Origin of the sequence: uncultured Ramlibacter sp., assembly GCF_936925435.1 — a bacterium.
GTDB lineage: Bacteria > Pseudomonadota > Gammaproteobacteria > Burkholderiales > Burkholderiaceae_C > Ramlibacter.
Genome location: NZ_CAKZHQ010000039.1, coordinates 1 through 52,778, shown reverse-complemented (window position 1 = coordinate 52,778; position 52,778 = coordinate 1). Strand labels below are relative to the sequence as shown.

Below are 52,778 nucleotides of genomic sequence, written 5' to 3'. Positions count from 1 at the left end.
AGCGCCCTGTGCAGGGCACGGGCGGCTCGGGCACCAGCATCGGCGGCGCCCTCATCGGCGGCGTGGCCGGCGGCCTGCTGGGCCACCAGGTGGGCAAGGGCAAGGGCAACACCGCCGCCACCGTCCTGGGCGCCACCGTGGGCGCGCTGGCCGGCAACCACGTGGGCAGCACCTACGGCGCCCCGCAACAGGTCGAGACCGTGCCGCGCCAGGTCACGCAGTGCCACACGGTGCAAGAGGTGCAAAACCGCCTCACCGGCTACCGCGTGGCCTATGACTACCGTGGCCAGACCTACAACACCGTGATGCGCGAGCAGCCCGGCCCCAACCTGCAGGTGCGGGTGTCGGTCGAGCCGGTGACGCACTGAGCGGCTTGCTACCATCGCAGCCATGCCGTCCTTTCTGCGCCCCCACACGCTTGCCGCCCTGGTGCTGGCCTGCGCGTCGGCGGCCGCCTGGGCGGACGTAGGGCCCGACCAGGCCGCCGCCAGCGCGGCCCAGTCGCACGGCGGCCGCGTGCTGTCGGTGGACAGGGCCGGCAAGGCCTACCGGGTCAAGCTGGTCACCGCCAAGGGCGAGGTGCGGGTGGTGATGGTCGACGCGGCCAGCGGCCGCCCCATGTAGCAGCACAGGGCCACGCCAGCGCATGCGCCTGTTGCTGATCGAAGACGAAGCCCCTTTGCGCCTGAGCCTGGCCTTGCGGCTGGAGGCCGAGGGCTTCCGTGTCGACCAGGCGGCCGACGGCGAGGACGGCCTGTTCCAGGCGCGTGAATACCCGGTGGACCTGGCCATCGTCGACCTGGGCCTGCCCAAGATCAGCGGCACGGCCGTCATCCAGGCCCTGCGCGCCGAGGGCAAGACCTTGCCCATCCTGGTGCTCACCGCCCGCGGCAGCTGGCAGGACAAGGTGGCGGGCCTGGAAGCCGGCGCCGACGACTACCTGGTCAAGCCTTTTGAATACCCGGAGCTGGCGGCCCGCATCAAGGCCCTGCTGCGCCGCTCCATGAAGGCGGCGTCGGACGTGCTCACCTTGGGGCCGCTGGCCATCGATTTCTCGGCCCAATCGGCCAAGCTCAATGACCAGCCGCTGGAACTGACGGCCTTCGAGTACCGCGTGCTGGAGTTTCTGGTGCGCGAGCGCGCCCGCGTGGTCAGCAAGCAGGAGCTGGCCGACTACCTCTACCCGCACGACCAGGACCGCGATTCCAACGTGCTGGAGGTGCTGGTCGGCCGCCTGCGCCGCAAGCTCGATCCCGAGGGCACGCTGGCGCCCATCGAAACCTTGCGTGGCCGCGGCTACCGGTTCACTTTGCAATGACCAAGGGCTTTTCCTGGCGCGGCGTTTCCCTGCGCACCAGGCTGATCGGCGGCGGCGCCCTGGTGCTGCTGGCCTTTCTGGCGGTGGCCGGCGCAGCCCTGCAAAGCGCCCATGGCCAGGGCGTGCGCGCCGCCACCTATGCCCGCCTGCAAGGCACGGTCTACCTGCTGCTGGCCGGCGCCGAGGTCGACGCCGGCGGCGCCTTGCAGATGCCCACTGGCTTTGCCGAGCCGCGCCTGTCGCTGCCCGGCTCGGGCCTGTACGCCGGCATCCTGCAGTCGGCCAGCGGCCAGGGTTGGCAGTCGGATTCGGCCGTGGGCATGCGCCTGCCATTCCAGCGCGATGTGCCTGTGGGCGAGTGGCGCTATGACGAGGTGCAGGATGCGGCGGGCGCCTTTCTCTCGGTCAGTTATGCCGTGCGCTGGGACGGGCCCGGCGGCGGCGTGCCCCTGGTGCTGTCGGTGCTGGAAAACAAGGCCGCTTTCGACCACGAGACCGCCGCCTTCCGCCTGACCCTGTGGAGCTGGCTGGCCGGCGCCGGCGCGCTGCTGCTGCTGACGCAGACCGTGCTGCTGGAATGGGGCCTGGCGCCGCTGCGCCGCGTGGCCCGCGAGGTGGGCCGCATCGAGCAGGGCGAACAGGCCGAGGTGCAAGGCGTCTACCCGACCGAGATCGCCGGCCTGACCGGCAACCTCAACACCTTGATCCGCCAGGAGCGGGTGCGCCAGACCCGCTACAAGGAGGCGCTGAGCTTCCTGGCCCACAGCCTCAAGACGCCGCTGGCCGTGCTGCGCAATGCCCTGGCCCAGCCGCAGGAGCTGCCCGCCGCCGTGCAGCAGCAGGTGGCCCGCATGGACCATATCGTCCAGCACCAGCTGGGCCGGGCCGCTGCCAGCGGCGCCGCGCGTTTTGCGCCCTACCTGACCCTGGCGCCCGTGGCCCAGCGCATCCGCGACTCGCTGGCCAAGGTCTATGCCGGCAAGGGCCTGGCGCTCACGCTCGACTGCCCGCCGGCCCTGCGCTGGCGCATCGACGAGGGCGATGCCTTCGAACTGCTGGGCAATCTGATGGACAACGCCGCCAAGTGGGCTGCAGGCCGGGTGGCCGTGCGGCTGTGGCAGGAGGGCGGGGCGCTGCGCCTGCGGGTGGAAGACGACGGCCCGGGCTTCAGCGACACCGTGGCCGTGCTGCAGATCCACGTGCGGGCCGACGAGAAGGTGCCGGGCCACGGCGTGGGCCTGGCCGTGGTCAACGACCTGGTCGCCAGCCATGGCGGCACCCTGGAGTTGACAGCCTCCGACTGGGGCGGCGCCCGGGTCGAGGTGCGCCTGCCGGCGGCCTGAAGCTGAACCGCCTTTCTGCAAACGGTTCAGTTTGCGTTCACCCTCGCGCAAGCACCATACGTTCATGCCAACACAAGGCATGTCAACACAAGGAGCTGTCATGAAGAAGATCAATTCCCTCCGGTCCCTGGCCGCCGCCGCGGTCGTCGTGGGCGCCTTCGCCGCAGCCAGCGCCGCCCATGCGGGCAGCGACGTCCATCTGTCCATCGGCCTGGGCTTCCCCGGCGTCTATACGCAACCGGTGCCGGTCTACGCGCCGCCGCCCGTGGTCTATGCGCCCCAGCCGGTCTATGTCCAGCCGCGTCCCTACCCCTATGTGGTGCAGGCCGCGCCGGTCTACCTGAACTCGGGCTATGGCTATGGCTACGGCTACAACCAGGGCAACGGTCACGGCCACCATGGGAACAAGCACGGCAACAAGCATGGCAACAAGCACGACGCCGACCGCGACGGCGTGGCCAACCGCTACGACCGCGCTCCCAACAACCCGTACTACCGCTAAGACGTGAGGGTGGTGCTAGGCTTGTGCCCATGCTCAAGCTCTACTACCACCCCTCGCCCAATCCCCTCAAGGTCGCCCTCTACCTGGAAGAGGCCGGCCTGCCTTACGAGCTGGTGCCCATCGACACCCGCAAAGGCGAGCAGCACAGCCCCGCCTTCAAGGCCCTCAACCCCAACGCCAAGACACCCGTCCTGGTCGATGGCGAGGCCGTGGTGTTCGACAGCAACGGCATCTTGCTGTATCTGGCCGAGAAGACCGGCCAGTTCCTGCCGGCCAACACCCCGGTGCTGCGCGCCGAGCTGCATTCCTGGCTGATGTTCGTGGCCACCGGCATCGGCCCCTACTGCGGCCAGGCCGTGCACTTCAAGCTGTTCGCGCCCGAGCCCAAGGAGTACGCGGTCAACCGCTACACCTTCGAGGCGGAACGCCACTGGACCATCGTCAATGAGCGCCTGGCCACCCGCGAATGGATGGTGGGCGAGGGCTACACCCTGGTCGACATGGCGGTCTGGGGCTGGGCCCGCATGCTGCCGCGCCTGATGGGTGAGTCCGCCTGGACCGCCTTCCCCCACGTCAAGCGCCATCTGGACGCCATCAACGCCCGCCCCGCCGCCCAGCGCGCCGAGGCCTTGAAAGAGCGCTTCGTCTTCAAGCAGGATGTGGACGCCGAGGCCCGCAAACAGCTGTTCCCGGGCAACGCGCGCATCGGCGCAGCCTGAATCCAGGCGCTACAAAATCAGGAGCTTCTCAGGTCCATTCCATGCGGGATTGAGCCTGTTTCACCCATAAAAAAGCCGCCACACGGGCCTGGGCCCGGGTGGCGGCTTTTTTGGGGACGCTCAGTTCGAAGCGAAGCAGTAGAAACGGCCAGCGCCGCCGGTGCGGATCAGGGCTTCCTGGCTGCAGCCGGCCGATTGGTGCGAGAAGTTCCAGCTCTTGGCCCAGTTCTCGTTCATCGGGCCGATGCGGTCGTGGTGGCCCAGGATGGCCGAGCCGTCGGTCGACGAGGTCCAGGCCTTGCAGGTGGTGTCGGTCTGCGGCGCGAAGGCCGTGCCGTCGGCGCGGGTGCCGGTCAGCATGTCGTGCTCATTGGGCGTGTCGCCCCGGCCCTTGACCATGGCGCCCTTTTCGTCCAGCGCGGTCTGCTTGGTGACGTTGTTGCCGCCGTTGTGCAGCGCATCCAGGTTGGCGGCGATCAGCACGCCCTTGGCGTTGTACCAGGGGCCGGCGCCGATGCGGTCGCGCGCATTGACGGCGGGCACGCCGGCGGCGTTGGTGGCCGAGGGGAAGGTGGGCGGCACGCTCAGGTAGGCCTTCCAGGTCTTGCCGCCGGCGCCGGCAGCCGAGGCCAGGCGCTGGCAGTGCGCGTCCGCGCCGGCGATGCCGCCCAGGTCGGCGCCCTTGCCGCTGCCCACGCTGGTGACGAAAAAGCCCATGGGGCCGGTGCTGCTGGGGGTGGCACAGGCGGCCAGCAAGGCCAGGGTGGCGGCCGCGGTTGCCAGGGTACGGAGCTTGCGCATGGTGCTTTCCTTTATGGAAGGGGTGAAAGGTGTGCGCAGTCTAGCCAGGAAATATGCCAGCGTTCTACGGAGCCACCCTAGGGTCACAGGGGCCTCTCCCGCTTAGACTGCCCATCAATGTCTGCTGTCCCCTCGCATTCCGTCTGGTCGCCGCTGCGCCTGCCAGCTTTCCGTGGTCTCTGGGTGGGCAGTGCCATCTACTTCACCGGCAACGCCATGCAGGTGATGGCCGCCTCCTGGCTGATGGTGGAGCTGACCGGCTCGTCCTTTCTGGCGGCGCTGGTGCAGACGGCGGTCTTCCTGCCCATGTTCCTGCTGGCCCTGCCGGCCGGCGTGCTGGCTGACACCACGGACCGGGCCAAACTGATCAGCATTGCCCTGGTCGTGCAGGCTGTCATCGTCGTGGTGCTGGCCCTGCTGGCCTTTGCCGGTTATGCCGGGCCGGCCACGCTGCTGTTCTTCACCTTTTGCGCGGGCTGCTGCACCGCCATCCTGTCGCCGGCCTGGAACACCAGCGTGGCCGACGCCGTCCCGCGCGAGGACATGCCCCAGGCCATCACCGCCATGTCGATCGCCTGGAACAGCGCCCGTGCCCTGGGCCCGTCGATCGCCGGCTTTGTCTTCGCCGCCGTGGGCGCCGGCTGGGTCTTCGCGCTGACGGTGGTCAGCGCCTTGCTGCTGCTGCAGGCGGTGCGCAAGTGGCCGCCGGCGCCGCACCCGGCCACGCGTCTGCCGCCCGAGCGCCTGTGGGGCGGCACACTCAGCGGCCTGCGTTATGCGCGCCACTCGCGCATCATCCTGGCCCAGTTGCTGCGCACCGTGGCCTACAGTGGCGCCGGCTCGGCCCTGTGGGCGCTGCTGCCGGCCATCGCCGCGCAGCAGCTCAAGCTGGGCGCCACCGGCTTCGGTTTCCTCATGGGCTGCCTGGGCACGGGCGCGGTGGCGGCCGGCCTGGTGCTGGGCAAGGTGCGGGCCCGCATGGGGCTGGAGCCGCTGGTGGCGGTGGGCTGCGGCGTGTTTGCCGGGGCCATGCTGATCTCGGCCTTCGTCCACGTGGCGGTGATCGTCTTCATCGCGCTGGCCATCGGCGGCGCGGCCTGGATGGCGGTGATGGCCACCTTCAACACCGCCACCCAGTCCAGCGCGCCGCCCTGGGTGCGCTCGCGCGCCGTGGCGCTGCACACGCTCAGCGCCCTGGGCTCGTTTGCCATCGGCTCGGCCTTCTGGGGCGCGATGTCGGGCATCGTCGGCCTGTCGCTGACCCTGGCGGTGGCGGCGGCGGTGATGGTTGGCGGCATCTTCCTGGCCCGCGCCTTCCCCCTGCGCATGGGCGACGCCTATGAGGTGACGCCGGGCACGCTGGGGGTGGACCTGTTCATCAAGGACCAGCCGCACCCCGACGACGGCCCGGTGTCGGTGGAACTGGGCTACCGCATCCGCGACGGCGAGGCCCAGGAGTTTCTCTCGGCCGTGACCCAGCTGCGGGCCTCGCGCCGGCGCGACGGCGCCACCCTGTGGCGGGTCTACCGCGACCTGGGTGATCCCTCGCGTTATGTGGAGCGCTTCATCGTCACCTCCTGGGCCGCCTACCTGCACCAGCGCGCCCGCACCACCCAGGCCGACCAGCAACTGGAAGCGCGCGTGGCCGAGTTCTTGCGCGAAGGAGAGGCGGTCAGCATGCAGCACTACATTGCCGAGCGCTAAAGCCATGGACTCCGAGTCGCTGGAACTGCTGGTCACGCGCGAGATGCCCTTTGGCAAGCACAAGGGCACGCTGATCGCCGACCTGCCGGGCAATTACCTGAACTGGTTTGCCCGCGAGGGTTTCCCGTCGGGCGAGACCGGGCGCCTGCTGGCGTTGATGCACGAGATCGACCACAACGGCCTGGGCCACCTGCTGCAGCCGCTGCGCCGGCGCTAGCCGCCGCGCCCCGTTCACAAGCCGTTGCAGAAAAGCAGTTTGACAAACTGCGATCTTGTGAATAACCTTGTGGTTATATAACTGCAAGGTTCCAAAGCCCATCCATGGACACATTGAGCGCCACCTTCGCCGCCCTGGCCGACCCGACGCGCCGCGCCATCCTGTCGCGCCTGGCCATGGGGCCGGCCAACGTGACCGAGCTGGCTCTGCCGTTCACCATGAGCCAGCCGGCCATCTCCAAGCACCTGAAGATCCTGGAGCGGGCCGGCCTGATTTCCCGCTCACGCGAGGCCCAGGCCCGGCCCTGCAGCATCCAGGCCGCGCCGCTGCAGGAGGTGGTGGAGTGGGCCGGCGGCTACCGCCAGCTCTGGGAAGAGGGCTTCGGGCGCCTGGACAGCTACCTGCAAGACCTGCAAACCAAGGAGAAGCCAGATGCCAAACGCAAATGAGTCAAGCGCAATCAGCACTGCATCCCAGGTCGACGACCTGGTCATCACCCGTGTCTTCAACGCGCCGCAGGCCCTGGTCTTTGCCGCCTGGACCGAGCCGCAGCACCTGGCCCACTGGTCGGGCCCGACCGGTTTCACCACGCCGCACAGCAGCATGGACCTGCGGCCCGGCGGCCATTACCGCGCCTGCCTGCGCTCGCCCGACGGCGTGGACCACTGGCTGCAGGGCACCTACAAAGAGATCGATCCGCCCAAACGCCTGGTCATGACCCATGCCTGGGAGGACGAACAGGGCAAGCCCGGGCCGGCCACGCTGATCACCGTCAGCCTGACGCAGGAGGGGCCGGGCCGCACGCGCATGGTGTTCCGCCAGAGCGGTTTCACTTCGGTGGCGTCGCGCGACGGCCATGACGGCGGCTGGTCCGGCAGCTTCGACAAGCTGGCCGCCCATGTAGAAGGTGCGCAGCCATGAAGCTGTACTACGACGAGACCATCAACCCGCGCAAGGCCTGCGCCGTGGCGCAGCATCTGGGCCTGCCGCTGGAGTATGTCCATGTGCGGCTGGCGCGCGGCGAGCACAAGGCGCCGGCCTTTCTGGCGCTCAACCCCAATGGCATGCTGCCGCTGCTGCAGGACGGCGAACTGCTGCTGTGGGAGGCCAACGCCATCATGTGCCATTTGTCCGACGTGGCCGGCGCCGGGCTGTGGCCGCATGGGGCGCGGGCGCAAGTGGAGGTGCAGCGCTGGCTCAGCTGGGACGCGCACCACTTCAGCCGCCACGGCGGCACGCTGTACTTCGAGAACATGGTCAAGCAGGCCATCGGCATGGGCGCGCCGGATGCGGCGGCGGTGCACCAGGCGGAGCAGGGCTTTGTGGCTTCGGCCGCGGTGCTGGAGCAGCACCTGGCCGACGGCCGCGCCTTCCTGCTAGGCGATGTATTGACGGTGGCGGACTTCGCCGTCTCGGCGGCCTTTCCGTACGCGCAGGGCGCGCGGCTGCCGCTGCAAGGCTTTGCGGCGATTGCCGCCTGGCATGGCCGGCTGCAAGCGCTGCCCGGCTGGCGCGAGCCCTTTGCCTTTGCCGCGGAAGAATTCGCCGAAGCGGCGTAAAGCTCAGCCCAGGTTGGTCTTGACGCGCTGCAGCAGCGCCGTCAGCTGGGCGCGCTCGGCCTCATCCAGTCCCGCCACAGCCTGCTTGCGCAGGCGCGCCGCCTGCTGCTGCAGCGTGCGCTGGATGGCGCGGCCCTCGTCTGTGAGGGACAGGCGCACGCTGCGCCGGTCGGCCTCGTCCTCTTGCGCCTGCAGCAGGCCACGCTCGCGCAGGCCCTTGACCAGGCGGGCCAGCTGGGCCTTGTCGCGGCCCGTGTGCTGGACAAGGTCGCTCTGGGTCGCGCCCGGCCGCCGGCCGAAAAAGCCCAGCACCTTGCCGTCCATGTGGGTGATGTCGTGCGGCCCGTCGCGCAGGAACCGGTACTGGCGCGAGCGGTAGTCGTGCATGACGGCATGGACCAGCTCCAGCACGTCGGTCTCCGGAGCGTTGACGGGTGTGCCGGCCTCTTGGTTGACATTATCAACTGATTTGCGCATGATAGGGGACATTATCAACCATATCCCCTCTTTCCGATTGTTTCGTCATGGCCACTGAATCCACCACCGGCAGCCGCGTGCAGCGCGTGCGCCACGAACTCAAGAGGCGCGAGCTCACCGTGCTGCGCACCGAAACGCTGAGTCCGCATTTCATCAGCATCAGCTTCGGCGGCGAGTCGCTGGCCGACTTCATCAGCGCCTCCTTCGACGACCACGTCAAGTTCATCCTGGAGGGCGCGAGCGGCACGGCGCCGGTGATGCGCGACTACACGCCGCGCCGCTTCGACGCGGCGGCGCGCGAGCTGGTGATCGAGTTCGCCCTGCACGGCGACGGCCCGGCCGCCGCGTGGGCGGCCCAGGCCCGCAGCGGCCAGCGGGTCACCGTCGGCGGGCCGCGCGGCTCCTTCATCATTCCCAGCGACTACGCCTGGCACCTGCTGGCCGGCGACGAGACGGCGCTGCCCGCCATCAGCCGCCGGCTGGAGGAATTGCCCGCCGGCGCGCGCGCCATCGTGCTGGCCCGGGTCGGCGACGCGGCCGACCGCCGCGCCTTCGCTACCGCCGCCGATGTGCAACTGCAATGGCTGGAGGCCGACCAGAGCCTGGTCGATGCCGCGCGCGCCTTGCAGCTGCCTGCCGGCGAGGGCTATGCCTGGTGCGCCGGCGAGGCTGCCGAAATGGCGGCGCTGCGCCGTGTGCTGGTGGACGAGAAGGGCCACGACCGCCACGCCATCCGCGCCGCTGCCTACTGGAAGCGTGGCGCCAGCGCCCACCACGAGAACCTCGAGGGCTGAGGCGCTCACCTGGCTGTCACACTGCGCGCTCACAATCTGCCGCCATGCGCATGTCCCCCATCCTGTGGCTGGCCGGCGCGCTGGCGGCTCTGCCCGCCGGGGCGCAAGAGCAGGCTTGCGCCGCCAGCCTGGCCGAATTGCACGCCCTGGCGGGCGGGGTCGGCTTTCCGCTGGCCTGGGAAGAGACCGGCATGGCCGATGGCAAGCCGATGCGCGTGGCCATTCTCGAGCGCGACGGTGCACTGTTCCTGCAGTTCACCAAGTCGGGCGAGGGCCTGTGGGCCGAGAGCGCGGGCCGCATCTGCCGCGTCGGCACGCGGCTGGAGCTGCGATTCGGCACAGCCCAGGTGCGCCTGGGACCGGCCGCCCACTGGCTTCTGCGCGCCGCGCTCGGGCAGGGCGGCCAGTTCACTCTGACCCGTTTGGGCCCCGACAGGCTGCACATCGCAACGGTCGGTTGGAGCAGCAGCTTTGCCGCCGCCCTGGCACGGCAACCCTGAGGTGACGGCCGGGCTGGGTCTTCCTCTGAATGGAGGATGGCAGCGTTTGCCTGCAGCGGTACGCTGGCCGCTGTTTCAGGAGGGCCAGGCAATGAGAGGCACAGACAAGCTGTTTCCACCGGTTGCGGCAGCGGCCGAACTGCTTGCCCAGCATGCAAGCACGCTGAAGCTGCGCATCCAGATCACCGACACGCTGCGCACCAACGCCGAACAGAGGGCCCTGTATGCCCACAGCCGGGAACCCGCCGACAAGGTGAACGCCTTGCGCAAGGCCGCCGGCATGCCGGCTGTGGCGCCTGCGGAGGCGGCGGCCTGGCGCACGGACGCCAGCGACGCCACGCGCAGTTACCACGGCTACGGCCTGGCCTTCGACTGGGTGCTGCTCGATGCACAGGGTCGGGCCAGCTACGACACCAAGGCCGACACCAACATGGACGGCCAGAAGGACTGGTACCAGGTGGCCGGCTTGACCAGGTTCATCCCCGGTCTGGAGTCCGGCGCCTATTGGTCCAGCAAGCCCGACCTGCCGCATTGCCAGATGACCTTCGGGCTGACGCCGGCCGACTTGCGGGCAGGCCATAGGCCGCCGGGCTGGAAAGAGTGGGTGCTGGCGGCCAGGCCGCCCATCGATATCCAGTGATCCGGGCCAAGGCCGCGGAAGCTCAGGCCGCGGCCTTGCTCTCGACCGTAGCCAGCAGATGCTGCAGCGCGCCGATCTCGGCCGGCTTGACCAGGTGGTGGTCGAAGCCTGCGTCGCTGGCGCGGCGGCGGTCGTCTTCCTGGCCCCAGCCGGTCAGCGCGATCAGCAGCGGCGGCCGCTCGGGATAGCGGCTGCGCAGGGCGCGCGCCACGTCGTAGCCGTTCATGCCGGGCATGCCGATGTCCAGCAGCACCACTGGCGCGCGGTAGCCCGCATAGATCTCCAGCGCCTGGGCCCCGTTGCGCGCCACCTTGACCTGCGCGCCCAGCATCTCCAGCAGCATGGCCAGGCTGTCGCCGGCGTCGTGGTTGTCGTCCACCACCAGCACCCGGGTGCGTCCCAGGTCGGCGTCCTGCGCCGGCTGCGTTCCGGCCGCGGCCGGCGTGTCCGGCGCCAGCGGCAGACGGACGGTGAATTCGCTGCCCTTGCCGGGCCCTTCGCTGTGTGCTTCCACGCTACCTCCATGCATTTGCGCCAACCGGCGCGACAGGGCCAGGCCGATGCCCAGCCCGCCCTGGCCGTGGCCGCTGTCGCGGTTGCCACGGCTGAACATCTCGAACATGCGCGGCACTTCGGCGGGGTCCATGCCGATGCCGGTGTCGCGCACGCTGACCAGGGCCTGGCCCTGGTCCTGCCAGGCGCGCACGCTGATCCGGCCCTGGCCCTCTGTGTACTTGGCCGCGTTGTTCAACAGGTTGGCCAGGATCTGCGCCAGCCGCACCGGGTCGCCCTCCAGCCACAGGGGCGCGTCGGGCAGGTCCACGCTGAGCTGGTGGCCGGCGGCCTTGACCAGGGGGTCGCTGGTCTCCAGCGCGTTGCGCACGACCGCTGCCAGTTCGACCCGTTCCTGGCGCAGCGACAGCGTGCCGCGGCTGATCCGTGAGACCTCCAGCAGGTCGTCCACCAGGCGCACCAGGTGGTTGACCTGGCGTTCCATCATGGCGAGCACCTCGGCGGGCTTGTCCCCCTCGCAGCTGCCGTCCATGCGCAGCAGGGCGATGGCGTTGCGCAGCGGCGCCAGCGGGTTGCGCAGCTCGTGCGACAGGGTGGCCAGGAACTCGTCCTTGACCCGGTCGGAGTCGGCGAGCCGCTGGGCCTGCTCGCGGATGGACTGCTCGGCGTTCTGCCGCTCGGTGATGTCGCGGGTGGTGCCCGCCACGGCCACCACCTGTCCATCGGGCCCCAGCACCGGCGCGAAGATGTAGTCGTAGACGCGCCGGCCGCCGGTGCCGGTGAAAGGAATCTCGCCGCGGATCGGCGCCCGGGTGGCGATCACCGTGTCGAGCTCGCGGTCGTGCATGTCGGCATGCCATTGCTCGTAGCCCAGGTCCATCCATTTCTTGCCGCGCACGTCGTCCACACCCCAGGTGCGCAGCAGGGCATCGTTGGCATACAGGGCGCGGTGCTCCAGGTCGAAGACGTAGACGAAATCGGGCGTGCTGTTGAGCGCCGTCTCGTACATGCGCCGGTGGGTCTCGGACTCGGCCAGCAGCTGTTCGCGGTCGGCTTGCGCCTGCCTGGCCTTGGCGGCGGCATCCTCGACGCGGTGGATGATGTATTCCACCGCGCCACTGTCGTCGAGCACCGGCGAATTGACCGCCAGCCAGTGGCGCTCCTCGTAGCTGCCGCCCTGCGCCGGCGGCAGCCTCACGTCGTAGCGCTGCGCCGCCATGGTGTCGGCCGACCGGCTGGCGATCACCCGCTGCAGCGAAGCGCGCAGCTTGCCCACGCCGTCCGCATCGGGCAGGCCCGGGTTGTCGGGAAAGGCCTCGAACAGCGGTCGGCCCAGGATGGCGGCGTCGGTGCGGGTGATGCGCAGGTAATCCTGGCTGGCCGCCACGATGCTGAAGTCCGCGTCAGCGCGCAGCACAGCGAACATGCCGGGAACCCCGTGGAACAGGCGCTGGATATCGGTAGGGGTCACGGCTTGTGGTGGCGGTTGTGGCCTGCTGAGGTTAAGCCATGCCGGCCGCGCTGGCCGTAGGAATGCTCTGACACGGCGTCCCGCCGCCGGCCTCAGAGCAGTTCGTTGAGCAGGTAAAAAGCGTTGTCCTTGGCCTTGTGCCAGAGGCCACGCTTTTGCCAGCGTTCCAGTTCGATCTCGCTGGCACGGGCGGCGTACTTCTCGAAGATGCCGTCCAGTTGCCGGGCCAGGGCTTCGTCCAGCACGCCCAGCATGATCTCGTCGTTCGTCTCGAAGGAGCGGTCGTCGAAATTGCTGGAGCCCACTGCGCTCCAGATGCCGTCCACCGTCATCACCTTCTGGTGCAGCAGGGTGTGCGGGTACTCGAACAGGCGCACGCCGCACTTGAGCAGTTTCGCGAAGTTGCGGTGGCCGGCGTGCTGCACCATGGGGTTGTCCGAGCCGCTGGTCGAGGGCATCAGCACCCGCACGTCGACGCCGCGCTGGACGGCTTCTCCGAAAGCGTCGATGGCTTCGGGCTCGGGGATGAAGTAGGGGTTCTGGATCCAGATGCGCTTGCGCGCCAGGCAGATGGCCGTGTGGTGCAGGATCTTGACCGCCGGCGCCGAGCGCTCGGGCTTGGCGTAGACGGCGTGGACCAGCACCTCGCCGGCCGGCGCCAATGGTGGGAAGTAATCGTCGCCCAGGAACAGCTCGCCGGTGGCGCCGCCCCAGTTCTCGCTGAAGGCGGCCTGCACGTTGTGCACGATGGGCCCGTGCAGGCGCAGGCTGACGTCGGAATAGTGTTCGCCGTCCTCGGCGTCGCCCAGCCACTCGTCGACGATGCAGTGGCCGCCAACAAAGGCCTCGCGCCCGTCCAGCACCACCATCTTGCGGTGGGTGCGGTCGTTGAGCACGCCCAGGTTGCGAAACGACCGCTTGTGAAAGAACTTCAGGCGGCAACCGGCCTCGCGCATCTGCTGGACGACCTCCTTGCCCACGCCCTTGGAGCCGGTGGCGTCCAGCAGGATGCGCACCTTGCGGCCGGCACGGGCTTGCTGCGAGAAGGCGTCGGCCAGGCGGCGGCCCAGCACGCCGTCCTTCCAGAGAAAGGTCTCGAAGTGGATGGACTTTTGCGCGGCGCCGATGCGATCGAGCAACACCTCGTAGAAGGCGCCGTTCTCCAGCACCTGCACCGCGTTGCCGGCCACCGCCGTGCCCAGGGTCAATCCGGCCAGCGAAGGCATCAGATCGCAGATGGGCGCGTCGCAGTCCACCTGCAGGCTGGGCGAGTGGTGGTAGCGGATGGACCAGATCGCCACCGCCAGCAAGGCGATGACGGCCAGCGCCAGCCAAGCCCAGACGGAGATGCTCATGGCTGCGGATGGTAGGCAGGCGGCCGGGCGAAGCGGGTCAGACAACAGCGCGACTTGCGCGCCGGCGCGGGTTTTAGCGCGGCTTGCGGCGCGGCGGAAAGCGCAGCCACACGGCCAGCACCAGCACGCCAAAGGCGCTGTAGGCCAGGGTGAAGGCCCAGGGCGGCGCGTCGAAGTACAGCAGGGCCTGCAGCCAGTGGCCGATGAAGGCGCCCTCGTAGGTCTGCAGGCCGGCCCGGGCGCGCAGCCACATTTCCAGGGTGGTCAGCGGGCACACCGCGCCCAGCCAGGCCTGGGCCGCCACCACGGCGATGGCGGCGGCATGGGCCAGCCGGAAGGCCGGGCGGTTGACCCAGGGCCAGCCGCGCAGGTTGCCCGCGACGATGGCGGCCAGGCCGCCCAGCACGAACAGGACGATGCCCAGGTGCGCAGCCAACACAAGGTCGGCAAGCAGGGCGTAGGGCATGGCCTGGTCCGCCGGCTCAGCGCCCGGCCAGCAATTCCAGCAGGGCCTGGTCGAAGGCTTGCGCTGCTTCGTACTGCACCCAGTGGCCGGCGCCGGGCAGCAGCACCAGCCGGCCGAAGGCGGGGGCTGTGCGCAGCACGGCCTCGAGTTCGTCCAGGCGGCCGCGGTAGAGCGCGTCCTGTTCGCCGTAGATGGCGTCGATGGGGCAGTCCAGCGCGGGCAGGGTGCGCGCCAGGATGTCGGTCAGGGCCAGAAAGCGGCCGCGCATGCGGTCGCGCGGCACGTTGGCGGCCTGCAGCGCCACGGCGGTGGCGTCGATGGCCTCGGGTGCGTGGAGCATCAGCACGGCCAGATTGGCGCGGTGCACGGCGTTGCGCTCCTGCGCGTCCTCCAGATGCCGCCAGGGCGTGAGCGACAGGCGGCGGTTGCGCAGGCCCATGCCGGGCGCGCCCACCAGCACCAGGCGGCGCACGCGGCCCGGGTGTTTGCCGGCCAACAGGCCGCCGGTCAAGCCGCCGAAAGAAAAGCCGACCACATCGCAGGGTGCATCGCCCAGCAGCGCGCGCAGACCCTGGTCCAACGGGTCGACCTCGCCGTCGGCGTCGTGGTTGCCCGGCGGCACGGCCGAGTCGCCAAAGCCCGGCAGGTCGGGCACGACCACGCGCCGGCCCGACGCGGCCAGGGCCTGCACGTTGCGCAGCCAGTGGGTCCAGCTGCCGCTGCCGCCGTGCAGCAGCAGCATCGGAGTCCCTTGCGGATCGCCCCACACGTGCCAGACCATGGGGCCGTCGCCGCAAGGGGTTTCGTGGCGTTGTGCCGTGGCCAGCACGCGCAAGGCGTCGGGCGGCAGATCGGTGGACAGCGGCAGGGACGGCGGCAGGTCGGGCATGGGGGGATTTTCGCTTGACCGGCAAGCTGCCTGCGTCCTGCACTGCAGGCTAAGGGCTCTCCTGGATGGCGCGGCGCATCCGCCGTCCCACAATGGACGGACAACAAGGAGACAAGCACCATGGCCCTCATTCCCAGGTTCTCGCGTCTGTTCCCTGTCCTGGCCCTGGCCAGCCTGCTGGCCCCGTCCGTGCAGGCCCAAGTGCCCGTCGGCCCCTGGCCCAGCAAACCGATGCGCATCGTCGTCACCTTTCCGCCCGGCGGCGCGCCCGACACGCTGGCCCGCCTCCTGGCAGAGAAGTGGGCCGCGCTGGGCCAGCCCATCACCGTGGACAACAAGCCGGGCGCCGGCGGCAACATCGGCGCCGACCTGGTGGCCAAGAGCCCGCCGGACGGCACGGTGCTGGTGTTGGGCACGGTGGGCACGCACGCTATCAATGCCTCGCTGTACGACAAGATGCCTTACAACAATTTGAAGGATTTTTCGCCCATCAGCTTCCTGGCCTCCACGCCCAACCTGCTGGTGGTCAACAAGGACGTGCCGGCCAGGGACGCGAAGGAACTGATCGCCCTGGCCAAGGCCAGGCCGCTGACCTTCGGCTCGTCGGGCAGCGGCACTTCCATCCATTTGTCGGGCGAGCTGTTCAACACCCTGGCGGGGGTGAAGATGCAGCACGTCCCCTACAAGGGCAGGGCCCAGGCCATTCCCGACCTGCTGGGCGGGCGCATCACCATGATCTTCGACAACATGCCCTCGGCCCTGCCGCTGGTGAAGTCGGGTGAGCTCAAGGCCATCGGCGTGACCAGCGCCCGGCGCTCGCGGGCCGCGCCCAACATCCCGACGCTGGCCGAGTCGGGCCTGCCCGGCTTCGAAGCGACCTCGTGGTTCGCCCTGCTGGGCCCGGCCGGCATGCCGCGCGACCTGCAGCTGCGGCTGAGCGCCGAGACCGCCAGGGCGCTTGCCCAGCCCGACGTGAAGGAAAAGCTTGCTGCCCTGGGCCTGGAACCCAACCCCGGCACGCCCGAGGCGCTGACGGCGCTGATGCTGGCCGAGACCATCAAGTGGGCCAAGGTGGTCAAGGAGTCGGGCGCCAAACCGGATTGAAGGCGCGGGAAGAGGGCGAATTGCGATGGGTGGACAATGCGGCCGATGAACGACCGCGCCATTGCCCTGTACTGGGACTTCGAGAACCTGCACGCAGGCCTGTGTGAAGAGAAGGACCCGGGCGCCTATGCCCGGCCCGACAACCGTTTCAAGGCGCAGGAGCCGCTTGTCGACGTGCAGGCCGTCGCCAACCTGGCCGCCTCGCTGGGCCCCATCGCCATCCACCGCGCCTACTGCAACTGGCAGTTCTTCGGCCGCTACCGCGACCTGCTGCTGCACAACGCGGTGGAGCTGATCCAGCTGTTCCCGCCCGGCGGCACGGCCAAGAACGGCGCCGACATCCGGCTGTGCCTGGATGCTGCCGAGGACGTGGCGCGCTTCCCGCACATTGGCACCGTGGTGGTGGTGGGTGGCGATAGCGACTTCATGCCGCTGGCGCAAAAGCTCAAGGCCGCCGGCCGCACGGTGGTGGGCGTGGGCCTGCGCCAGACCACCAACCGGCACTGGGCCAGCAGCTGTGATGCCTTCCACTACTACGACAACCTGCCCAAGGCTGTGCCCCCAACGCAGGGTCTGGACGCCAACGCATGACGAAGATTTCCGAGCGCAAGGTCGCCCTGGTCACCGGCTCGGCCACCGGCGTGGGCGCCGCCACGGCGCTGCTGCTGGCCCAGCGCGGCTTCAACATCCTGGTCAATTATTCCAAGAGCGAGCACGAGGCCAAGGCCTGCGCTGCCGCCTGCCGCGAAGCCGGCGCCGACACCCTGGTGCTGCGCGGCAGCGTGGCGCAGGACGCGGATTGCCGCGCCATGGTGGAAGCCACGCTGGCGCGCTGGGGCCGGCTCGATGTGCTGGTCAACAACGCCGGTGTCTCGGTCTTCGGCGAGGCCGCGGCCTGGGATGCTCTGGACGTGGAAGCCTTCCAGCGCATCCTGGGCGTCAACACCATCGGCGCCTTCCAGATGGTGCGCGCCTGTTTGCCGCACCTGAAGTCCGCCAGGGGCGCCATCGTCAATGTCTCCTCGGTGGCCGGCGCGCTGGGCATAGGCTCGTCCATCCCCTACATCGCTTCCAAGGGCGCGCTCAACGCCATGACCTTGCACCTGGCGCGCTCGCTGGCGCCGGAGATCCGCGTCAACGCGGTCTGTCCGGGCCTGATCACCTCGCGCTGGTTTGTCGAAGGCATAGGCCAGGCCGGGTACGAGAAGACCAAGGCCAGCTACGAGGCCAGCGTGCCCCTGCGCACCGCATGCACGCCCGAAGACGTGGCCGAGGCCATCGTCTGGCTAGCCGACGGTGCCCGCACCACGACCGGTGAACTGCTGATGCTCGACAGCGGCACCCATCTTGGCGGCTTGCGGCCCTGAGCCACTCAGTCGTACAAAACCGAATTTCAGAGCGGAATCGGCCTCTAGCCCACGCGAAATGGACTTCCCTTGCTATGAATTCGGGAGTAATTTGCGGGCGCGAAGCGCCAGCGGCGCCCCTTAGCGTCGATCATTTCTCCGGCGCCATTGGCCAATGGCGATGGCAGCGAAGATGACTGCGAGCGCAAGGGCGACGATGGGAAGCGTGGCTGCACCGAGCGTGGACTGGAGCAGGATGGCAAGGGTCTTCGATCTCCATCCGGCAGGCTGGCCAGGAGCTCCGGTTTCGAGGAGTGCCAGCACGGCGACCAAGGCGCAAACGATGCTCGCCAATCCCGGGAGTGACCAGCGCAAGGACTCACCAGGGGTATAGCCCTTGTCCAACAGTTTGCGCATCGAAGCTGCGTCAGGGGTCCGCCGGTCATGGACCATGAATCCGACGATCACGATCAAGAGTGCAAGGGCGATCAGTACTTCAAGCATTCGCGAATTGGTTTCGAGCGCTTGAGGCCAGCTGCGCCACTGGCATCCAGCTTGGAGTGCCGAGCTGCGGATTCATGAGCTTCACATTCTCCGGGGGCGTAAGCTGTTGCGGGGCTTGTCAGAGCGCAGCAACGAGGGAGTCAGCGCGCCGCCAACATGCCCTTGCCACTCAACACCTGCGCTGCCTCGGGACTCGCAAGCAAGGCGAGCAAGGCGCGCGCAGCTTCAGGCTGGGCGGCACGGGCGCTGACGGCGCCGGCATAGCTGGTGTAGTTCTGGATGGCCTCGGGCAGGGGGCCGACAAGCGTCACGCCGGCCACGGGCAGGATCTCGCTGACCTGGTGGATGGCCAGGTCGGCCTCGCCGCTCACAAGCCGCTCGGCCACCAGGCCGCCGGGCACGAGCACGGCCTTGGCGCGCACCGCGTCGGCGATCCCCATGCGCTGGAACAGGCCGTCCAGGTAGATGCCGCTGGAGCCACCGGCGGCAGGGTCGATGTAGGCGAGCTTGCGCGCGGCCAGCACGGCCTGCTTGAAGTCGTCCACCGTGGCCAGGGCCGGCTGCGGCGCGCCGGTCTTCACCGCCACGCCGATCGCCACCCGCGCCAGCGGCATCGGGCTGCCGGCCAGGACGCTGCCCAGCGGCTGCATGGCGGCCGGCGTCAGCACCACCAGGTCGAAGGCCTCACCGCCACTGATGCGTTTGGCCAGCGCGCCGGCCGTGTCGTTCTGGATGTCCAGCTTGTGGCCGGTGCGCGCCTCGAAGCCCGGCGCCATGGCCACCACCACCTGCTTGAAGGCGCCAGCCGTCAGCACCTTGACGGTCTCGGCCTGGGCCGCGCCGGCCAGCAGGGCCAGGGGCAGAAACAAAAGGGCGGTCAGCTGGCGCATGGCAGGGCTCCGGAGGGGATGAAAAGGCAGGGCGCGGCCAGTTTAGCGGCGGGGGTAGGGCGCAGGAGTCAAGGCTCGGGAACGGTGGCGGCTTGCGCGCCTGCATAGACATCCTTGAACCTCAGCATATCCGCAAGCCGCTCCTCCTGACGTTGCGGGAAGCCGCAACGGGCAGCAAAGCCTTCCGTATCCTTGAACGTGCCGAACAGACGGTCCCACCAGGTGATGTCGCCGAAATTGAAGGCATGCACATTCAGCTCGTGATGAATGGAGTGGTGCTCCGGCCGTTGGATGAACCATCCCAACCACCTGGGTGTCTTGATGTTCGAGTGGTAGAAGTATTCGCCGGCGGCACCGAAGAACGATGTCCATGCGCCGGCCTGCGCCGTGCCGCCAAACACGCAGTAAATAAAAAAGCCGGTCAGGAGCGAGTCCGCCGCAATCTCTACCGGATGCTTGTAGAACGAGGTGAGCACCTCGATGCGGCTGGGGCTGTGGTGAATCTGATGGAACACCAACCAGAAGCCGTTGGCATGGCGAAGCCGATGCCACCAGTAGAAGATGAAGGTCCCGACGAACCAGTAGAAAGCGCCTTCAGCGATGGGACTGGCCCATCCGCCCAGGTCTAGCAGGGCGTACTCGCGAAAATACCGGTTCCAAGTGATGCCGCCCACGCCGATCAGAACAAGCTGCATCAGGTTCATCAGGCCGGCGCGCAGATACCAGCCGGGAACTGAGGGCAATTCCCTGCCTGGAGACAGCCGCTCCCATGCGAAGAACAGCAGCGTGATGGCAACAATCAAGGCGGCTGGGAGCAGTTGTTCCTGGTAGGCCATGGGTGGGAGCGCAGGGGCTGGTAGTGCAGAAAACAGCACGGTTATAAGTTGTCCCCCATCCCCTCGCAAGCCGGAATTCGCTACGGTGGGAAAATGGCGCATGCCCCTTCCCGAACCTGCTGCCCGCACCCACCTGCACACGCGCGCCGTCACCTACCGCGGCTACAGCCGCGAGGACGGCCTGTGGGACATCGAAGCCGAGATGTCCGACACCAAAACCTATGCCTTCGAGCGCTCCCAGAGCGGCACCATGCTGCCGGGAACGCCTATCCACGGCATGGCCATCCGCGTGACGGTGGACGACAGCCTGAAGATCCAGGCCGTCGCCAGCGCCATGGACCACACGCCGTTTGGCGAATGCCAGGGAGGGGTCGACCCCATGCAGCAGATGGTGGGCGTCACCATGGGGCCGGGCTGGCGCGTGGCCATCGAGCGCGCCCTGGGCGGCGTGCGCGGCTGCACCCATCTGCGCGAGCTGCTGTTCAACATGGCGACCGCCGCCTACCAGACCATCCCGGTCTACCGCGCCCACATGCGCCGCCAAGCCGGCCTGGCCGAGTCCGACAGCGACCAGCCGCCTTACCACCTGGGCAAATGTCTGGCCTGGGATTTTGACGGGCCGGTGGTCAAGCGGGTCTATCCGCTCTTTGCCGGCTGGAAGCCGCTGGTGCGCCAGGCCAAACCGGGGATGGGCCATGGCTGAAGCCGCGATCACGACCGACCACTACAAGCTGTTTCCCTCGCCGCGCAACCCGCACCGCGAGATCTTCCTGCACGAGGTCTTCGTGCCCTACCCGTATGCGCTGATCGACCTGCCCAGCTTCGACCTCAAGGGCAAGTCCAGCCTGTTCGCGGCCTACCGGCTGGCCGACCGCAAGCACGGCCAGTTGGTGACCTTCGAGCTGGAAGCCGATATGGCGAGGTTCAACGCGCGCTTCGTGCCGGACTGACGGCCCTCACTGGGGCCGTGGCGGCGTGTTCCTGCCGCGCCCCCTGGTCCAGCAACTGCTGCAGGGCCTGGCGGCAGCCGTGATGGATGTCGAGCAGCCGTTGCAGGCGCTGCACCAGTTGCGCCACGCCGCCGGGCTGCAGCAGCATCCGGATCGCTGCGCCCGTGTCGACCGGGGCGGGCAGGGATGCCGGCGGGTGCGCGCGGAACTGGGGAAGCTGCGCAACGATGCGCCCCGCCAGCCATGCAGCGGTGAACAGCAGCACCTGATGGGCGACCAGGCCTGCCGCCAGGCCGCCGTCGGCAATGGTCCCTTCCTGCAGCAGCTGGGTGCGTGCCGGCACCGGCACCACCATCCAGGCGTCGCGCACGTTCTGGTAACGGCCCACGCCGCCGGCCGCCGCGTCCAGCATCTGGCAGACCGACTGGAACTGTTCGTAGGTGGCGTCCGGGTCCGCGCCCGGGGCGGACAGCTCATTGCTGAAGCCTGCGACAAAGCCGGCGCTGAAGGCGCCGCAGTACAGGCAATGGGAGGCGGTGTCGAGTTTGTGCAGCGGGCAGGGCATGTCTGGCTTCCATCCTAGGCCCGCGCTCAAGCCCCTACGCTGGCTCAGGCATGGCGCCTTTCGGGGTGCGTGTTTGCATGCGAACGCGAAAAACGCAAGTGCTCGCAGGAAAGTCATAGCGCGCACTGCGCCGGCAGGACGGGTATTTTTGAAGAAAAGAACTTTCGGCTTCACCCGTCTTTGGGAGGTTTGGCCCGCATTTCTGTCGGCTTGGCACAACAGATGACTGCCACCCGGTCGCAGTGCAGGCGGCTAAGATGCCGCCTGGAGGCCTTTCCCGCCGCTCAGCGCATGCAGCAAAAGACTGCGCACGCGGCGCATCACCGTTGTACCCATCGCATGCCCAATATCGGCTCCGTCCTCAAATCCGAAATCTCCCGCGTGGCCCGCAAGGAAGTGCGCACCGAAACGCAGGCTCTGAAGAAGTCGGTCTCGCTCTACCGCAGTCAGATTGCCGACCTCAAGCGCCGGCTGCAGGTCCTGGAGCAGCAACTCAAGCGCGTCGGCCGTGTGGCCGCCAAGGCAGCGCCCACCCCAGCCGAGCCGCAAGAAGGGGCCGCGCCGCGCTTTAGCGCCAAGGGGCTCGCGGCGCAGCGCAAGCGCCTTGGCCTGTCGGCCGCGGCCATGGCCAAGCTGCTGGGCGTGTCGGCGCTGTCGGTCTACAAATGGGAAAGCGGCAAGACCCGGCCTCGCGCCAAGCAGATCGAAGCCATCGCCCGCCTGCGCGGCATCGGCAAGAAGGAGGCCGCCGCCCGCCTGGGCGGCTAGCTCTGCAGCAGCGCCATCGCGGCGTCAACAGCTGGGTTTGCAGCTGCGGCTCAACAGGTCTGTTGCCTGACTTTTTTCACGTTTTCGCCACTCAATGGCCGCGCGATTGCAACAAGCGTGAACTAGGGTGCTGTCGGTGCGTCACTCGTTTCTTTGTCAGACGAGGACTACAGACGATGGACAAGCTCAGCCGCGCGGGATATGCAGTGATCGCCGCAGGCGTCGTGGCCCTGGAACTGATCGCCCTGGCCAGCTGGCAGGGCTGGATCCCCAGGCGCGTGCGCTCACCGGTGGACCTGCCGCTGCCCATGCTCCAGACCCCCATTGCGCAAGCACCCGCCGCCGTGCAACTGGCGCCGGCCGCCACAGCGCTGCCCGCCGCCGCAGCGCCACCCCAGCCGCGCCCCGAGGACAGCTACTACGCGCAGCTGCGCGGCAAGGTGCGCTGGGTCAGCGCCCAGTTCGGCGGCGACGCCATGGCCACGCCCGACTACCAGTCGCGCATGCTGCTGGCCAAGTCGGCGGCCGAGCGTGCCGGCCTGGACGAGGTGGGCCTGGGCTACCAGGACGTGTACGGCGTGATCAATGCCGAGACCTCCTGGGTGCCGCGCACCGGCATGGGCAAGAACGGCACGGCCAGCCATGGCGTGGCCCAATTCGAGCCGGCCACCGCGCGCGCCCTGGGCCTGCGCGACCCCAACGACCTGGTCGAGGCCGTGCACGTGGCGGCCGAGCACATGCGGGAAGCGGCGCTATGGAGCGAAGCCCGCATCGCGCGCCTGAAGCTGGGCACCGGCGAGCGTGCCGCCAGGCTGCGCGAGGGCGTGTCGATCTACTACAACCTGTCCAGCCGCGGCCGCAGCGCCTGGAACGGCAAGAACACGAGCCGCCTGCCGGTGGAGACGCGCCGCCACATCATGAACACCCGCCTGGGCGCGGCCCAGGCCATCTCGCTGGAGGTGCAGTTGCAGGCCATGCAGCGCGGCCGCGGAAATGGCGGCACGGCGACGGCCAGCGCGCAGCAGCAAGGCCGGTAACCGCTAGCCTGCCACATACCTGTTTGCTCTTGATTTGATAGCGTCACAGCGCCATTTCACGGGGGCTGCGGCTTGAATCGTAACTAAAGTAACCGTCCTACAGCGGTAGAATGCGCTCTCACGCATGATCGCCGCAATGCATTCTTTCCTGGCCCGACTTCGACCCTTTGCCGACAGAGTGGTGCATGCCGTGCGCAACCCCACCAAGCGCGGCGTGCTGCTCACGCTGGCCGCGCTGCCGGGCCTGCTGCTGCTCTATGTGCTGCTGCTGATCCCCTTCACGCCCAGCATCGGCGATCTGCGCAAGGCCAGGCAGGAGGCGCCGGCCCAGGTGCTGTCGGCCGACGGCAAGGAACTGGCGCTGTTCAAGCGGGCCAACCGCGATGCCGTCAAGCTGGCCGACATCTCGCCCAACGTGGTCAAGGCGCTGATCGCCACAGAGGACCACCGCTTCTACGAGCACAACGGCATCGATTTCAAGCGCACGGCCTCGGCCGTGCTGCGCACCTTCGGCGGCGACCGCCAGGGCGGCTCGACCATCACCCAGCAGCTGGCGCGCAACATGTACCCCGACTCGATCGGGCGGTCCGTCAGCATCACGCGCAAGCTCAAGGAAGCCATCACCGCGCTGAAGATCGAGATGGTCTACAGCAAGGACGAGATCCTGGAGACCTACCTCAACACGGTGCCCTTCCTCTACAACGCCTACGGCATCGAGATGGCGGCGCGCACCTATTTCGACAAGCCGGCCCACAAGCTGGACGTGCTGGAAGCGGCCACGCTGATCGGCATGCTCAAGGGCACGGCCTACTACAACCCGGTGCTGCAGCCCGAGCGTGCCGTGCAGCGGCGCAACACCGTGCTGGGCCAGATGCTCAAGCACGAGCAGCTGAGCCAGGCGCAGTTCGACACGCTCAAGAAGCGGCCGCTGAAGGTCGACTTCGAGCGCCAGACCGAGCCGCTGGGCCCGGCGCCGCACTTCACGCAGCAGCTGCGCCGCTGGCTGATCGAGTGGGCCGACCGCAACGATTACAACATCCATGCCGATGGCCTGGTGGTGCGCACCACCATCGACTCGCGCCTGCAGGCCGCTGCCAACCAGGCGGTGGCCAGGCAGGGCGATCGCCTGCAGGCCATCGCCGATGCGGTCTGGGGCGCGCGCGCCGGCTGGGCCTCCAACAAGGCCATGGTGCAGTCCCTGCTGCGCGAGCAGCCCGAGTACAAGGCGGCGCGTGAGGCCGGCAACAGCGACGCCGAGGCGCTCAAGAAGCTGCAGGCCGATACCGTCTGGATGCAGGCGCTGCGCCAGGAAAAGACGCGGCTGCAGGCCGGCTTCCTGGCGCTCGACCCGAGCAACGGCCATGTGCTGGCCTGGGTCGGCAGCCGGGGCTTCGGCAAGGACCAGTTCGACCACGTGCAGCAGGCCCGGCGCCAGCCTGGCTCGACCTTCAAGCCCTTTGTCTACGGCACGGCCTTTGAACAGGGCATCAGCGCGTCCGAGACCTTCATGGACGACGACGTGGAAATCTCCCTGGGCGCCGGCGGCGCGGTGTGGAAGCCCTCGGACGCCGGCGGCCCCAGCTACCGGCCGATGACGCTGCGCGAAGGCCTGATGTATTCCAAGAACACCATCACCGCCCAGCTGATGCAGCGCATCGGCCCCAGCGCGGTGGCGCGCCAGGCCCAGGCCATGGGCCTGCGCCAGAGCAAGCTAGAAGAGGTGCTGTCGCTGGCCCTGGGCACCAGCCCGGTGACGCTCAAGGAGATGGTCGCCGGCTACGCCACCATCGCCAACGGCGGCAGCTACATCGAGCCGACCTGGGTGCTGCGCATCGAGGACAGGCACGGCAAGGTGCTGGAAGAATTCAAGCCCAAGACGGCCGAGACGGCCATGTCGGCCGCAGCTGCCGCGACCTTGCTGGACGTGATGCGCGGCGTCATCGACCAGGGCACGGGCGCCGGCATCCGCAGCCGCTTCGGCATCCAGGCCGATGTGGCCGGCAAGACCGGCACGACCCAGGACAACACCGACGGCTGGTTCATCCTGATGCACCCGCAGGTGGTGGCCGGCGCCTGGGTGGGCTTCAACGACAACCGCATCACCATGCAGGACAGCTGGGGCCAGGGCGCGCGCAGCGCCCTGCCCATGGTGGGCGAGTTCTTCCAGGCCGGCCTGCGCTCGCGCGTGATCGACGGCCAGGCCAAGTTCGACGCGCCGCGCGGCGCCGGCCTGCCCGACCCCACGCTGGCGCCGGTGACCGAGCCGCAGGCCCAGCCCGAGGTGGTGCAGCCCGAGGCCAGCCCGCCGCCGGCGCCGCAGCCGCCGGCCGAGTACATGGCCACTGGCGCGGGTCCGGTGCCGGCGTCTTCCTTCCCGCCACAGCCACAACGCGCCGTCGTGGCCACGCCCCAGGTCACCATCGTGCGCCCTGGCGGTGGCCAGCAGGTCGAGCGCGGCGTGCGCATCCTGTCCGTGCCAGCCGACCAGCCCCAGGGCGGAGAGCAAGGCGTGCGCATCCTGGAGCCCGCGGCGCGGACCGAGCAACCGCTGCGCAGCGAGGTCCCGCCCGAGCCGGCAGCCGCATTGCCGCGCTGAAGGGCAGTCCCGGCCTGCGCTGACCGGCGCCGTCGGCCCGCGCCGACACCGGGCGGTGTGGCGAACCGCTACCGTGGGGCATGTCATCGAGCAGGCTCTATCCCATGCACATTCCATCGCTGCGGCGCCGCGCGGCCGTTTTCCTCCTGGTCTTCACCGCAGCGGCCTGCCCCTGGTTGGCCCATGCCGAGAGGCCCAATGCAGTGCCACCGCCGGCCGACCCGACGGCGCAGATGCACAAGCTCAATGCCGACGACGCCACCCCGTCCCTGGCCATGGGCAGCAAGGGCGCGGCCGTGGTGCGGGCCCAGGCCCTGCTGGACCGCGCCTGGTTCTCGCCGGGCGAGATCGACGGCATCTACAGCGACAACATGCGCCGCGCGGTCGCCGCCTTCCAGCTGGCGCGCGGCCTGCCCACCGACGGACGCATCGGCCAGGCCACCTGGACGGCGCTGCAGGGCGGCGGCGGGCCGGCCTTCGGCACCTACACCATCAGCGCCGAGGACGCGGCCGGTCCCTTCACAGCGTTGCCCAGGGATCCGATGGAGCAGGGCAAGCTGGCCGCCCTGGGCTACGAGAGCCTGATCGAATCCCTGGCCGAGCGCTTTCACATGAGCCCGAAGCTGCTGGCTGAACTCAACCAGGGCCGCAAGCTGGAGCAGGGCGCGCAGATCGTTGCCATCGACACCATGAACAGCACCGGGACCCCGGCCGGTGCCGCATCGCTGCGCATCGACAAGTCCGACAAGATGCTCTACGTGCTGGACGCAAAGGACAAGGTGCTGGCGGCCTTTCCGGTCAGCTTCGGCGGGCCGAAAGACCCCTTGCCGCTGGGCAAGATGAAGATCACCAGCGAGGTCAAGAACCCCTTCTTCACCTACGACCCGAAGCTGCTCAAGAGCGCCAAACCCAATGAGGAGAAGACCAGGCTGCCGGCCGGACCGAACAATCCGGTGGGCGTGCTGTGGCTGGGCCTGTCCAAGCCGCATTGGGGCATCCATGGCACGAACGAGCCGGACCGCACGGCGCGGGTCGACACCAACGGCTGCGTGCGCCTGACCAACTGGGACGTGCAGCGCCTGGCGGCGTTGGTCAAGGCCGGCACGGCCGTGCTGGTCCAGGCCTGAGCATGCGGCGCGCTGCCTGGACCTGCGCCCTGCTGGCGCTGCTGGCCTTGCAGGCCTGCGAGCGTGAGCCTGTGCGCACCGCGGTGGTCAGCGGTCCGAACGCCTTGCCGGCCACGGTGCCGACCGCAGCGGTCCAGGCCCCGCCCGTGCCGCCGGCTGGCGCCCAGGCACCGGACGCACCGGCGGCCATGCCGCCCGCACCCATGGCGGCGCCCGGCCAGCCTGCCGTCATTGCGCAGGCGCCGCCCATGGCCGCGGACGCTGCGCCGGCCACCGACGGCGATGCCTTGCTGGCGGCGCGCAGCCTGCTGCTACCGGTGCAGGGCATGGTGGCGGGCGATCTGAGCGACACCTACGGCCAGGGCCGCGGCGGCGGCGCCCACGAGGCCATCGACATCCTGGCGGCGCGCGGCACGCCGGTGCTGGCGGTGGACGACGGCACCCTGGTCAAGCTGTTCACCAGCGTGCCGGGCGGACTGACGCTCTACCAGTTCGACCCGCAGAACAAGCTGGCCTACTACTACGCCCACCTGGACCGCTATGCGCCAGGCCTGAAGGAGGGCATGTTGCTCAAGCGCGGCGACCTGGTCGGTTATGTGGGCAGCACAGGCAACGCCGCCGCCAATGCACCGCACCTGCACTTTGCGGTGTTTCGCATGGGGGCGCAGCCCCAGTGGTGGAAGGGCACGCCGGTCAATCCCTACCCAGCCCTGCGGCGCGCCGCCGACCTCCAGCCGCTATTGAATCGATAGCGTCTGAGGCCCATCCGCCGGGGTCTGGGTGCCGATTTTCCTTGAAAGAAGGATCAGGGCGAGCGGTGCAGGCGCGGCGCCGCCAGCAAGGCCATGTTCTCTTCGATGGCGATGTCCACATCGCGCCAGCGTCCCACCAGCTTGCCGGTCACGACCAGGGTCCGCAAGGCATTGAGGTCCTTGGCGCTGGGTGCCACCTTGATCTGGGCGATGGCCGCGCTGGTGTTGCCGCCCTTGCACAGGGCCAGCACCTTGTTGGCCCATTCGTTCGGTCTTGCCATCACTTCACTCCTGCGGCGGTTGCTGCGGCACGCAGCTTGTCTTTCTTGCTGGGCCGCTTGCCCTTGATGCCGCCCGTCCCGGGCGCAGTGGCAAGGTCGGCGGGCACGCTGTCTTGCGGCTCGAAGCCGGCGAGCTGCTCGCGCGCCACGCTGGCGCCCTGGCGCTTTTCGATCAGCTGGAAGTGGGCCTCGGCGGCCGGCGTGACGAAGCTGACGGCCAGGCCGGCCTCGCCGGCGCGGCCGGTGCGGCCGATGCGGTGCACGTAGTCCACCGGCGAGCGCGGCAGGTCGTAGTTGACCACCACCGGCAGCTGGGCGATGTCGATGCCGCGCGCCGCCAGGTCGGTGGTGACCACCACGTCCCAGCCGCCTTCCTTGAAGTCGGCCAGCACCTTGGTGCGTGCGCCCTGGCTCAGGCCGCCGTGGAAGGGCGTGGCGAACACGCCCTGCTTGTGCAGCTTCCAGGCCACGTGCTCGGCCGCGTACTTGCTGGCGACGAAGACCAGCACGCGGCTCCAGCCTTCATCGGCCAGCAGCTTGCGCAGCAGCTCGGTGCGGCGCCTCTCGTCGACCTGGATGGCGCGCTGCGTGATGTCGGGCGTGGTGGCGGGCGCGTCGGCGATGTCCACCCGCTCGGGGGAGCGCAGCAGGCCGTCAGCCAGGGCTTGCACTTCGGCGGGGAAGGTGGCCGAGAAGAACAGGTTCTGCCGGCGCGCCGGCAGCAGGGCCAGCACGCGCTGCAGCTCCTCGGCAAAGCCCAGGTCCAGCAGGCGGTCGGCCTCGTCCAGCACCAGCAGGCCGACCGAGGACAGGCGCAGGGCGTTGTGCTCCACCAGATCGAGCAGGCGGCCGGGCGTTGCCACGACCACGTCGGCGCCGCCGCGCAGGGCCATCATCTGCGGGTTGATGGAGACGCCGCCGAAGACGATGGCGATCTTGGGCTGGCGGGCCAGGCCTTGTTCCAGCCCTTTCGCCAGGCCACGCAGCACCTCGCCCACCTGGGCCGCCAGCTCGCGCGTGGGCACCAGCACCAGGGCGCGCAGACTCTTGGGCGCGTGGTGGTCCTCCTGCAGTTGCTGGAGCAGGGGCAGGGCGAAGGCGGCGGTCTTGCCCGAGCCGGTCTGGGCCGTGGCCAGCAGGTCGGCGCCGCGCAGGATGGCGGGGATGGCCGCCGCCTGGATGGGCGTGGGCGTGGCGAAACCCAGGCCGGTGGCGGCCTGGACAAGGGAGGGGGAGAGGCCGAGCGAGGGGAAGGACATGGGGGGAACCGGGGGGAATGGGCCAGTGTAGCGGCGGGACCGGCCGCAAGGCGCTAAGCTGCGGCCCCTCGAGGAGATTTCTTCCATGCAATACCGCCAGCTCGGCAAAAGCAACCTGAAGGTGTCGGCCCTGTGCCTGGGCACCATGATGTTCGGCGACCAGACCGCCATCGAAGAGGCCCGCGCCATCGTCGACCACGCCCAGGCCCATGGGGTCAATTACATCGACACGGCCGACGTCTACACCACCGGCGCCTCGGAAACCATGCTGGGCGAGTTGCTGGCCGGTCGGCGCCATGACTGGGTGCTGGCGACCAAGCTGGGCAACAAGATGTCGGACCGGGTCAACGAGGCCCACTATTCGCGCAGCTGGATGCTGCGCGAGATCGGCCAGAGCCTGCAGCGCCTGCGCACCGACCATGTGGACATCCTCTACATGCATCGCGACTACAACGGCATGGACCTGGAGGAGCCGCTGCGCGCCCTGGACGCCATGCTGCGCGCCGGCCAGATCCGGGCCTGGGGCCTGTCGAACTTCCGCGGCTGGCGCATTGCCGAGTGCGTGCGCATCGCCGCGCAGCTGGGCATGCCCGGCCCCGTGGTCTGCCAGCCTTACTACAACCTGCTCAATCGCATGCCCGAGGTGGAGATCCTGCCGGCCTGCGCGCATCACGGCATCGGCGTCACGCCCTACAGCCCGATCGCCCGCGGCGTGCTCACCGGCAAGTACGCGCCCGGCCAGGCGCCCTCGGCCGACACCCGCGCCGGCCGCGGCGACAAGCGCATCGCCGAGACCGAGATCCGGGAGGAATCGCTGGTGATCGCCCAGAAGCTGCAGGCCCACGCCCAGGCCAGGGGTTTCACCCTGGCCCAGTTCGCCACCGCCTGGGTGCTGGCCAACAGCGCGGTGAGCTCGGTGATCGCCGGCCCGCGCACCCTCAAGCAGTGGGAGGACTACCTGCCGGCGTTGGACTGCCAGCTCACGCCCGAGGACGAGGCCCTGGTCGACTCCTTTGTCGCGCCCGGCCATCCGTCCACCCCCGGCTTCACCGACCCGTCTTACCCGCTGCACCCGCGCGTGAAAGGCCTGGCGGCATGATGAAGAGCAAAGGTGCGGGCGGCCTGGTGTATTCCACCGACGCCGGCCGCATGTGCCCGGTCTGTCGCAAGGCCATGGCGCAGTGCAACTGCAAGCGGGCGCCGCAGCCGGTGGCGCCCTCGGCCGACGGCATCGTGCGCGTCTCGCGCGAGACCAAGGGCCGCGGCGGCAAGGCCGTCACCCTGGTCAAGGGCCTGGCGCTGGATGAAGTGAAACTGAACGAACTGGGCAAGAAGCTCAAGGCCGCCTGCGGCTCGGGCGGCACGGTCAAGGACGGCATCATCGAAGTGCAGGGCGACCACTGCGACAAGCTGGTGGAACTGCTGCAGGCGCAGGGCCACAAGGTCAAGCGCGCGGGCGGCTGAGAGTACCGATGACCTACACACTCAAGCTTTACGGCGTTGACGTTTCCGACGCAGACAAGCGCGAAGCGCAGCAGCGCTTTTGCGACGCGCTGGAACAGACGCTGGGCGACGCCGAGATGGTGGCGCCGGTCTACCTGGCCTACCGCCGCATCGTCGGCACCTGGGGCGAGCAACCCGACCTGGACAACCTCAGCGAGGCCGAGAAAGCCATCTTCGGCCAATGGCAGGCCGCCGAGACCGCCGCCGTCACCGCGGCCTTTGGCACGCACCGCTACATGGGCGATGCCGACTACGAGATCGTCGTTTAGCGGTCCCGGGCGTGACCTGTCTCGGGTTTGTGTGGCGCCACCGCACACGCAGCCGTCTTTTGCTTGCCGGGTCTGGCGGGAAAATTTATAACGGGACAAACGTTCGGGCGCCAGGGGACAAAACCATGCTGGGCGCCCCTTCACAAGGAAATCGGTGTCCAGATTGATCCGCAAGCGCCTATGGTGCGCCTGGCTGGTGGCCTCGCTCCTGCTCGTTGCGGCGCCAGGCCAGGCCCAGCCCCAGCCCCGACCCACGGTCAAGCAGGTGCTGGTGCTGCAGTCGCTGGAACGCGGCAACCTGCCGCTGGACCGCTTCACCGGCAACTTGCGCGCCGGCCTGGACCAGCGCGTCGACAAGCCCGTCAACGTCGTCGAGGTGGTGGTGGGCGCGAGCGGCTTCGTGCGCGCGCCGGACCAGGCCGTCATCGACTACATCCGCTCCGTCTACGCCGGCCGTCCGGCCCCGGACCTGGTCATGACGGTCGGCGGCCCAGCCGCCGTGTTCGCACGCAGGAACGCACAGCAGCTGTTTCCCACGGCGCCGTTGCTGCTGGCTTCGGTGGACCAGCGCTACCTGCGCGGTGCGGCGCTTGGCGACAACGAGAGCGCTGTGACGGTCGTCAACGATTTCCCCCGCCTGGTCGACGACATCCTGCGGGTTCTGCCCGAGACCCGGCAGATTTTCATGGTGATCGGATCCGGCGCCCTGGGCAACTTCTGGCGCCGCGAACTCGAGCCTGGGTTCGCGCGCCACGCCGGGCGCCTGACCTTCGTCTGGTCCGACGAACTGACCCTGCAGGACATCCAGCGGCGCGTCGCCAACCTGCCCAAGAACTCCGCCATCTTCTATCTGACCTTCGGCTCCGACGTGCAGGGCGGAGCCTACGCGGACGCACAGGTGCTTGCCGACCTCCACGCTTCGGCCAACGCCCCGATTTTCGGGGCGCTGCGGCCCTTCCTGGGACACGGGATCGTCGGCGGGACCATGATTTCCATCGACGAGCTTTCGCGCAACACGGCCGACATTGCCACCCGCATCCTCAATGGCGAGCCGCCCAGCAGCCTCAGGCCGCCGCCGCAGTTGCCGGGCCACCCGGTCTTCGATTGGCGCGAGTTGCAGCGCTGGGACATCCCCGAGAGCCGGCTGCCGCCGGGCAGCGAGGTGCGCTTCCGCGGCCCGAGCCTGTGGAGTGAATACGAGGCCGCCATCCTCGTCTCGATCGGCGTGCTGCTCCTGCAGTCGCTGCTGATCGGGCGATTGCTGTACGAGCGCCGCGCACGCCATCGCGCCGAGAGCGAGAGCCGGCACAACCTGACGCTCGCGGCCGATGCCAACCGCCGCGAAACCATGTCGGCGCTGACGGCCTCGATGGGGCATGAACTCGCGCAGCCGCTCAGCGCGGTGCGGCACAACGCCGATGCGCTGCAGCGGATGGTCGCAAACCGCAAGGCGACGCCCGAGGAAACGCTGGAGATCCTGGCCGACATCCAGGCCGGCGCCGTTGCCGCGATCCAGATCTTCGAGCGCCACCGCGTGATGCTGCGCGGCCGCGAGCTGCAAAAAACACAGGTCGACCTCCACAGCGTGATCGGCGACAGCCTGGCCCTGGTTGCCCATGACATGCGCAAGCACAAGATCGAGGTCAGCCTTGACCTGTCGCAGGTCCCCTGCGTCACCGACGGCGACCCGGTACTCTTGCAGCAGGTGTTTCTCAACCTGGTCCGCAATGCGATCGACGCGCTGACCGAGATACCACGGACCACGCGCCGCATCACGATCGCAAGTGTGATCGAGGCGACCGAGGTCGAGATTTCGGTGTGCGACAGCGGAACGGGCTTGTCGCCGGACATCCTGGACACGCTCTACCAGCCCTTCGTGACGACCAAGTCGCATGGCCTGGGCATCGGCCTGACGGTCACGCATTCCATCGTCAGCGCCCACGGCGGGGCCATCGTTGCCTTTGCCAATCCCGGCGGCGGGGCCACATTCACCGTCACACTGCCCCGCGCGACGACAGCTGGTTCTTGAAGCAAGCGGGAGACGGAACAGCGCTTGGCGTTCCGTTGCCTGCGCCGGCCGGCATCCGCCCTGGCCTGCGCAGCCCGAGCACCGGCCGCTGCGAGGCACCGCCTCAACCCTTGCCCTTGTCCCCCACCAACACAGGCTGCTCGCGCCAGACCTCGGGCAGGAAGCTCTTGAGGTTGGCGATCTTGGGCAGGTCGAAGCGGGCGATGTAGGACGACTCGGGATGCAGGGTGGCGTAGTCCTGGTGGTAGGCCTCGGCCGGGTAGAAGGCCGGCAGCGGGGTCAATTGGGTGACGATGGGCGCCGGGAAGCTGCGGGCCGCATCGAGCTGGGCGATGTAGCGGATGGCGGTGTCTTGCTGCGCTGCGTTGCTATAGAACAGGGCCGAGCGGTATTGGGGGCCGGTGTCCGGGCCTTGGCGATTGAGCTGGGTCGGGTCGTGCACCACGGAGAAGTACACCTGCAGCAGCTTGCCGTAGGACACACGCGCGGGATCGTAGGTGACCTGCACCGCCTCGGCATGGCCGGTGCGGCCGCTGCCGATGGCCTCGTAGCTGGCGCTTTGCTTGTCGCCGCCGGCGTAACCGGAGACCGCGCTGACAACGCCTTGCGTGTGCTGGAACACGGCCTGGACGCCCCAGAAGCAGCCGCCGGCGAAGACCGCCGTCTGCAGTGGGCCCGCCGCGGCCGGCGGGTCGAACTGCGGCGGCGCCAGGCGCACGGCCTTCTCGGCCTGCGCGCTGCCGGCAAACAGGCCCCAGGCCAGCAGGGCGGCCGCGAGCAACAAGGCTGCCAGGTTCTTTGTGGAGGCCTTGAAGGCAGCCATGGCGGGGCGCTCAGGCCAGGTTCTGCCTGAAGAACGCGACGGTGCGTTCCCAGGCCAGCTTGGCGGCTGCCGCGTCGTAGCGAGGCGTGGTGTCGTTGTTGAAGCCGTGCTGGGTGCCGGCGTACTGGTGCATGCTGTACTTCACGCCAGCGGCCTTGAGCGCCGCCTCATAGGCCGGCCAGGCGGCGTTGATGCGCTCGTCCACCGCCGCCAGTTGCACCAGCAGCGGCGCCTTGACCTTGGCCGCCTCTTCCGGCGCGGGCGAGTTGCCGTAGAAGGGCACGGCCGCGGCCAGGTTGGGCAGGCGCGTGGCCAGCATGTGGGCGATGCCGCCGCCGTAGCAAAAGCCCACCACGCCCAGCTTGCCGTTGCCGTCGCTGCGCGCCAGCAGCCAGCCGGCGGCGGCGACGAAGTCCTCGCGCGCCTTGGCCTGGTCGAGCTTGGCGAACTCCTCGCGGGCCTTGTCCTCGTTGCCGGGGTAGCCGCCCAGCGGCGTCAGCGCGTCTGGGGCAAAGGCCATGAAGCCATCGAGCGCCAGGCGCCGCGTGATGTCCTCGATGTGGGGGTTCAGGCCGCGGTTCTCGTGCACCACCAGCACCACCGGCAGCTTGTTGGCGCCGGCGCTGGCCGGCCGCGCCAGATAGCCCTTGACGCTGCCCGTGCCGTTGGCCGAGCCGTAAGTCAGCCATTCGGTCTTCAGGCGCGGATCGTCCTTGGGCACCTGCTGGCCGGCGGCGAAGTCGGGGCTGAGCGCGGCCAGCAGGCCGGCCGCCGTCACGCCGGCCTTGGCGTACTTCTGCGCCTGGTTCAGGAAGCCGCGCCGGTCCAGGCTGCCGTGGACATAGGCGTCGAAGAGGATGAGAACTTCCTGGTCGAAGTCCTGCGCGGTCAGGCGTGACGGCATGGGCTCTCCTTGGCAACAGACAGATGCAGCATACGCCGCCGCGCGCTGGCCTGCGCGCTGCGCTGTGACAAACTCTGAGCATGCTTTTGTCCCTGCGCGACCGCTCAGTTGCTTCCTTCCTGCTGGCCGCTCTGGGCCTGAGCGCCCTGGCCCTGGTTTTCCTGCTGCTGGCCGACCGCGCACCGGCCAGCGCCCAGGAGAGTTTCGACTTCACTCTGGCGCAGATGGCCCATGCGGCGCGCGCCAGCCATCCCCGGCTGGCCGAGATCATGCGCGACTTGAGCGGCTTCGGCAGCACCGTCGGCCTGACGCTGCTGACGGTGGGCAGCTGTGCCTACCTGGCGCTGACCCGCAGGCGCAGGACGGCGCTGGTGGTCGGGCTGTCCATCCTGGCGGCCTCGCTTGCCGTCCAGCTGCTCAAGGGCGGCTTCACAAGGCTGCGGCCGGACTCGAAGCTGGCGCATTTCGTCGAGACGGGGTTCAGCTTTCCCAGCGGCCACGCCAGCATGTCGGCCGTGGTCTTCCTGACCCTGGGCGCTCTGGTGGCGCGCACGCACGGGCGGGCCCGGGAGCGCTGGTTCATCATGGGCCTGGCCATCCTGATGGCCTTGCTGGTGGGCGCCAGCCGCGTGGCGCTGGGCGTGCACTGGCTCAGCGACGTGCTGGCCGGCTGGATCTTCGGCGCTGCCTGGGCCGCGTTCTCGCTGGCCCTGGCGCGGCGCGTCGAGCCGCGGCCGGGCTGATCAGTCCGCGGCTTCGTCCTCGCCCTCGTCCTCGGCGGCCAGGCGGATCGGCCCCTGGCGCTCGGGATGGCGGCCCTGCTTGTCCGCGTAGAAGGCGCGCAGAGCGTCCATGTCGGCGCGCAAGTCCTCACTGGGCACCAGCAGCGGGCCGATGCCGCCTTGCTTGCGCGTGTAGTCCAGGTAGCTCGTGGCGATGGGCACGCCGGCGCTGCGCGCCACATGGTAGAAGCCGCTCTTCCAGTGCTGGCGTTTACCGCGCGATCCTTCGGGCGGCATCACCAGCACCAGCCGCTCCTGCTGCGCGAAGCGCTGGGCCAGCTGCTCCACCATGCCGCCGGGCGCGCGCCTGTCCACCGGGATGCCGCCCAGCAGCCGCATCAGCCAGCCCAGCGGCGGCTTGAACAAGGTGTGCTTGCCGACCCAGGCCGGCCAGATGCCCAGGGAGATGGCGAACAGCATCATCAGCGGGAAGTCATGGTTGCTGGTGTGCGGCGCGGCAATCAGCACATAGCGCGGCGCATCGGGGGCTTCGCCGACGATGCGCCAGCCCGCCAGCCGCAGGCTCAGGCGCGCGATGGTGGAAAACAGGCGCATCAGGCTGCTCCCACTTCGAGGATCTCGATGACTTGGGTCACCTCAAAAGGATAGCTGCACTGGCGCAGGCCGTAGCGGGCCAGCCACTTGGCCGCGCCCAGCGGCACGCCCGGCACGGCCAGGATGTTGACCGCCCAGCCTTCCTCAATGCCGAAGCGGTAGGCCTCGTCGGGCGTGTCAAAGCGCACCGGCATGCGCAGGGTGCGTCGCGCCAGGCAGCGCAGGCCGCTGGCCTGCAGCTCGGCCTCCAGCGCCTGGAAGTCGGCCGGCATGTGGGAGCGCGCCAGGGCGCGGTCGGCGGCCCAGGCGATGGCGCGCCGCAAGGGGTTCCAGCTGTGGCGGAAGGTGCTCTCCAGCGCTGCGTAGAAGGGCGCGCCGCCTTCGGTCACCGTGGTGGCCAGCGACAGCACGCCGGCTGGCGCCAGCAACTGGCGCACCTGCGCGAGCAAATCGCGCGGCTGCACATAGGCCAGGACGAAATGGGCCAGCACCAGGTCGAAGGCGCCGTGCGGCAGGTGGGCAGCAGCGTCCTGCGCCGGTGCCAGCACGGCCGTCAGCGGCACGCGCTGGGCCGCCAGCCGCAGCATGGCGGGCGAGACGTCCAGGCCGGTCATGGCCAGCGGACAAGCCAGGGTGGTGAGCATCTGCAATTGTGCGCCGTCGCCCACGCCCAGGTCGGCCACACGCAGCGCCGCTGCGCGTGGTCCGAAGCGCTGCTTCAGGCCTTCCAGGACCGCCTGGTTCTTGGCGGCGATGATGCCGTCGTCGGAGTTGTATTGGCGGGCGACATCGTCGTGGACGCGAAGGCTCATGGGGGTGGGGAAGGGCGCCTCGAAGGGGCGCCTTGGATGTGCAGGTGGAACAGCCGATAAGATGCGCGGCGATCTTACAGGAGAGGCACGCGATGAATGGACAGGCGCAGGCGCTGGGCCCGCAGGACTGGCGGGGCAACCGCTTCCTGCAGGGCATCGCACCGGATCTGGTGGAGCGGCTGGCGCCGCTGCTCACGCGGGCCGAGCACGCGGTGGGGGACTTCATCCTGCGCGAGGGCGAGGCCTCGGACCGCATCTGCCTGCTGGCGGCCGGCCGGGTGCAGGTCCTCAAGGGCGACGGCGCGCAGCTCGGCGGCGTGGAGCCCGGTGGCTACTTCGGCGAGATGGGCGTCCTGAGCGGGGCACCGCGTTCCAGCTCGGTGGTGGCGCGCGAGCCTGCCGTCGTGTGGTCGCTGTCGGTCGATGCGCTGCGCCAATTGCAGGCCGGCTCCGGTGCCGACCTGCTGGCCTTGTCGGCACGCGAGCAGATGGGCGTGCTGGGCGAGCGCCTGGCCAGCACCAGCGCAGTGGCGGCCGACTCCATCCGGGAGCGCATCGAGGAGTTCCGCATGCGGGTGGCCTTTGGCAACCTGTTCAGCAACGTCATCCTGATGCTGTTCATCTACATCTCGGCCCTGGGCCTGCTGCGCCAGTTCGCCGCCAGCGGCGGCTCCAGCACCATCACCACCTCGGCCCTGCTGCTGCTGATGACCCTCGGTGCGGCCTGGATCGCGCGCGCCAGCGGCTTCACCGCGGCCACCTTCGGCTTGAGCCTGCGGCGCTGGCAATGGGTGCTCGCCGACAGCCTGGCCTGGACAGCGCTGTTTTGCGTCGCCATCACCTTGGCCAAGGCGGCCTTGCTGCAGTGGGCTCCGGGCTATGCGCACCTGGGCCTGATCCAGCCCTGGGTCTCGCCTGACGGCCTGGCGGCCACGCTGCTGGCCTATGCGCTGTACGCGCTGCTCACACCCATGCAGGAGTTCATCGCCCGCGGCATGCTGCAGGGCAGCCTGCACAAGATGCTGACCGGCCGCTTTGCCCCCTTGCGCGCCATCCTGGTGGCCAACGCCATCTTCTCGCTGAGCCACCAGCACCTGGGCCTGGGCTATGCGCTGGCGGTCTTCGCGCCCGGCCTGTTCTGGGGCTGGCTCTACCACCGCCAGCGCTCGCTGCTGGGGGTGAGCCTGTCGCATGTGCTGATCGGCCTGTGGGGCACGGGCGCGCTGGACCTGGCCAGCGTGGTGCGCGGCTGAGCCACGCCCTGGTCCGGGTTCAGAGCGAGCGCAGCTGCGCGGTGATCTCGTAGGAGCGCAGCCGCGCGGCGTGTTCGAACATGTTGGAGGTGATCATCAGCTCATCGGCGCCGGTGCGCTCGATGAAGGCCTCTATCTGCCCTTTGGCCGTTGCCGGCGCGCCGATGGCGGCGCAGGACAGCACGGTCTGCAGCAGGGCGCGCTCACCCGGGCCCACGTTCTCGAAGTAGCCGCGCACCGGCGGTGGCAGCCGTCCCGGCCGGCCGCTGCGCAGGTTGACAAAGGCCTGTTGCCAGGAGGTGGCGCGGTACGCTGCCTCTTCATCGGTGTCGGCGGCGAAGACGTTGAAGCCCAGCATCACATACGACTCTTGCAGCTGCGCCGAAGGCTTGAAGGTCGTGCGGTAGATGTCGATGGCCTGCAGCATCTGCTGCGGCGCGAAGTGCGAGGCAAAGGCAAAGGGCAGGCCCAGGTGGGCCGCCAACTGGGCGCCAAACAGGCTGGAGCCCAGGATCCACACCGGCACCTTGGCGCCCAGTCCCGGCACTGCGCGCACGCTCTGGCGCGGCGCATCTGACATGAAGTCCATCAGCTCCATCACGTCGCGCGGAAATTCATCGGCGTCCGACATGAGGTTGCGGCGCAGCGCATGGGCAGTGGCCTGGTCGGAGCCCGGCGCGCGGCCCAGGCCCAGGTCGATGCGGCCGGGGTAGAGCGCTTCCAGCGTGCCGAACTGTTCGGCGATCACCAGGGGCGAGTGATTGGGCAGCATGATGCCGCCGGCGCCCACCCGGATGGACTTTGTTGCGCCAGCCACATGGCCGATCAGGACGGAGGTGGCGGCGCTGGCGATGCCGGGCATGCCGTGGTGCTCGGCCAGCCAGTAGCGGCTGTAGCCCAGGCGCTCGGCTTGCTGGGCCAGTTCCACGGTGTTGGCGAAGGATTGCGAGGGGCTGCTGCCCTCGGTGATGGGGGCGAGGTCAAGGACAGAAAACGGAATCATCCGGCAAGCTTAGCTTGCCAGCGCCCGGGGCGCACACTAGGATGGAATTCGCCCCCCCTGCCCGAAAGGCCTGCCATGCCCCAGCTCATCGCCACAGTCGAAGGTGTGGAGATCAAGCATGTGTTCCTGCACAAAGACCGCACGACGTTGGGCCGAAAGCCGGGCAACGACATCATCCTGGAGAACATGACCGTCAGCGGCCAGCATTGCGCCTTCGAGCTGCAGGGCCTGGCCGATGTCTTCATCGAGGACCTGGGCAGTACCAACGGCACCTTCGTCAACAACCACAAGATCAAGCGCCAGCAGCTGCACGACGGCGACCTGATCGCCATCGGCAGCTTCCGCATCCAGTACCTGGCCGCCTCCGAGGAGCCCAGCGGCTTTGGCGAGACCACGGCCTTCCGGCAGGACTCCGACAACGCACCGCTGACGACCGCCGCCGCGCCGCTGCACGCGAGCTTCCAGGTGCTCAGCGGCACGTCCGCCGGCCTGGAAGTGCCGGTGCTCAAGGCCGTCACCACCTTTGGCAAGCCGGGCGTTGCCGTGGTCGCGGTGTCGCACCGGCGCACCGGTTTTTTCGTGGCCTGCATGGACGGCACACAGCGGCCCACCCTCAACGGCCAGGCTATCTCCGACGATCCGATGCAACTGGCCGACAACGACGTCATGGAACTGGCCGGCACACGGATGCAGTTCCGGCTTCAGGTTTAATCGGCCGATGCCCTTACCGATCGATCCCAGCGCCGTCACCCACGGCATCCAGCTCGCTGTCGCTCCCGTCTTCCTGCTCACTGCCGTGTCCGGCATGATCGGCGCCGTCGCCGGCCGGCTGGCGCGCATCATCGACCGCGCCCGGGCGGTGGAAAACCAGGCCCGTGCCAGCCAGGACAATGAATTCCTGGCGCGCGCCTACACCGAACTGGGCGAGCTGCGGCTGCGCGGGCGCATCGCCAACGGCTGCATCGCGCTGCTCACGCTGTGCGCCTTCCTGATCGGCCTGACCATCATCTTTTTGTTCCTGGGCGAGACCACCGACTTCCAGGGCAACAAGCTGGCCGTCGCCGGCTTTCTGTGCGGCGTGGGCTGCTTTCTGCTGGCTTTGCTGTGCTTCCTGGTGGAGACCGTGATCGCCACCCGGTTGCTGAACTTCCACCTGCTGAAGAACTGAACTAGCCTGGCTGCTGGACCGGGTAGAGCCGCGTCATCGCCGCATAGAGCAGGGCGCCCAAGACCAGCGAACCCGCCGCGATCTCCAGCGACAGGCCGAAGCCCTGGGCCGGGTTGCGGTGCAAGAGGCCGGTGGCCAGGGGCGGCCCGACGATCTGGCCCAGGCCATACAGTGCCGTGAGGCCGCCCATCAGGCTGGAGGCGCCCAACGGCCGCAGGCGCCTGGCCTCCTGCATGGCAAAGAAGGTGATGGCGGTGAAAGGCAGTCCCAGCAGCAGGCTGCCGGCGGCAAAGCCCGCCAGGCTGGGGCTGACCAGGCTGGACGCCACGCCCACGGCCTGGACGACGTAGCAGATGGCCAGCAGCCAGCGCAGGTCCAGCCGGGTGCGGATGCGCGAGGCGATCAGCGCGCCGGCGATCACACCCAGGCCGAAGATGGGCCAGAACAGGTCCAGCCAGTGCGAACCGGGCAGGGCCTGGCGCGCAATCACCGGCAAAAAGGTGGCGGTGATGATGTAGCCGAAACCGGCCAGGCCATAGGCCAGGGACAGCAGCGCGATCTCCATGCCGCCATGGCCAGGGCCGGCGCCCTGGCCTGCCTGGGCGGCAGCGGCTGGCGCGGCAGCGGGCAACTCATGGCGCGGACTGACGGTCGGCCAGAGCACGGCGGTGAGGATGGCGGCGAGCACGCCGAACACCAGCCAGCCGGCGGCGGCCTGCCAGTGCAGGGCGACCATGCCACTGGCGGCCAGGCCCGACAGCACGATGCCGGCGCCCGGGCCGGTGTAGATCACCGCGCCCATGGCCGGCAGGCCCATGCGCGCCAGCGTTCCCAGGCACCAACCCGACACATAGACGAAGACCAGGGCGCTGGCCACGCCGGCCGCAAAGCGCAGCAGGGGCCAGGCGGCGGGCAGGTGCAAGGACATGCCCAGCGTCAGCCCCACGGTGGCGGCCAGACCGATGCGCACCAGCACGGTGTTGCGCACGGCGGTGCTGCGGCCCAGTTTCTGCCAGATCCAGGGCTGGAAGGTGCACAGCAGGGCGCCTACCAGGTAGCCCAGGTAATTGGCGCTGGCCAGCCAGCTGGCGGCCGCGAGGTCGATCACGCTGTCGGCCAGCATCATGGGCAGCAAGGGTGTGAAGGCGAAGCGGCCTATGCCCATGGCCACGGCCAGGGCCAGCATGCCGGCGGCGGCGACGCGCCAGGGTGTCAGCTGCACGGCAGGCCCAGCGCCTGGTGCACGCGCAGCGCCGCCCAGGCATCGTTGCCGGCGTAGACCAGTTGCGCCTCGGTCAGGCGCGGGTTGGCCCAGTTGGAGGTGCCGGCCTTCTTGGACTTGGTGAAGCGCTGGTTGAACAGCACGGCGACCGCGGCCTTGACGCCCATGTCCTTGCGCCAGCCCTGTTCGCGGAACACATGGTTCAGGTCCAGCACGCCGGGCGGGTCCACGCCCAGCTTGGCCAGGATGCGCTTGCGGTCGTCGCCCAGGCCGAAGCCGGCCTTGGTCACGCCGGGCAGGGCCAACAGGGCGGCGGCGGCCTCGCGGCAGGCGCTGTCGTGCAGCTGGATCACCCAGGCCTTGTCCAGCGTCGCCAGCTGCAGCACGTGCGGGCCCTCGGACACCTCGTCCTTGACGAAGGTGGGTTTGGACTCGGTGTCGAAGCCCCAGACCGTGGCCGCCGCGAGGGCGTCGAAGGCCCGTGCCGCCTGCGTGCCGGTCGACACCAGCTCGATGCGGTCCAGTCCCAGCCGGTCAAACGGCTGGAGCAGGGCGATCTCTTCTTTGGAGGGGGCGAGGCGGTTGGTGTGCATGCGCGGGACCCGGGAGGATACCTCGCTTGCGCCATCCTGCCCGGCTGTGGCCATAATGCCGCGCATGGGCCTGTTCAAGAAGATCTTCAGCGGCGACCGCACGGCGCAGAACACTGCGCCCATGTCGTCGCAGTTTCACGACAGCGAGAACACCACGGAGCAGAGCACCAAGAACGCGCCCCGGCGCGAGCTGGTGCAGGTGGTGCTGCGCGACACCATGCGCCAGCACAGCATCCCGTCCGACTGGATCGATTGCCGCATCCTGTCGGTGATCAGCAAGAGTTCGCTGTCCGGCCTGCATGTGACCCTGATCGTGCGCAACGGCCAGGACAGTCTGCTGACCTATGTTCCGGCCTTCCAGAGCAGCTTCATGGATGCGCTGCGCCGCTTCGAGCCGCGCGCCGCCGACTGGCTGTTCAGCCTGTCCTGGCAATTCGAGGGTGCTGGTTCGGCCGCTGCTGCGGACTGGCCCGGCATGCCGGCCGTCGGCGCGGCCGCATCTGACGGCGCCGTGGCGATGGCGTCCAATGTGCTGGCGCCCGATACACAGGACCCGCAGGACGACGACATGGCCCAGGACCTGCAGGCCCTGTTTGCGATCCGCGATGCCGCCCTGCGCCAGCCCGCGATGCCGCCACCGCCGCCGCCCGAACAACCCGACTTCCAGCCGACCCAGCCCGGCGCCTGAGGCGGCCCCGGCTTGCCGAGCTTGCGCAACTTGCAATAGGCCGCTGGCGGCCTTATGTGCTGGCGATGGACTCCAACAATGAAGCATTGCACGTGGTGTGCCCGCACTGCCACACCACCAACCGCGTGCGCCGGGCCCAGATGGCCAGCGCGCCGGACTGCGGCAGTTGCCACAAGGCGCTGTTCAGCGGCCATTCCACCGCGCTCGATGAAGCCAGTTTCGATCGCCACATCAACCGCAACCAGATCCCGGTGCTGGTGGATTTCTGGGCGCCCTGGTGCGGACCCTGCCGGCAGATGGCGCCGGGCTTCGAGCAGGCCGCAGCGCAACTGGAGCCCGCCGTCCGCCTGGCCAAGGTCGATACCGAAGCCGTGCAGCAACTGGGCGCGCGCTTCAACATCCGCAGCATCCCGACGCTGGCCCTGTTCGTCGGGGGCCGGGAGGTGGCGCGCCAGGCCGGCGCCATGGGTGCCGCCGACATTGTCCGCTGGACGCAGAGCCAGCTGCAACGCAGCTAGATTTTTGGAATCCGGATGGTCTTGCTGATCATCAGGCTGCCTGACAGGGCGAACAGCAGCACAAAGGGATGGAGCTGCCAGGGGCCGAGCTGTAAGGCGCCGCCATAGAGTTGCGCACCCACCTGGCCTTGCCAGGCGGCCCAGGCCAGCACGGCCACCAGCGCCACGCTGGTCGGGATGGGCGTGCCTTCGAAATACTTCACCTTGTCGGCGCCGGCCGACAGGCTTTCCGCCGTCACGTTGAAGCGCGCCAGCCGGCTCACGCCGCAGCAGACGAAGTAGCCCAGCACGATGGCGTCCCAGCCGCCTTGCATGCCGGCGGCAAAGGCCAGGGCGGCCGGCGCCACGCCGAAGGAGATGATGTCGGCCAGCGAATCGAGCTCCCTGCCCAGCGCCGAATGCTGGTGCCGGGCCCGCGCGATGCGGCCGTCCAGCACGTCGAAGAAGAAGGCCAGAGGCGCGAGCGCGGCGGCGGCATAAAAGTGCGCCAGCTGCTGGCCTTGCATGTAGAGCATGGCGAACAGCACGGAGCCGACGCCGCAGGCGGCATTGCCCAGGGTGAAGAAGTCGGCCAGATGGAAGTCCCGCAGCATGGAGAAGTGCCGGGGCTTGGCGCTGGTGGGCATGGGCGTCCTTGGGTGCTGGTGGCTGGAGGTCCATCTTAGGCGGGATGCGCGCCGCGCGGGGTGGGAGCGCCGCCCGCGACCCTGTAGGTAGCACGCCATGCCTGCCACAATCGCCGCCCATGGTCCCGCGCAGCCGCAAGGCCCACTACCACGTCTATGTCGTCGAACTGGCCGACCCGGTCTGGAACAAGGCGCGCTTTCGCAATGCCAATCCCGACTACCAGCTGGGCAAGCCCTTTGTCTATGTCGGCATGACGGGGCTCGATCCCGATCTGCGCTTCGACAAGCACAAGGCCGGCATCCAGGCCAACACCTATGTGCGCGAGCATGGCCTGCGCCTGCTGCCGGCCCTGTACGAGCGCTACAACCCCATGGCCTACGACGAGGCGCGCAGCATGGAGGTGGAGCTGGGCATCGCGCTGCGCAAGGCCGGCTACGGCGTCTGGCAGGCGTGAATGGCCTTCGTGTCTATTGGCGGATCTTGCCGTTGCCGCTGATGATGGACAGCTCGACGAACTTGGAGCCTGTGCGCATGCCCGGCTTGAAGCCGACCACGTAGCCGCCCAGGTCATAGCTGTCCATGGCATCCAGCGTGCCGGCCATGCCTTCGCGCGAGGGCTTGGCGCCCTGGCGGCGCACGGCCTCGACGATGACCTTGGCGGCGATGTAGCCCTCCATCATGGCGTAGCTGACCGGCACCTCCAGGTTGGGCGTCTTGGCCACCGTGTCGCTGAACTCCTTGGCCAGGCGGCCTGCGATCTTGTAGGGGCTGGGCGTGACCTGGGCGATGGCCACGCCCTGCATCTGCTCCTCGGCGAGCCGTTTGGACAGCTGCTCGATGTCGGCGCCCGAATGGGCGAACAGCTGGGCGGCGCCGCCGGCGGCGCGGTACTGCTCGATGAAGCCGGCCGCCGCCGCGCCGCTGGCGACCATGATGATGGCCTGCGGCGGCGTCCTCAGGAACAGCTCCACCGCCGGCGAGACACGGGCTGTGCCGGCCGGGTAGGAGGCCTTGGCGACGATGCCGGCGCGCGCCTTCTTGGTCGCCTCATCGGCCGCGGCCAGCAGGGCCGCACTGCCGGCGCCTTCCTCGTAGAGCAGGCCCAGGCGGGTGATGCCGATGGTGGCCAGGTGCTCGGTCAGCTTGTTGATCTCGTCGCGCAGGCCGGCGCGCACGTTGTACAGCATTGCTGTCTCGGGCCGGATCTCGCCGCTGCGGTAACCCACCAGGGTGATCTTTTCTTTCTCCAGCAGGCCGGCGGCCACCAGCTCGGAGATGTTGCGGCTGCCGAAAAAGCCGGCCAGCACCATGGGCTTGCTGTCGGCCAGCAACTGCCTGGTGACGCTCACCGTGTCATCCACGCGGCCACCGTCGTCCTTGCTCACCAGGTTGAAGGTATGGCCGCTGACGCCGCCGGCCTTGTTGACGTTGTTGAACACCAGCTGCATGCCGGCGGCATAGGCCCGGCCCTGGTTGGCGTCCAGGCCCGACAGTGGTGCGACCTGGCCGACCACGATCTGCGCGGCGTGCACGACAGGCACGCACAGCAGAGCGGCCCACAGCGCGGCCGTGGCCGCCAGCGAAATTCTTGTCTTCATTGTTGTCTCCCCCTGAGTCGACGGTGCCGCACCTTATGCCAGACCGGCCCTGCGTGGCAGTATGGAAAGCCCTAGCCCTCTTCTGGAGCGGTGCAGGCGGGCGCTCCTGGCCGGATCGTGTCCAATCGGTCGATGGCCCGCAGCTCTACCGTCCAGGACATCGAATCCCCTTACGCCTGGCTGCGGCTGGCCGTGTCCCTGCTGCTGATGACCATCGGCGGCGCCGGCATGTATTCAGTGACCGTGGTCCTGCCGCGCATCCAGGCCGACTTCGCGGTGGCCCGCGGCGACGCCTCCCTGCCTTACACGCTGACCATGGTGGGCTTCGGCCTGGGCGGCATCCTGATGGGCCGGCTGGCCGACCGCTTTGGCGTCATCGTGCCGGTGGCTGTCGGCGCGCTGGGCCTGGGTGCCGGCTTCATAGTCGCCGGCCTGGCGCCCAGCCTCTGGTGGTTCTGCATTGCCCAGGGCCTGTTGATCGGCCTGCTGGGCACCTCGGCCACCTTTGCGCCGCTGGTGGCCGACACCTCGCAATGGTTCGACCGCCGGCGCGGCATCGCTCTGGCCATCTGCATGAGCGGCAACTACGCCGCCGGCGCCGTCTGGCCGCCGGTGATGCAGCACTTCATCGACAGCGTGGGCTGGCGCCAGACCTACATAGGCATGGGTGTGTTCTGCATGGTCAGCATGCTGCCCTTGTCGCTCTGGTTGCGGCGCCGCCCGCCGCCGCAGCAGCTTCCTGCCACGGTGGCGGCTGCGGCGGACCAGCCCTCGACCCAGCGCCTGCTGGGCCTGCAGCCCGGCACGGCGCAAGCCCTGCTGTGTGTGGCCGGCGTGGCCTGCTGCGTGGCCATGTCCATGCCGCAAGTCCACATCGTGGCCTATTGCGGCGACCTGGGTTTCGGCGCGGCGCGCGGCGCCCAGATGCTGTCGCTGATGCTGGCGATGGGTGTGGTCAGCCGCCTGGTCTCGGGCTGGATCTCCGACCGCATCGGCGGCCTGCGCACGCTGCTGCTGGGATCGGCCTTGCAGGGCGTGGCCCTGCTGCTGTTCCTGCCGTTCGACGGCCTGGCCTCGCTCTACGTGGTGGCAGGGCTGTTTGGCCTGTTCCAGGGCGGCATCGTGCCGTCCTATGCGCTGATCGTGCGCGAGTATTTCTCGCCGCGCGAAGCCGGCGCGCGTGTCGGCACGGTGCTGATGGCAACGATGTTCGGCATGGCCCTGGGCGGCTGGATGTCGGGCGTGGTGTTCGACCTGACCGGCTCTTACCGCGCGGCCTTTCTCAACGGCATCGCCTGGAACCTGCTGAACATGGCCATCGTGGTCTTCCTGCTGTTGCGCGCGCGCTCACAGGCCGTGCGCACCTCTGTCGCCTGAGGCGCGACGCGCAACTGCGAAGCTTCCAGGGCATAGACGATGGCGCGCCGGTGCGCGTCGACGTCCAGGCTCCGGCCGGCCTCCAGCACGATGTCGCGCGGGTCGTCGTCCAGCGTGATCCACAGGCTGCCGGCAAGGCAGCTGATGCGCAGGCCGGCTGCGTCGGGCAGGCTGTAAAGGGCGCGCCGCGCCAGCGGCAGCCCGGTCGGGGACAAGGCATTCAAAGCATCCATGGCAAGCCTCCTTGCATTCGCAATGGGAATGAATATAGTCAGCGGCGCTCCTTGTCTCAAACGCTGATTTGGAATCGATTGCATGCATCCCGGGAATGTCAAAGCCTTCCAGGAACAGACCGCCGCCATCGCGCGTGCCGAGCTGCCGCCGCTGGACCTGCTGCGCAGCTTCGAGGCGGCGGCGCGGCATCTGAGCTTCACGCTGGCGGCGCAGGAAATGTTCCTGACCCAGTCGGCCGTCAGCCGGCAGATCCAGCAGGTCGAGGCCAGCCTCGGCGTGCCGCTGTTCGAGCGGCGCCACCGCGCGCTGGAGCTGACCGAGGCCGGCCGCTTGATGCAGCGTGCCGTCACCGACTGCCTGGAGCGGCTGCGTGATGCGACGGCGCGGGTGCGCGCCAGCAGCGCCTTGCGCCAGGTGTCCATGACCTGCACGCCGGGCTTTGCCTCGCTGTGGCTGATCCCGCGCCTGGTGCGCTTCACCGCCGCCCACCCGGCGGTGGACGTGCGCATCTCGGCCACGGTGGAACTGCTGGACCTGGAGCGCAGCCAGGTCGACCTGGCCGTGCGCTTTTGCCCGATCGCCGATGGCGGCGGCGCGCCGCTGTTCGAGGAGTCGCTGCTGCCGGTGTGCGCGCCGGCGCTGGCCGCCAGCCGCGACAACCCACTGCAAAAGCCAGCCGACCTGGCCAGGCACACCTTGCTGGCGGTGGACATGCCGCAGGGCATGGCGCTGACGGTGGACTGGGAGCCCTGGACCCAGGTGATGGGCCTGTCCGGGCTGCGCATGAAGAACACCGTGCGCTTCACCCAGTACGCCGATGCCATCGCCGCGGCGATGGAGGGGCAGGGCGTGGCCATCGGCCGCCTGCCGCTGCTGGCCGAGCTGTTGCGCAGCGGCCGCCTGGTCGCGCCCTTTGGCGGCGGCGCGGCATCGCAGCGCGGTTACTACGTGAGGCTGAGCGAGCGCGGTGCAGCCAATGCCGACGCGCAGGACTTCGCGCGCTGGCTGCGGGCCGAAGCTGCAGCCTGAAAAAACAGCTTGCTATAGTCGGCCGCACATGGCCGCCCCTGCCTTTTCCGACCGCCGCCGGCTGCTGCAGCTGGCCGCAGCGGCCACGGCGGCGCTGTGGCTGCCGCGCAGTGCCTGGGCCCAGCACCGCTGGGCCGCCAACCCCTTCAGCCTGGGCGTGGCCAGCGGTTCGCCGGCCCCCGATGGTGTCGTGCTCTGGACCCGCCTGTTGCCGCTCACCGGCGACAGTCTGGGCGCGCAGAGCGTGCCGGTGCATTGGGAAGTGGCCCACGACGAGGGCTTTGCCCGCATCGTGCAGCGCGGCGAAGCGCTGGCCCAGCCGGGGCTGGCGCACAGCGTGCACGCGGAGGTGACGGGGCTGGAGCCGGACCGCTGGTACTTCTACCGATTCACCAGCGGTGATGCCGTCAGCGCCACCGGCCGCACCCACACCATCCCCGCGCCCGGTGCGGCGGTGCGCAGCCTGCGCCTGGGCTATGCCTCCTGCCAGCGCTGGGAGCATGGCTACTTCACGGCCTGGGAGCACATGCGCGAGGAGAACCTGGACGCCGTGCTCTTCCTGGGCGACTACATCTACGAATACGCGACCTCGGCCAACCCGGTGCGGGTGCCCCCTGGCGGTTGGGTGCGCGACCTGGGGGGCTATCGCGCCCGCCACGCCTTGTACCGCAGTGACGCCGGCCTGCAGGCCATGCACGCCGCCTGCCCCTGGTTGCTGACCTGGGACGACCACGAGGTGCAAAACGATTACGCCGGCCTGGCCCACGGCAACAGCGGGCCGGAGCCGGGGGCCGGCTTCGCCGCGCGCCGCGCCGCCGCCTACCAGGCGTACTACGAGCACATGCCGCTGCGCGCATCTGTGCTCACGCGCGCCGTCGAAGGCCTGGCCGCCGGCGCGCAGATGCGTATCTACACCCAGCTGCGCTACGGCAGCCTGGCCACGCTGCATCTGCTGGACGCGCGCCAGTACAAGGACCACCAGGTCTGCACGCCGGGCGGCAAGCCGGGCTCGGGCCATCTGGACCCGGCCAGCTGCGCCGCATGGAATGATCCGGCCCGCAGCATGCTGGGCGCGGCGCAGGAGCGCTGGCTGGACCAGGGCCTGGCCACAGCGCAGGGCTGGGCGGTGATCGGCCAGCAGACCCTGTTCGGCCAGCGCGACGCCCTGCCCGGCCCCGGCCAGTCGCTGTGGAACGACGGTTGGGACGGCTACAGCGCGGCCCGCGGCCGGCTGGCCGATTCACTGCGGCGCCACAAGGTCAAGGATGCCGTGCTGCTGGGCGGCGACGTGCATGAGAACTGGGTCGGCCATGTGAAGGCCGACTACGACAGGCCCGACAGCGCCAGCCTGGGTGTGGAGTTCTGCGGCACCAGCATCAGCTCGCGGCCGGCGGCCAAGCCGCGCACGGCCGAGCGCCTGGCCGAGAACCCGCACTTCGTCTTTGCCGATGCCCAGCACCGCGGCTACGGCGTGGCGGAGTTCACGCCCCAGCAGCTGACGACGACGCTGCGGGTGGTGGGCGACGTGGGCCAGCCGCGCTCGGGCATCGAGACGCTGGCACGCTTTGCGGTGCAGGCCGGCCGGCCGGTGGTGGAGCGGGCCTGATGGGGCGCGTGCTGCGCTGCCTGGCCCGGGCCCTCGCGCTGTGGGCGGCGCTGCTGCCTGCGCTGGGCGGCGCCGGCGTGCTGGCCGTGGGCACGCAGGAGCGCTACCCGCTGTCGCGCAGCTTCGATTTTTACGAAGACAAGAGCGGGCAGCTGCAGCTGGAGGATGTGCAGCGCCTGCAGCACCAGTTCCAGCGGGTGCCGCTGGCCGGCCCCGGTGCCAACTTCGGCCTGACCAGTTCGGCCATCTGGCTGCGCGTCACGCTGGACCTGGAGCGCGCCAGCCCTGGCGACTGGCTGCTGGAGATCGACTTCCCGCCGCTCGACCACATCGCGCTGTGGGCGCCCGATGCCTCTGGCCATTACCAGCGCCAGCAGGCCGGCGACCAGCTGCCCTTTGCCAGCCGCGCCATCGCCCACCGCAACCACGTGCTGCCGCTGCAACTGGTGCCTGGCGCCGCCACCACGCTGTACCTGCGCGTGGCCTCACAGGGCACCTTGACCGTCCCCGCCACCCTGTGGCAAAGCGCCGCGCTATGGCGCCACGACCAGGCCAGCTACGCGGCGCTGAGCCTGTACTTCGGCCTGCTGGTGGGGTTGCTGCTATACAACCTGCTGCTGTATGTCTCGCTGCGCGACCAGGCCTACCTGATCTACGTGTTCTTTGTCGGCAGCATGGCGATCGCGCAGGCGGCGCTGACCGGGCTGGGCAACCAGTTCCTGTGGCCGGACCAGCCGTGGTGGAACAGCGTCTCGCCGCCGGCCGGCATGGCGGTGGCCGCCGTGTTCGGCATGCTGTTCGCGCGCAGTTTTTTGCGCAGCGCGGCCCGCATGCCGGCGGTCGACCGCATCCTGCAGGCCCAGGTGGCCGGCTGGCTGCTGGCGCTGGCCGCCGCCCTGGCCTTGCCCTATGTCTGGTCCAGCTGGATGGTGACGGTGCTGGCCGTGGTCTGCGTGGCGACGCTGATCGCCACCGGCGTGCTCAGCGTCAGCCGCGGCTACGCCGGCGCGCGCTACTTCCTGCTGGCCTGGGCCCTGCTGCTGGCCGGTGTGCTGACCCTGTTCCTGCACAACACCGGCCTGCTGCCGTCGAACCCGCTGACGTCGAATTCGCTGCTGATCGGCTCGGCGCTGGAGATGGTGCTGCTGTCGTTTGCCCTGGCCAACCGCATCGACGTGGGCCAGCGCTTCCAGGACCGGGCCCAGGTGCGCATTGCCGCCGAGCACGCCATGGTGGAGGCGTTGCGCGAGTCGCAGGCGCGCCTGAAGACCGTGCTCAACGAGCGCGAGCTCATCCTGGAGACCTCCATCGTCGGCATCGCCTTCCTGACGCCGGGCGGGCGCTTCCGCTGGGCCAACAAGGCCATGCACGACATCTTTGGCTCGGGCGGCGAGACCGTCACCTCGATGGAGCAGTTCTACCTGTCGCGGGACGAGTACCTGCGGGTGGGCGGCGAGGTGGCGGCCTGCGTGGCCAAAGGCCGGGCCTACGAGACCGAATTGCAGATGACACAGTTCGACGGCACGCGCATCTGGGTCTCCTTGTCGGGCAAGGCGGTCAACCCGGGTGACATGGCGCAGGGCACGGTGTGGGTGATCATGAACATCACAGAGCGCAAGGAACTGGAGGCGCAGCTGCTGCGCACCTCGTCCGAGCGCGAGGCCATCTTGAACAGCGCCCTGGTGGGCATCGTGCTGTCGGTGGCGCGCACCCATGAGTGGGTCAACGAGAAGTTTGCCCAGATGCTGGGCTATCCGCGCCAGGTGCTGATCGGCCAGACCTCGCGCCACATCCATCCGAGCGAAGAGCTCTGGGAAGCCTTCGGCCGCGAGGCCAGGGCGGCGTTGATCGAAACCGGCTCCTATGTCTGCGAGCGCCAATTAAAGCGCCGCAATGGCGAGCTGTTCTGGGTGGAGATGGGCGGCAGCTGCCTGCGTCCCAACGACCCCGATTCGGGCGTGATCTGGACCTTTCTGGACATCAGCGAGCGCAAGAAGTCGCAAGAGGAGACGCAAGAGGCGCTGGAGCAGCAACAGGCGCTGAACACCTTGCGCACCCGTTTCGTCGCCATGACCAGCCACGAGTTCCGCACGCCGCTGGCGGCCATCCTGTCGGCCGAGGAGCTGCTGCGCCACTACGGCGACCGCCTGCCCCAGGCCGAGCGCAACGAGATTCTGGACGGCATCGCCGCCGGCGTGCAGCGCATGTCGCGCATGATGGACCGCGTGCTGCTGCTGGGCCGCGCCGATGCGCAGATGCTGGAGTTCGCGCCGCAGCAGTTGGACCTGCCGGCCCTGTGCCGGCAGCTGGTGGAAGAGGCAAAAGTGCAGCAGCCCGGCGCCGCCAACGAGGTGGCGCTGGAGATCGCACCGGAGGTCGGTACCGGCGCCTACGACGAGAAGCTGCTGCGCCACATCTTCGGCAACCTGCTGTCCAACGCCATCAAGTACTCACCCAATGGCACAACCGTGCGCTTCACCTTGCGCCGCGTAGGCCAGGACACGGTCTTCCAAGTGGCTGACCAGGGCATCGGCATCCCGGCCGACGAGGTGCCGCATTTGTTCGAGTCCTTCCACCGTGCCAGCAATGTCGGCGCCATCCCCGGCACCGGCCTGGGCCTGGCCATCGTGCGCAACGCGGTGGAGGTGCACGGCGGCACGATCGATGTCCGCAGTGCGGCGGGGGAGGGGACGACGTTTACTGTGCGGTTGCCGGACTCTGCCGACTTGTCATTGCGGGCTTGACCCGCAATCCATCGCGGCCCTGGCCACAGTCCCGTTCGGGCTGAGCCTTGTCGAAGCCCTTCTTCGCAGTCCCATCCCCGGGCCTGCGCCGGCCGGTGTCCGGGCTGCGGCCTACGGTCATCGTGCCGCCTGCCGGCGGCATTCCCTGTGACGCCCGG

At 69.1% G+C, this 52,778-nt stretch carries 61 protein-coding genes (1 of these 61 running past the window's edge); 39 read left to right on the top strand and 22 right to left on the bottom strand.

Annotated elements, in window-relative coordinates; translation table 11 throughout:
* The 6 genes from Q0632_RS16065 to Q0632_RS16040 all read left to right on the top strand — a co-directional run.
* Positions 1-368 carry the 3' portion of a glycine zipper 2TM domain-containing protein gene (locus Q0632_RS16065; protein WP_298932009.1) on the top strand. 166 nt of this gene lie to the left of the window's left edge, so 368 of the gene's 534 nt are visible here — the last part of the coding sequence; its start codon lies off the left edge, out of view; it ends in the stop codon at positions 366-368.
* A 22-nt stretch (positions 369-390) separates the two neighbouring features.
* Entirely contained in the window at positions 391-624 is a 234-nt protein-coding gene (locus tag Q0632_RS16060) for a peptidase (RefSeq protein ID WP_298932008.1), read from the top strand.
* 22 nt (positions 625-646) lie between these two features.
* On the top strand, positions 647-1,318 hold the full coding sequence (locus tag Q0632_RS16055) for a response regulator transcription factor (RefSeq protein WP_298932007.1): 672 nt from the start codon (positions 647-649) through the stop codon (positions 1,316-1,318).
* Positions 1,315-2,661 (top strand): ATP-binding protein, encoded by a 1,347-nt coding sequence (locus Q0632_RS16050; protein WP_298932006.1) that lies wholly within the window; start codon positions 1,315-1,317, stop codon positions 2,659-2,661. The genes Q0632_RS16055 and Q0632_RS16050 overlap by 4 nt, the downstream gene beginning before the upstream one ends.
* A 100-nt stretch (positions 2,662-2,761) precedes the next feature.
* Positions 2,762-3,163 (top strand): hypothetical protein, encoded by a 402-nt coding sequence (locus Q0632_RS16045; protein ID WP_298932005.1) that lies wholly within the window; start codon positions 2,762-2,764, stop codon positions 3,161-3,163.
* A 29-nt stretch (positions 3,164-3,192) separates the two neighbouring features.
* Positions 3,193-3,882 carry a glutathione S-transferase N-terminal domain-containing protein gene (locus tag Q0632_RS16040; protein WP_298932004.1) on the top strand — a complete coding sequence of 230 codons (690 nt, stop codon included), beginning with the start codon at positions 3,193-3,195 and terminating at the stop codon, positions 3,880-3,882.
* A 120-nt stretch (positions 3,883-4,002) separates the two neighbouring features.
* On the opposite strand, the gene Q0632_RS16035 is transcribed toward Q0632_RS16040, so the two are convergent.
* Positions 4,003-4,683: a hypothetical protein gene (locus Q0632_RS16035; RefSeq protein ID WP_298932003.1), complete on the bottom strand. Its 681-nt coding sequence runs from the start codon at positions 4,681-4,683 to the stop codon at positions 4,003-4,005.
* Positions 4,684-4,800: 117 nt separating this feature from the next.
* Between Q0632_RS16035 and Q0632_RS16030 the strand changes: the two genes are divergently transcribed.
* The 5 genes from Q0632_RS16030 to Q0632_RS16010 all read left to right on the top strand — a co-directional run bounded on the left by Q0632_RS16030 (position 4,801) and on the right by Q0632_RS16010 (position 8,163).
* Positions 4,801-6,387, top strand: a complete 1,587-nt coding sequence (locus Q0632_RS16030) for an MFS transporter (RefSeq protein WP_298932001.1) — start codon at positions 4,801-4,803, stop codon at positions 6,385-6,387.
* 4 nt (positions 6,388-6,391) lie between these two features.
* Positions 6,392-6,604, top strand: coding sequence for a DUF3820 family protein (locus Q0632_RS16025; RefSeq protein WP_298931999.1), 213 nt, complete (start codon positions 6,392-6,394; stop codon positions 6,602-6,604).
* Between the two features lie 104 nt (positions 6,605-6,708).
* Entirely contained in the window at positions 6,709-7,053 is a 345-nt protein-coding gene (locus Q0632_RS16020) for a helix-turn-helix transcriptional regulator (RefSeq protein WP_298931997.1), read from the top strand.
* Positions 7,037-7,525, top strand: a complete 489-nt coding sequence (locus Q0632_RS16015) for an SRPBCC domain-containing protein (protein WP_298931995.1) — start codon at positions 7,037-7,039, stop codon at positions 7,523-7,525. Before Q0632_RS16020 ends, Q0632_RS16015 begins: the two co-directional genes overlap by 17 nt.
* The gene (locus Q0632_RS16010; RefSeq protein WP_298931993.1) at positions 7,522-8,163 is read left to right on the top strand and encodes a glutathione S-transferase family protein; all 642 of its coding nucleotides are present in this window, start codon (positions 7,522-7,524) and stop codon (positions 8,161-8,163) included. The genes Q0632_RS16015 and Q0632_RS16010 overlap by 4 nt, the downstream gene beginning before the upstream one ends.
* Positions 8,164-8,166: 3 nt before the next feature.
* Here Q0632_RS16010 and Q0632_RS16005 read toward each other — a convergent pair whose 3' ends face one another.
* Positions 8,167-8,640, bottom strand: coding sequence for a MarR family transcriptional regulator (locus Q0632_RS16005; protein ID WP_298931991.1), 474 nt, complete (start codon positions 8,638-8,640; stop codon positions 8,167-8,169).
* Between the two features lie 47 nt (positions 8,641-8,687).
* Here Q0632_RS16005 and Q0632_RS16000 point away from each other — a divergent pair, with 47 nt between their 5' ends.
* From Q0632_RS16000 to Q0632_RS15990, 3 genes are all read left to right on the top strand, one after another.
* A complete protein-coding gene (locus Q0632_RS16000) occupies positions 8,688-9,434 on the top strand; it encodes a siderophore-interacting protein (RefSeq protein ID WP_298931989.1) in 747 nt (248 codons plus the stop codon).
* 44 nt (positions 9,435-9,478) lie between these two features.
* Positions 9,479-9,934 (top strand): hypothetical protein, encoded by a 456-nt coding sequence (locus Q0632_RS15995; protein WP_298931987.1) that lies wholly within the window; start codon positions 9,479-9,481, stop codon positions 9,932-9,934.
* A 91-nt stretch (positions 9,935-10,025) separates the two neighbouring features.
* Entirely contained in the window at positions 10,026-10,574 is a 549-nt protein-coding gene (locus Q0632_RS15990; RefSeq protein WP_298931986.1) for a M15 family metallopeptidase, read from the top strand.
* A gap of 22 nt (positions 10,575-10,596) precedes the next feature.
* Here the strand turns inward: Q0632_RS15990 and Q0632_RS15985 are convergent, their stop codons facing one another.
* From Q0632_RS15985 to Q0632_RS15970, 4 genes are all read right to left on the bottom strand, one after another.
* A complete protein-coding gene (locus Q0632_RS15985) occupies positions 10,597-12,558 on the bottom strand; it encodes an ATP-binding protein (protein ID WP_298931985.1) in 1,962 nt (653 codons plus the stop codon).
* A 92-nt stretch (positions 12,559-12,650) separates the two neighbouring features.
* On the bottom strand, positions 12,651-13,913 hold the full coding sequence (locus Q0632_RS15980; protein WP_298931983.1) for a phosphatidylserine/phosphatidylglycerophosphate/cardiolipin synthase family protein: 1,263 nt from the start codon (positions 13,911-13,913) through the stop codon (positions 12,651-12,653).
* 73 nt (positions 13,914-13,986) lie between these two features.
* Complete coding sequence (locus Q0632_RS15975) at positions 13,987-14,379, bottom strand: DUF2784 domain-containing protein (RefSeq protein WP_298931981.1); 393 nt, start codon at positions 14,377-14,379, stop codon at positions 13,987-13,989.
* A 16-nt stretch (positions 14,380-14,395) separates the two neighbouring features.
* Positions 14,396-15,268: an alpha/beta fold hydrolase gene (locus Q0632_RS15970; RefSeq protein ID WP_298931979.1), complete on the bottom strand. Its 873-nt coding sequence runs from the start codon at positions 15,266-15,268 to the stop codon at positions 14,396-14,398.
* Positions 15,269-15,388: 120 nt separating this feature from the next.
* On the opposite strand from Q0632_RS15970, the gene Q0632_RS15965 reads away from it, so the two are divergent.
* Genes Q0632_RS15965 through Q0632_RS15955 form a run of 3 tightly spaced genes read left to right on the top strand, consistent with a single transcriptional unit; the run spans position 15,389 to position 17,739 of the window.
* Positions 15,389-16,372, top strand: coding sequence for a tripartite tricarboxylate transporter substrate binding protein (locus tag Q0632_RS15965; RefSeq protein ID WP_298931977.1), 984 nt, complete (start codon positions 15,389-15,391; stop codon positions 16,370-16,372).
* Positions 16,373-16,417: 45 nt separating this feature from the next.
* Positions 16,418-16,963: an NYN domain-containing protein gene (locus tag Q0632_RS15960; RefSeq protein ID WP_298931975.1), complete on the top strand. Its 546-nt coding sequence runs from the start codon at positions 16,418-16,420 to the stop codon at positions 16,961-16,963.
* Positions 16,960-17,739, top strand: coding sequence for an SDR family NAD(P)-dependent oxidoreductase (locus tag Q0632_RS15955; RefSeq protein ID WP_298931973.1), 780 nt, complete (start codon positions 16,960-16,962; stop codon positions 17,737-17,739). The genes Q0632_RS15960 and Q0632_RS15955 overlap by 4 nt, the downstream gene beginning before the upstream one ends.
* A gap of 120 nt (positions 17,740-17,859) precedes the next feature.
* On the opposite strand, the gene Q0632_RS15950 is transcribed toward Q0632_RS15955, so the two are convergent.
* From Q0632_RS15950 to Q0632_RS15940, 3 genes are all read right to left on the bottom strand, one after another.
* Positions 17,860-18,222 carry a hypothetical protein gene (locus Q0632_RS15950; protein ID WP_298931971.1) on the bottom strand — a complete coding sequence of 121 codons (363 nt, stop codon included), beginning with the start codon at positions 18,220-18,222 and terminating at the stop codon, positions 17,860-17,862.
* A gap of 140 nt (positions 18,223-18,362) precedes the next feature.
* Positions 18,363-19,112 carry a substrate-binding domain-containing protein gene (locus tag Q0632_RS15945; RefSeq protein WP_298931969.1) on the bottom strand — a complete coding sequence of 250 codons (750 nt, stop codon included), beginning with the start codon at positions 19,110-19,112 and terminating at the stop codon, positions 18,363-18,365.
* A 68-nt stretch (positions 19,113-19,180) separates the two neighbouring features.
* Positions 19,181-19,948 carry a sterol desaturase family protein gene (locus tag Q0632_RS15940; RefSeq protein WP_298931967.1) on the bottom strand — a complete coding sequence of 256 codons (768 nt, stop codon included), beginning with the start codon at positions 19,946-19,948 and terminating at the stop codon, positions 19,181-19,183.
* Between the two features lie 100 nt (positions 19,949-20,048).
* On the opposite strand from Q0632_RS15940, the gene Q0632_RS15935 reads away from it, so the two are divergent.
* Both Q0632_RS15935 and Q0632_RS15930 read left to right on the top strand, forming a co-directional pair.
* Positions 20,049-20,651, top strand: a complete 603-nt coding sequence (locus tag Q0632_RS15935) for a DUF2889 domain-containing protein (RefSeq protein WP_298931965.1) — start codon at positions 20,049-20,051, stop codon at positions 20,649-20,651.
* Entirely contained in the window at positions 20,644-20,898 is a 255-nt protein-coding gene (locus Q0632_RS15930) for a hypothetical protein (protein ID WP_298931963.1), read from the top strand. Before Q0632_RS15935 ends, Q0632_RS15930 begins: the two co-directional genes overlap by 8 nt.
* Here the strand turns inward: Q0632_RS15930 and Q0632_RS15925 are convergent.
* Positions 20,873-21,463, bottom strand: a complete 591-nt coding sequence (locus Q0632_RS15925) for a hypothetical protein (protein WP_298931962.1) — start codon at positions 21,461-21,463, stop codon at positions 20,873-20,875. The genes Q0632_RS15930 and Q0632_RS15925 overlap by 26 nt on opposite strands.
* Positions 21,464-21,802: 339 nt before the next feature.
* Here Q0632_RS15925 and Q0632_RS15920 point away from each other — a divergent pair, with 339 nt between their 5' ends.
* From Q0632_RS15920 to Q0632_RS15900, 5 genes are all read left to right on the top strand, one after another.
* Positions 21,803-22,231 (top strand): helix-turn-helix domain-containing protein, encoded by a 429-nt coding sequence (locus Q0632_RS15920; RefSeq protein ID WP_298931960.1) that lies wholly within the window; start codon positions 21,803-21,805, stop codon positions 22,229-22,231.
* Between the two features lie 176 nt (positions 22,232-22,407).
* The gene (locus Q0632_RS15915) at positions 22,408-23,268 is read left to right on the top strand and encodes a hypothetical protein (RefSeq protein WP_298931958.1); all 861 of its coding nucleotides are present in this window, start codon (positions 22,408-22,410) and stop codon (positions 23,266-23,268) included.
* A 136-nt stretch (positions 23,269-23,404) separates the two neighbouring features.
* The gene (locus Q0632_RS15910; protein ID WP_298931956.1) at positions 23,405-25,864 is read left to right on the top strand and encodes a transglycosylase domain-containing protein; all 2,460 of its coding nucleotides are present in this window, start codon (positions 23,405-23,407) and stop codon (positions 25,862-25,864) included.
* Positions 25,865-25,968: 104 nt separating this feature from the next.
* Positions 25,969-26,991, top strand: a complete 1,023-nt coding sequence (locus Q0632_RS15905) for a L,D-transpeptidase family protein (protein WP_298931954.1) — start codon at positions 25,969-25,971, stop codon at positions 26,989-26,991.
* 2 nt (positions 26,992-26,993) lie between these two features.
* Positions 26,994-27,743 carry a M23 family metallopeptidase gene (locus Q0632_RS15900; protein ID WP_298931952.1) on the top strand — a complete coding sequence of 250 codons (750 nt, stop codon included), beginning with the start codon at positions 26,994-26,996 and terminating at the stop codon, positions 27,741-27,743.
* Positions 27,744-27,796: 53 nt separating this feature from the next.
* On the opposite strand, the gene Q0632_RS15895 is transcribed toward Q0632_RS15900, so the two are convergent.
* Together Q0632_RS15895 and Q0632_RS15890 are read right to left on the bottom strand one after the other, a co-directional pair.
* Positions 27,797-28,024, bottom strand: a complete 228-nt coding sequence (locus Q0632_RS15895; protein ID WP_298931950.1) for a hypothetical protein — start codon at positions 28,022-28,024, stop codon at positions 27,797-27,799.
* A complete protein-coding gene (locus tag Q0632_RS15890) occupies positions 28,024-29,283 on the bottom strand; it encodes a DEAD/DEAH box helicase (RefSeq protein WP_298931948.1) in 1,260 nt (419 codons plus the stop codon). Before Q0632_RS15890 ends, Q0632_RS15895 begins: the two co-directional genes overlap by 1 nt.
* An 85-nt stretch (positions 29,284-29,368) precedes the next feature.
* Here Q0632_RS15890 and Q0632_RS15885 point away from each other — a divergent pair, with 85 nt between their 5' ends.
* The 4 genes from Q0632_RS15885 to Q0632_RS15870 all read left to right on the top strand — a co-directional run bounded on the left by Q0632_RS15885 (position 29,369) and on the right by Q0632_RS15870 (position 33,084).
* Positions 29,369-30,382, top strand: a complete 1,014-nt coding sequence (locus Q0632_RS15885) for an aldo/keto reductase (RefSeq protein WP_298931946.1) — start codon at positions 29,369-29,371, stop codon at positions 30,380-30,382.
* A complete protein-coding gene (locus Q0632_RS15880; RefSeq protein ID WP_298932018.1) occupies positions 30,382-30,747 on the top strand; it encodes a translation initiation factor Sui1 in 366 nt (121 codons plus the stop codon). Before Q0632_RS15885 ends, Q0632_RS15880 begins: the two co-directional genes overlap by 1 nt.
* Before the next feature lie 8 nt (positions 30,748-30,755).
* Positions 30,756-31,055: a hypothetical protein gene (locus Q0632_RS15875; RefSeq protein ID WP_298931944.1), complete on the top strand. Its 300-nt coding sequence runs from the start codon at positions 30,756-30,758 to the stop codon at positions 31,053-31,055.
* A gap of 154 nt (positions 31,056-31,209) precedes the next feature.
* Positions 31,210-33,084, top strand: a complete 1,875-nt coding sequence (locus tag Q0632_RS15870) for an ATP-binding protein (RefSeq protein ID WP_298931942.1) — start codon at positions 31,210-31,212, stop codon at positions 33,082-33,084.
* A gap of 103 nt (positions 33,085-33,187) precedes the next feature.
* On the opposite strand, the gene msrA is transcribed toward Q0632_RS15870, so the two are convergent.
* Complete coding sequence (msrA, locus tag Q0632_RS15865; protein WP_298931940.1) at positions 33,188-33,907, bottom strand: peptide-methionine (S)-S-oxide reductase MsrA; 720 nt, start codon at positions 33,905-33,907, stop codon at positions 33,188-33,190.
* 10 nt (positions 33,908-33,917) lie between these two features.
* Positions 33,918-34,811 carry a dienelactone hydrolase family protein gene (locus tag Q0632_RS15860; protein WP_298931938.1) on the bottom strand — a complete coding sequence of 298 codons (894 nt, stop codon included), beginning with the start codon at positions 34,809-34,811 and terminating at the stop codon, positions 33,918-33,920.
* Positions 34,812-34,891: 80 nt separating this feature from the next.
* On the opposite strand from Q0632_RS15860, the gene Q0632_RS15855 reads away from it, so the two are divergent.
* Positions 34,892-35,554 carry a phosphatase PAP2 family protein gene (locus tag Q0632_RS15855; RefSeq protein WP_298931936.1) on the top strand — a complete coding sequence of 221 codons (663 nt, stop codon included), beginning with the start codon at positions 34,892-34,894 and terminating at the stop codon, positions 35,552-35,554.
* On the opposite strand, the gene Q0632_RS15850 is transcribed toward Q0632_RS15855, so the two are convergent.
* Positions 35,555-36,148: a lysophospholipid acyltransferase family protein gene (locus tag Q0632_RS15850; protein ID WP_298931934.1), complete on the bottom strand. Its 594-nt coding sequence runs from the start codon at positions 36,146-36,148 to the stop codon at positions 35,555-35,557. It lies immediately after the preceding gene.
* Positions 36,148-36,960, bottom strand: coding sequence for a trans-aconitate 2-methyltransferase (locus tag Q0632_RS15845; RefSeq protein ID WP_298931932.1), 813 nt, complete (start codon positions 36,958-36,960; stop codon positions 36,148-36,150). Before Q0632_RS15845 ends, Q0632_RS15850 begins: the two co-directional genes overlap by 1 nt.
* A gap of 92 nt (positions 36,961-37,052) precedes the next feature.
* Between Q0632_RS15845 and Q0632_RS15840 the strand changes: the two genes are divergently transcribed.
* Positions 37,053-38,213, top strand: a complete 1,161-nt coding sequence (locus tag Q0632_RS15840; protein ID WP_298931930.1) for a cyclic nucleotide-binding domain-containing protein — start codon at positions 37,053-37,055, stop codon at positions 38,211-38,213.
* Positions 38,214-38,232: 19 nt separating this feature from the next.
* Here Q0632_RS15840 and Q0632_RS15835 read toward each other — a convergent pair whose 3' ends face one another.
* Positions 38,233-39,216, bottom strand: coding sequence for an LLM class flavin-dependent oxidoreductase (locus tag Q0632_RS15835; RefSeq protein WP_298931928.1), 984 nt, complete (start codon positions 39,214-39,216; stop codon positions 38,233-38,235).
* A gap of 75 nt (positions 39,217-39,291) precedes the next feature.
* On the opposite strand from Q0632_RS15835, the gene Q0632_RS15830 reads away from it, so the two are divergent.
* Complete coding sequence (locus tag Q0632_RS15830) at positions 39,292-39,927, top strand: FHA domain-containing protein (protein ID WP_298931926.1); 636 nt, start codon at positions 39,292-39,294, stop codon at positions 39,925-39,927.
* Between the two features lie 7 nt (positions 39,928-39,934).
* A complete protein-coding gene (locus Q0632_RS15825) occupies positions 39,935-40,384 on the top strand; it encodes a DUF2721 domain-containing protein (protein ID WP_298931924.1) in 450 nt (149 codons plus the stop codon).
* A 1-nt stretch (position 40,385) separates the two neighbouring features.
* Here the strand turns inward: Q0632_RS15825 and Q0632_RS15820 are convergent, their stop codons facing one another.
* Both Q0632_RS15820 and Q0632_RS15815 read right to left on the bottom strand, forming a co-directional pair.
* The gene (locus tag Q0632_RS15820; RefSeq protein WP_298932016.1) at positions 40,386-41,570 is read right to left on the bottom strand and encodes a YbfB/YjiJ family MFS transporter; all 1,185 of its coding nucleotides are present in this window, start codon (positions 41,568-41,570) and stop codon (positions 40,386-40,388) included.
* A gap of 26 nt (positions 41,571-41,596) precedes the next feature.
* The gene (locus tag Q0632_RS15815) at positions 41,597-42,199 is read right to left on the bottom strand and encodes a 3'-5' exonuclease (protein ID WP_298931922.1); all 603 of its coding nucleotides are present in this window, start codon (positions 42,197-42,199) and stop codon (positions 41,597-41,599) included.
* Positions 42,200-42,263: 64 nt separating this feature from the next.
* Here Q0632_RS15815 and Q0632_RS15810 point away from each other — a divergent pair, with 64 nt between their 5' ends.
* Both Q0632_RS15810 and trxC read left to right on the top strand, forming a co-directional pair.
* Complete coding sequence (locus Q0632_RS15810; RefSeq protein ID WP_298931920.1) at positions 42,264-42,887, top strand: hypothetical protein; 624 nt, start codon at positions 42,264-42,266, stop codon at positions 42,885-42,887.
* Between the two features lie 65 nt (positions 42,888-42,952).
* Entirely contained in the window at positions 42,953-43,405 is a 453-nt protein-coding gene (gene trxC, locus Q0632_RS15805) for a thioredoxin TrxC (protein WP_298931919.1), read from the top strand.
* Here trxC and Q0632_RS15800 read toward each other — a convergent pair.
* Positions 43,402-44,031, bottom strand: coding sequence for a CDP-alcohol phosphatidyltransferase family protein (locus Q0632_RS15800; RefSeq protein WP_298931917.1), 630 nt, complete (start codon positions 44,029-44,031; stop codon positions 43,402-43,404). The two genes, trxC and Q0632_RS15800, sit on opposite strands and share 4 nt — an antisense overlap.
* A 119-nt stretch (positions 44,032-44,150) precedes the next feature.
* Between Q0632_RS15800 and Q0632_RS15795 the strand changes: the two genes are divergently transcribed.
* Positions 44,151-44,486, top strand: a complete 336-nt coding sequence (locus Q0632_RS15795; protein ID WP_298931915.1) for a hypothetical protein — start codon at positions 44,151-44,153, stop codon at positions 44,484-44,486.
* Positions 44,487-44,499: 13 nt separating this feature from the next.
* Here Q0632_RS15795 and Q0632_RS15790 read toward each other — a convergent pair whose 3' ends face one another.
* On the bottom strand, positions 44,500-45,630 hold the full coding sequence (locus Q0632_RS15790) for an ABC transporter substrate-binding protein (protein WP_298931914.1): 1,131 nt from the start codon (positions 45,628-45,630) through the stop codon (positions 44,500-44,502).
* 132 nt (positions 45,631-45,762) lie between these two features.
* Here Q0632_RS15790 and Q0632_RS15785 point away from each other — a divergent pair, with 132 nt between their 5' ends.
* Positions 45,763-47,007, top strand: coding sequence for an MFS transporter (locus tag Q0632_RS15785; protein ID WP_298931912.1), 1,245 nt, complete (start codon positions 45,763-45,765; stop codon positions 47,005-47,007).
* Here the strand turns inward: Q0632_RS15785 and Q0632_RS15780 are convergent.
* Positions 46,896-47,240, bottom strand: a complete 345-nt coding sequence (locus tag Q0632_RS15780) for a DUF2917 domain-containing protein (RefSeq protein ID WP_298931910.1) — start codon at positions 47,238-47,240, stop codon at positions 46,896-46,898. The two genes, Q0632_RS15785 and Q0632_RS15780, sit on opposite strands and share 112 nt — an antisense overlap.
* An 82-nt stretch (positions 47,241-47,322) precedes the next feature.
* On the opposite strand from Q0632_RS15780, the gene Q0632_RS15775 reads away from it, so the two are divergent.
* From Q0632_RS15775 to Q0632_RS15765, 3 genes are read left to right on the top strand one after another with little or no spacing between them, the layout of a single operon-like run.
* Positions 47,323-48,270, top strand: a complete 948-nt coding sequence (locus Q0632_RS15775) for a LysR substrate-binding domain-containing protein (protein WP_298931908.1) — start codon at positions 47,323-47,325, stop codon at positions 48,268-48,270.
* 28 nt (positions 48,271-48,298) lie between these two features.
* Positions 48,299-49,876 carry an alkaline phosphatase D family protein gene (locus Q0632_RS15770; protein ID WP_298931907.1) on the top strand — a complete coding sequence of 526 codons (1,578 nt, stop codon included), beginning with the start codon at positions 48,299-48,301 and terminating at the stop codon, positions 49,874-49,876.
* Positions 49,876-52,620, top strand: a complete 2,745-nt coding sequence (locus tag Q0632_RS15765) for a 7TM diverse intracellular signaling domain-containing protein (RefSeq protein WP_298931905.1) — start codon at positions 49,876-49,878, stop codon at positions 52,618-52,620. Before Q0632_RS15770 ends, Q0632_RS15765 begins: the two co-directional genes overlap by 1 nt.
* The last annotated feature ends 158 nt before the right edge of the window (positions 52,621-52,778 follow it).

Coding starts and splice junctions, on each gene's coding strand:
- Q0632_RS15810 (WP_298931920.1), top strand. CDS start 42,264: ATGGGCCTGTTCAAGAAGATCTTCAGCGGCGACCGCACGGCGCAGAAC.
- Q0632_RS15830 (WP_298931926.1), top strand. CDS start 39,292: ATGCCCCAGCTCATCGCCACAGTCGAAGGTGTGGAGATCAAGCATGTG.
- Q0632_RS15765 (WP_298931905.1), top strand. CDS start 49,876: ATGGGGCGCGTGCTGCGCTGCCTGGCCCGGGCCCTCGCGCTGTGGGCG.
- Q0632_RS15960 (WP_298931975.1), top strand. CDS start 16,418: ATGAACGACCGCGCCATTGCCCTGTACTGGGACTTCGAGAACCTGCAC.
- Q0632_RS16020 (WP_298931997.1), top strand. CDS start 6,709: ATGGACACATTGAGCGCCACCTTCGCCGCCCTGGCCGACCCGACGCGC.
- Q0632_RS15980 (WP_298931983.1), bottom strand. CDS start 13,913: ATGAGCATCTCCGTCTGGGCTTGGCTGGCGCTGGCCGTCATCGCCTTG.
- Q0632_RS16015 (WP_298931995.1), top strand. CDS start 7,037: ATGCCAAACGCAAATGAGTCAAGCGCAATCAGCACTGCATCCCAGGTC.
- Q0632_RS15860 (WP_298931938.1), bottom strand. CDS start 34,811: ATGCCGTCACGCCTGACCGCGCAGGACTTCGACCAGGAAGTTCTCATC.
- Q0632_RS15895 (WP_298931950.1), bottom strand. CDS start 28,024: ATGGCAAGACCGAACGAATGGGCCAACAAGGTGCTGGCCCTGTGCAAG.
- Q0632_RS15815 (WP_298931922.1), bottom strand. CDS start 42,199: ATGCACACCAACCGCCTCGCCCCCTCCAAAGAAGAGATCGCCCTGCTC.
- Q0632_RS15835 (WP_298931928.1), bottom strand. CDS start 39,216: ATGATTCCGTTTTCTGTCCTTGACCTCGCCCCCATCACCGAGGGCAGC.
- Q0632_RS15910 (WP_298931956.1), top strand. CDS start 23,405: ATGCATTCTTTCCTGGCCCGACTTCGACCCTTTGCCGACAGAGTGGTG.
- Q0632_RS15900 (WP_298931952.1), top strand. CDS start 26,994: ATGCGGCGCGCTGCCTGGACCTGCGCCCTGCTGGCGCTGCTGGCCTTG.
- trxC (WP_298931919.1), top strand. CDS start 42,953: ATGGACTCCAACAATGAAGCATTGCACGTGGTGTGCCCGCACTGCCAC.
- Q0632_RS15970 (WP_298931979.1), bottom strand. CDS start 15,268: ATGCCCGACCTGCCGCCGTCCCTGCCGCTGTCCACCGATCTGCCGCCC.
- Q0632_RS16025 (WP_298931999.1), top strand. CDS start 6,392: ATGGACTCCGAGTCGCTGGAACTGCTGGTCACGCGCGAGATGCCCTTT.
- Q0632_RS16045 (WP_298932005.1), top strand. CDS start 2,762: ATGAAGAAGATCAATTCCCTCCGGTCCCTGGCCGCCGCCGCGGTCGTC.
- Q0632_RS15770 (WP_298931907.1), top strand. CDS start 48,299: ATGGCCGCCCCTGCCTTTTCCGACCGCCGCCGGCTGCTGCAGCTGGCC.
- Q0632_RS15920 (WP_298931960.1), top strand. CDS start 21,803: ATGCCCAATATCGGCTCCGTCCTCAAATCCGAAATCTCCCGCGTGGCC.
- Q0632_RS15785 (WP_298931912.1), top strand. CDS start 45,763: ATGGCCCGCAGCTCTACCGTCCAGGACATCGAATCCCCTTACGCCTGG.
- Q0632_RS15795 (WP_298931915.1), top strand. CDS start 44,151: ATGGTCCCGCGCAGCCGCAAGGCCCACTACCACGTCTATGTCGTCGAA.
- Q0632_RS15780 (WP_298931910.1), bottom strand. CDS start 47,240: ATGGATGCTTTGAATGCCTTGTCCCCGACCGGGCTGCCGCTGGCGCGG.
- Q0632_RS16010 (WP_298931993.1), top strand. CDS start 7,522: ATGAAGCTGTACTACGACGAGACCATCAACCCGCGCAAGGCCTGCGCC.
- Q0632_RS15875 (WP_298931944.1), top strand. CDS start 30,756: ATGACCTACACACTCAAGCTTTACGGCGTTGACGTTTCCGACGCAGAC.
- Q0632_RS15990 (WP_298931986.1), top strand. CDS start 10,026: ATGAGAGGCACAGACAAGCTGTTTCCACCGGTTGCGGCAGCGGCCGAA.
- Q0632_RS16040 (WP_298932004.1), top strand. CDS start 3,193: ATGCTCAAGCTCTACTACCACCCCTCGCCCAATCCCCTCAAGGTCGCC.
- Q0632_RS15975 (WP_298931981.1), bottom strand. CDS start 14,379: ATGCCCTACGCCCTGCTTGCCGACCTTGTGTTGGCTGCGCACCTGGGC.
- Q0632_RS15790 (WP_298931914.1), bottom strand. CDS start 45,630: ATGAAGACAAGAATTTCGCTGGCGGCCACGGCCGCGCTGTGGGCCGCT.
- Q0632_RS16060 (WP_298932008.1), top strand. CDS start 391: ATGCCGTCCTTTCTGCGCCCCCACACGCTTGCCGCCCTGGTGCTGGCC.
- Q0632_RS16035 (WP_298932003.1), bottom strand. CDS start 4,683: ATGCGCAAGCTCCGTACCCTGGCAACCGCGGCCGCCACCCTGGCCTTG.
- Q0632_RS15905 (WP_298931954.1), top strand. CDS start 25,969: ATGCACATTCCATCGCTGCGGCGCCGCGCGGCCGTTTTCCTCCTGGTC.
- Q0632_RS15890 (WP_298931948.1), bottom strand. CDS start 29,283: ATGTCCTTCCCCTCGCTCGGCCTCTCCCCCTCCCTTGTCCAGGCCGCC.
- Q0632_RS15955 (WP_298931973.1), top strand. CDS start 16,960: ATGACGAAGATTTCCGAGCGCAAGGTCGCCCTGGTCACCGGCTCGGCC.
- Q0632_RS15880 (WP_298932018.1), top strand. CDS start 30,382: ATGAAGAGCAAAGGTGCGGGCGGCCTGGTGTATTCCACCGACGCCGGC.
- Q0632_RS15825 (WP_298931924.1), top strand. CDS start 39,935: ATGCCCTTACCGATCGATCCCAGCGCCGTCACCCACGGCATCCAGCTC.
- Q0632_RS15945 (WP_298931969.1), bottom strand. CDS start 19,112: ATGCGCCAGCTGACCGCCCTTTTGTTTCTGCCCCTGGCCCTGCTGGCC.
- msrA (WP_298931940.1), bottom strand. CDS start 33,907: ATGGCTGCCTTCAAGGCCTCCACAAAGAACCTGGCAGCCTTGTTGCTC.
- Q0632_RS15925 (WP_298931962.1), bottom strand. CDS start 21,463: ATGCCCTGCCCGCTGCACAAACTCGACACCGCCTCCCATTGCCTGTAC.
- Q0632_RS15940 (WP_298931967.1), bottom strand. CDS start 19,948: ATGGCCTACCAGGAACAACTGCTCCCAGCCGCCTTGATTGTTGCCATC.
- Q0632_RS15915 (WP_298931958.1), top strand. CDS start 22,408: ATGGACAAGCTCAGCCGCGCGGGATATGCAGTGATCGCCGCAGGCGTC.
- Q0632_RS15800 (WP_298931917.1), bottom strand. CDS start 44,031: ATGCCCACCAGCGCCAAGCCCCGGCACTTCTCCATGCTGCGGGACTTC.
- Q0632_RS16000 (WP_298931989.1), top strand. CDS start 8,688: ATGGCCACTGAATCCACCACCGGCAGCCGCGTGCAGCGCGTGCGCCAC.
- Q0632_RS15935 (WP_298931965.1), top strand. CDS start 20,049: ATGCCCCTTCCCGAACCTGCTGCCCGCACCCACCTGCACACGCGCGCC.
- Q0632_RS16055 (WP_298932007.1), top strand. CDS start 647: ATGCGCCTGTTGCTGATCGAAGACGAAGCCCCTTTGCGCCTGAGCCTG.
- Q0632_RS15965 (WP_298931977.1), top strand. CDS start 15,389: ATGGCCCTCATTCCCAGGTTCTCGCGTCTGTTCCCTGTCCTGGCCCTG.
- Q0632_RS15930 (WP_298931963.1), top strand. CDS start 20,644: ATGGCTGAAGCCGCGATCACGACCGACCACTACAAGCTGTTTCCCTCG.
- Q0632_RS16030 (WP_298932001.1), top strand. CDS start 4,801: ATGTCTGCTGTCCCCTCGCATTCCGTCTGGTCGCCGCTGCGCCTGCCA.
- Q0632_RS15840 (WP_298931930.1), top strand. CDS start 37,053: ATGAATGGACAGGCGCAGGCGCTGGGCCCGCAGGACTGGCGGGGCAAC.
- Q0632_RS15995 (WP_298931987.1), top strand. CDS start 9,479: ATGCGCATGTCCCCCATCCTGTGGCTGGCCGGCGCGCTGGCGGCTCTG.
- Q0632_RS15845 (WP_298931932.1), bottom strand. CDS start 36,960: ATGAGCCTTCGCGTCCACGACGATGTCGCCCGCCAATACAACTCCGAC.
- Q0632_RS16005 (WP_298931991.1), bottom strand. CDS start 8,640: ATGCGCAAATCAGTTGATAATGTCAACCAAGAGGCCGGCACACCCGTC.
- Q0632_RS15855 (WP_298931936.1), top strand. CDS start 34,892: ATGCTTTTGTCCCTGCGCGACCGCTCAGTTGCTTCCTTCCTGCTGGCC.
- Q0632_RS15775 (WP_298931908.1), top strand. CDS start 47,323: ATGCATCCCGGGAATGTCAAAGCCTTCCAGGAACAGACCGCCGCCATC.
- Q0632_RS15885 (WP_298931946.1), top strand. CDS start 29,369: ATGCAATACCGCCAGCTCGGCAAAAGCAACCTGAAGGTGTCGGCCCTG.
- Q0632_RS15850 (WP_298931934.1), bottom strand. CDS start 36,148: ATGCGCCTGTTTTCCACCATCGCGCGCCTGAGCCTGCGGCTGGCGGGC.
- Q0632_RS16050 (WP_298932006.1), top strand. CDS start 1,315: ATGACCAAGGGCTTTTCCTGGCGCGGCGTTTCCCTGCGCACCAGGCTG.
- Q0632_RS15820 (WP_298932016.1), bottom strand. CDS start 41,570: ATGCTGGCCCTGGCCGTGGCCATGGGCATAGGCCGCTTCGCCTTCACA.
- Q0632_RS15950 (WP_298931971.1), bottom strand. CDS start 18,222: ATGCTTGAAGTACTGATCGCCCTTGCACTCTTGATCGTGATCGTCGGA.